The sequence below is a fragment of the Halorubrum sp. SD626R genome (assembly GCF_001261915.1).
In the GTDB taxonomy this organism is placed as follows: domain Archaea; phylum Halobacteriota; class Halobacteria; order Halobacteriales; family Haloferacaceae; genus Halorubrum.
In genome coordinates, this window is record NZ_CVRT01000067.1 from 1 (window position 1) to 53,888 (window position 53,888).

Sequence of the window (53,888 nt, forward strand, 5' to 3'; positions counted from 1 at the left end):
CATCGAGACGCACATCCCGCCGCTGATGGAGGTCCCGTGGCTGGAAGTCGAGTGAGCGGGCGGTCGGCGGCCGCCCGCGCCGCCGCGACCGCGGCGGTCGCCGACGCGACCGCGCGATGAAGGTCAGTCACTACTTCGAGTTCGAGGACCACGTGACGGGCGGCATCAGGGAGTCGGTCGTCCACCAGCGGAAGATGCTCGACCGGGAGTCGATCGCGTACACGACCGAACCGACCCTCGACGCCGACGTCTTTCACTGCAACCTGATGGGCCCTCGATCGGTGTGGTACGCGAAGCGAGCGCGCGACCGCGGCGTCCCGGTGGTCGCGCACACCCACGTCACCGCCGAGGACTTCGGCGACAGCTTCCGGTTCACAAATGTGCTCGCGAAGCCGCTCAGACCGTACCTCGGCCGCGCGTACGGCCTCGCCGACGCCTTGGTCTGCCCCTCCGAGTACAACCGCGGCGTGATCGAGGGGTACACCGACCGGCCGACGACCGTCGTCTCGAACGGGGTCGACCGCGAGAAGCTGGCGGGCTTCGAGTCGCTGGAAGCCGAGTACCGCGAGCGGTACGACCTTGACCCGCCGACCGTCTTCCTCGTCGGCCACGTGATTAAGCGGAAGGGGTTAGAGACGTTCGTCGACCTCGCCCGCGCGCTGCCGGACATCGACTTCGCGTGGTTCGGCCCGCTCGACCTCTCGTTGAAGGGCCGCGAGACGACGCGGCTCATCGAGGAGTCGCCGGACAACTGCACGTTCACCGGGTTCGTCGACGACATCCGGGGCGCGTTCGCCGCGGGCGACGTGTTCCTGTTCCCGACCCACGAGGAGAACGAGGGGATCGCGCTGCTGGAGGCGATGACGGCCGGGAAGGCGGTCGTCGTCCGCGACATCGAGACGTTCTCGTGGCTCGACGACGAGGCGGACTGCCTCAAGGTCGACCCCGCCGACGGCGACTCGGCGGGCGGCGCCGACTCGGAGACCGCGGCCTTCGCCGACGCGATCCGACGGCTGGAGGACCCAGCGCTCCGCGAGCGGCTGGGGTCGAACGCGGCCGCGCGCAGCGAGGCGTTCTCCCTCGACGCGATCGCGGCCGAGTACCGATCGCTGTACGAGCGGCTGATCTGACTCCCGTTCGGCCGCCCGAAGCACTCTGGGCGCCTCCGGCGGCGGTCTCGCCGAAACCGCAGTTGGTATGACCCTGAGCGTTCTCCCTGCAGGTAACATGACACGCGTGAGCGTCATCGGCTGCGGAAACATGGGGGGTGCCCTGCTGCGCGGCCTCGCGAGGACCGGATCGTATCACCTGACCGCGATCGACATCGACCCGGACGTGCTCGCCGGCATCGAGGACGCCGCCGACGAGACGACGGACGACGTCGCGGCCGCGAGAGACGCGGACATCGTCATCCTCGCCGTGAAACCCGACGTCGCCGAGCACGTGCTGGCCGACCTCGATCTGAGCGCCGATCAGCAGCTCGTGACGCTGGCCGCGGGGCTCCCCCGCGACTTCGTCGCCGAGCGGACCTCCGCGACGGTCGTCCGGATCATGCCCAACCTCGCGGCGGAGACCGGCGACATGGCGGCGGCGGCGACGAACGAAGGGCTCACCGACGGGGTCCGCGCGATGCTCGACGACGCCGGCGAGTTCGTGGAGGTCGGCGAGTCGCTGATGGACGTCTCGACCGCCGTCAACGGCAGCGGCCCCGCCTTCGCGTTTTACCTCATCGACGCGGTGAAGCAAGCCGGGATCGACGGGGGGCTCGACCCCGAGCAGGCCGAGACGCTCGCGGCACAGACGTTCAAGGGCGCGGCCGAGACCGTCCTCCGCGACGACCGCACCGTGGACGAGCTCATCGACGCGGTCTGCTCGCCGAACGGGACGACGATCGAGGGGATGGAGGTCCTGTGGGACAGCGACGCCGACGAGGCGGTGATCGACGCCGTCGCGGCGGCCGAGGAGCGCTCGCGGGAGCTCGCAGAGGCGTTCGATGACGAGTGACGGCGTCGCCGCCGGGGCGGTGGACGCGGCGGCCGTCGAGCGCACGCGGACCGCGGCCGCCGAGGCCGACCGCGTGGTGGTGAAGGCCGGCACCAACTCCCTCACCGACGCGGAGTCGCGGCTCGACCGCGTGAAGCTCGACAAGCTCGTCGCCGACGTGATGGACCTCCGCCGTCGCGGCAAGGAGGTCGTCCTCGTCTCCTCCGGGGCCGTCGGCGCCGGTATCGGCCGGCTCGGGAACGGCGGCGGGAACGCCGCGGTCGACGTCGACGAGGGGCGCGACGAGATCGAGGAGAGCCAGGCGCTGTCGACGGTCGGCCAGAGCCTCCTGATGCGTCACTACACGCAGAGCTTCGACCGGTACGACCAGCCGGTCGCGCAGATCCTCGTGACCGGCGCCGACCTCGACACCCCCGAGCGGTTCGACAACTTCACGAACACCGTCGAGACCCTCCTGGAGTGGGGCGTCGTCCCCGTCATCAACGAGAACGACGCGGTCGCGACCGACGAGCTGCGGATCGGCGACAACGACATGCTGTCGGCCTCGGTCGCCATCGCGCTCGGCGTCGACCTCCTGGTCACGCTCACCGACGTCGGCGGCGTCTACACCGGGAATCCGAAGCGCGACGCGGACGCGACGCTCATCGAGGCCGTGGGCGCGAACTACGACGCCGTCCGGGAGCTCATCGGCGAGAGCACGACCTCCGAGTTCGGCGGGATCCAGACGAAGGTCGAGGGCGCCCGCGACGTGGCGGAGCACGGCGCGCCCGCCGTCATCGCCGGGTCAGAGAGACGGGACGTGCTGGAGCGGATCGCAGCCGCTAAACCGACGGGCACGCTATTCGTGCCGACAGCGGGTGAGACGAATGAGTGAAACGACGGAGGTCGAGCGGGACACGGACGAACTGATCGAGGAGTCGGGGCGGGCCGCGCTGCGGCTCGCCAACGCCGACGAGGCGACCCGGAACGACGCGCTCCGGTCGATCGCCGACGCGCTTCGCGCGAACGAGGCGGCGATCCTCGACGCGAACGCGCGGGACGTCGAGGCGGCCGAGGAGATGCTGGCGCGCGGCGAGTACTCGCAGGCGCTCGTCGACCGCCTGAAGCTCGACGCGGCGAAGCTCGACGACATCGCCGGGATGGTTGAATCCGTCGCCGAGCAGGAGGACCCCCTCGGCCGGACGCTCGCGGCCCGCGAGCTCGACGAGGGGCTGGAGCTGTTCCGCGTCTCGGTGCCCATCGGCGTGGTCGCGACCGTCTTCGAATCGCGGCCGGACGCGCTCGTCCAGATCGCGGCGCTCGCGCTGAAGTCGGGTAACGCCGTCATCCTCAAGGGCGGCAGCGAGGCGAGCGAGTCGAACCGCGTCCTCCACCGCGTGATCCGCGAGGCGACCGCGGACCTGCCCGACGGCTGGGCGGGGCTCGTCGAGGCCCACGAGGAGGTCGACCGCCTCCTCGAACGCGACGACGCGGTCGACCTGGTGATGCCGCGGGGCTCCTCGGAGTTCGTCTCGTACATCCAGGACAACACGCAGATCCCGGTGCTCGGCCACACGGAGGGCGTCTGTCACGTCTACGTCGACGACGACGCTGACGTGGATATGGCCGCCGACGTCGCCTTCGACGCGAAGGTCCAGTACCCGGCCGTCTGCAACGCGGTCGAGACGCTGCTCGTGAACGAGTCGATCGCGCCCGATCTCCTGCCCGACCTCGTCGACCGCTACGAGGAGGCGGGCGTCGAGCTCCGCGGCGACGCCGCGACCCGCGAGATCGTCGACGTCGGCGCGGCGACGGACGACGACTGGGACACCGAGTACGGCGACCTCGAACTGTCGATCAAGCTCGTCGGCGACGCCTACGAGGCGGTCGAACACGTCAACGCGCACGGCTCGAAACACACCGAGTCCATCGTGACGGAGGACCGGGCGACCGCCGACGCGTTCATGACCGGGATCGACGCCGCGAGCGTCTTCCACAACGCCTCGACGCGCTTCGCCGACGGCTACCGCTACGGCCTCGGCGCCGAGGTCGGCATCTCGACCGGGAAGGTCCACGCGCGCGGCCCGGTCGGGCTGGAGGGGCTCACCACCTACAAGTACTACCTGGAAGGCGACGGGCACCTCGTCGCGAGCTACAGCGGCGAGGACGCGCTCCCGTTCACGCACCGCGAACTCGACGCCGAGTGGGCGGTCGGCGGCGAGTGAGGGCGTCGCGGTCGGGTTCGCTTCCGACCCCCGGACGCTACCCCTGCATCAGGTTCATCACTTCGTCGGCGACCTCGGACTCGACGGCGACGACGTAGCGCTCCCCCGGCGTCAGGGTCGTGTCCGGACGGGCGACCCGGTGGCCGTCGGCGTCGGAGACGACGATCGCGCCGGCCGGGAAGCGGACCTCGGTGAGCGACTTCCCCGCGGCCGGCGCGCCCTCGGCGACGCGGATCAGCATGATGTCGAGGTCGCCCGTCACGTCCGCCAGCGTCTGGACGTCGCTACCCACCACCTCGTTGGCCGCCACGCGGGCACCGGCGCGCTCGGGGAACAGCACCGCGTCGACGAACCGCGTGTACGCCTCGCCGGCGGCGCGGTCGATCCGGGCGACCGTTCGGATCTCCGGTGACAGCTCCGTCGCGGCCAGACAGACGGCGAGGTTCAGTCCCGTCTCGCCGGTGAGCGACGCGATCACGTCGGCCCGCTCGATGCCCGCCTGTTCGATGATGTCCGGGTTGGTCGCGTCGCCGCGGATGACGGTCGCGACCCACTCGTCGGCGATCTCGGAGACGATCCGCTCGTCGCGTTCGATGATCGTCACCTCGTGGCCGCGGTCCGCGAGGATCTCCGCCGTCTGGAAGCCGACGCGTCCGCCGCCCGCGATCACGACGTCGAGTGAACTGGTCATGGGTTACTCTTCAGCCTCCGGGGTGATTTCGGTGTCGGCCGCCGCGGCGCCGGTCTCCGCCTCCGCGCGGAACCGGTTCAGCGCGAGGTACGCGACGCCGCCGAGCAGGATCCACGCCGCGCTGAGCCCCAGCGCCAGCGGATCCGTCCGCAGCAGATACTCCACGAGCACCCCGGTCAGGACGAGGTTGAGCGCGATCCCGATCAGCGGCGGCGCCGGGTAGAAGGGCATCTCGTAGGGGCGGTACATGTTCGGGCGCTCGCGGCGGAGCCTGATCGCGGCGACGTTGACGATGACGAACGACAGCAGGAAGAAGAGGCTCGACATGTTGCCGGCGCTCTGGGTCGGGAGCGCGACGGAGCCGAGCATCACCACCGCGCTGGCGAGGATCGCGACGAACGGCGTCCCGTAGCGGTGGTGGATCTGCCCGAACGAGGGCAGGAGTTGCCCCTCGCGTCCCATCGAGAACGCGACCCGCGAGGAGGCGATCACGACCGCGTTCAGCGCGGTCAGCGTCGAGAACACCGCTCCGAAGACGACGAGCGCGCCGCCGTTCCGGATGATCGGCAGGTCCGTGGGCATAAAGGAGGTCGCGGCCGCGGCGATGCCGGCCTCGCCCGCCTCCGCGAGCCCGCTCGCGCCGAGCGTCCCGATGGCGACGGCGACGACGGCCAGGTAGACGACGACGGTCACCGCGAGGCTCACGAAGATCGCCTTCGGGATGTTCTCGCGGGGGTTCTCCACCTCCTCCGTGACGGTAGTGATGAGGTCGTACCCCTCGAAGGCGATGAACGTGAGCCCCATCGCCGGCAGGACCGCGCCCGCCCCGCTCCCCTCCGGGAACAGCGGCTGGAACTCCGCCCCGGAGAACATCGGCGACGCCAGCCCGAAGGCGACGAACACAACCAGGATGGACACCTTGATGATCGTGAACACGGTCTCGGCGCTCCCGCTGGCCGCGGTCGAGACCGCGTTGAGCGCTACTAGGCCCAGCACCGCGACGAACGCCAGCAGGAAGCCGACGGGGAGCGCCGCGTCGACGACCGGGAGAGCGACCGCGCCGACCTCTCCCGGCGGCGGGACGATCCGGTAGACGTGTAACAGCTCCAGGAAGTTCGGGGCGAAGCCCAGCGCGTACAGCGCTCCCGCGATCATGTACGCGAACCAGAGCATCCAGCCCATGATGAACGACGAGAGGTCGTCGAAGATCTCCCGGACGAAGGCGTACCCGCCGCCGCTCTTGGGTATCGAACTCGCGAGCTCGGCGTACGACAGCCCGGTGAACGCGGTGACGACCCCGTTCAGCGCGAAGACGACGATCGCGGCCGGGCCGGCGATCTCGGCTGCCAGCCCGGTCAACACGAAGATGCCGGCACCGATCATCGCCCCCATACCGATCATCGTCGCGTCGAGCAGACCGAGCTCGGCCTCGGGAGACCGAGTCTGACTTCCACTCATCGATCGGATCGTTCGTTTCCTGTGTCGTCCATCGTCCAGTTGAAGCGGGGATTGTGCAAACACTTCATTTGCCGGGTTGATTTTGCTGTGTCAGTAATTGTGATGAACTCTCATAACGTTTTATCCGATCGGCGGACGAGGCTCGAAACCGATGTACCGGACGCATCGGAGTCCGAGGCGAATCGAGACCGGCGCTGACCGAGAGCCGCCCCGATGACCCGGACGAAGCGGTTCGTCATCGCGGGCGGCGGACGCGTCGGGCTGCAGGCGGCCGAGAACCTCACGGACCGCGGTCACGACGTGGTGCTGATCGAGGCCGACGGGGAGCGCGTCGAGGAACTGTCGGACGCGTACCTTGGACCGGTCATCCACGGCGACGCCACGCGCGTGTCGATCCTCAAACAGGCGGACCTCGCCGGCGCCGACGCCATCGCCGCCCTCACCGACGAGACGGGGACGAACATGGAGGTCTGTATGACGGCGCACCACCTCGCACCGTCGATCCGGACGCTCGCCCGGTCGGAGGCCCGGACCGAGGAGGGACGCGACGAGGTCGTCGACGCCACGCTGATCCCGACGTCGCTCGGCGGCGACCACGCGGCCGACATGCTCACCGGCGAGGGGATCCGGACGCTCGTGTTCCCCACCGCGGAGCTCGACATCATCGAGCTCACCGTCACCGAGTCGGCCCCAGTGGCGGGGCACCGGCTCGACGAGGTCGCGCTCCCGACGGGGAGCCTCCTCATCTCGACCGCGGACCGGGAGGCGCTCGCCGGTCCGGAGACGATGCTTGAGCCCTCGGAGCGGTACATCCTCGCCGTCGAGTCGGGGGTCGCCGACGAGGTCGTGAAGCTCTTCCGCGGCTGATCGGCTCCCGGCATCGGCTGAACCCACCGCCGAGCGCCTCTCGCGGTAGATCGTCGATCTCGATCGTCCGCATATTCGGTATAGCGATATACAGTATACCTGTGCGGATTCGGACGGAATCGAGTCGTCTGATAGAAGACATAATCCGCGTCTCGATCCGGGAATTCGCAGCCACTCCGGAATCGTTACCCGGCGCGCCGCCGCAACGACCGGCATGGCCGACTCCGACTGGGGCGACTGGCTGCCGCGCGCGGTGGCCGGCGCCGACCCCGACACGGTTGCGCTGTGGTACCTGGGCTGTAACGGCTTCGCGATCAAGGGCAGCGAGGGCACCGTCCTCTGGATCGACCCGTACGCGGGGACGGGCGACCCGCCCCGGACGGTCCGGATGATCCCGGTCCCGTTCGACCCGGCCGACGTCGACGAGGCGGACGCGGTGCTCGCGACCCACGAGCACACGGACCACGTCCACGGGCCCTCGCAGGCGCCGATCCTCGCGAACACCGACGCCGACTTCGTCGCGCCCGACGACTCGCTCGCGGTCGCGCGCGAGGAGGAACGGTGGACCGACGAGTGGGACGTCGACGAGGAGGCCTTCCTGGAGGTGACCGAGGGCGACGAACTGCGGATCGGCGAGTTCGCGGTTCACGTCGTCGAGACGCACGACCCGGACGCCACACATCCGGTCGGGTACGTGATCGAACACGACGCCGGCACCGTCTTCCACGCCGGGGACAGCAAGCCCGCGGCGTCGTTCCCGGGGCTCGCCGACGAGTTCGACGTCGACCTCGGAATCCTGGCGTTCGGGTCCGTCGGCAACGTCCCCGACAAGGAGACGGGCGAGCCGGTCCGCACGAAGTGGTACAGCGACGAGAACGAGGTCGCGAAGGCCGCGAACGACCTCGAACTGGACCGGCTCGTCCCGACGCACTGGGACATGTGGAAGGGGCTGACGGCGGACCCGACCGCGCTCCACGAGCACGTGCGGAGCTTCGACCACCCGAACCGGCTGGATATCGTCGAGATCGGTGACCGGATCGACCTGTAGCCGGTCCGATCTCGGCGGTCGAGTCCCCTGACCTCGGGCCGGCGGTGGTTATCAGCGCCGAAACGCGGCCCGTGGAATTTAAGCCCCTGCTCCGGGAGGGTCTCCGTATGAGCGAACGGACGGCAGAAGCGACGACGACCGTCGACGAGGACGGTATTCGCGTCGAGAAGTCCTTCACCGACGACGCGTTCCCCGTGCCCGCGGTCACCTACGAGCTCTCCTCGACCCGCGACGACCCGGTCCGGGTGCGGATCGTCGACCGCATCCCGGAGTCGTTCCCGATGGACCGCATCGGGTTCCACCCGGAGTACGAGAGCGAGAACTGGACGGCGTACAAGGACCACCGCGTCGAGTTCGAGCGCGTGCTCGACCCGGGCGACACCGTCGAGACCGTGTATGGGATCCGCGACGACGACCCGGACCTCGACGGGTTCCTCGGCACGCCCGTCATCGAGCACGTCCCGGTCGACGAGGAGATAGAAGACGTCCTCGGCACCGGCGACACCGACGCCGTCAGGGAGGTGCTCTCCGGCGACCGCGCCACCCTTCCCGGGATGGAGGACCCGGTCGCCGAGGCGAGCGAGACGGGGGCGTCCGCGGATGTCGCCGAGGCGGAGGCCGACGCGGAAGTCGACGCTGAGACGCCGGCAGCGGCGACGGCCGACGCGGGGGACGCACCGGCCGCCGAGAGCGACGACGAGACCGCCGCCCCCGAGCCGCGAACAGTCTCCGCGGTCGGCACCCCGGCGGTCACGGTCCGTGACGACGAGTCCGGGAAGTCGACAGAAGCCCCGGAGGACGACGATACCGGTGAGAGCGAGGAGGCAGCGGACGAGTCGGAACCGGTGTCCGAGACTGCCGAGGACGCTGGCGCCGACGGCGAGGACGAGACCGGCGAGGAGTCGGAGACCGGCGAAGCCGAGGACCGACGGAGCGGTCCGCCCGCCGCCGGCTCCGAGCCGGGGGCCGTCCCCGAAGACGGCATCGCGGCCGCGCTGGCGGCCGAGATCCGCGCCGGTGAAGTCGCGGAGGAGGACCTCGACACCCTCAGCGAGGAGCTCGATGCCGGCGTTCCGCGCAGCGTGGACGTCCGCATCGCTCGCCTCCAGTCGAGCGTCGCCGACATCGAGGCGTACGCCGACGCGCTCGCGGAGTTCATCGACGGCGAGGGCACGGCCCGGGAGATCCTCGACGAGCTCGACAGAAAGGTCGAGCGCGTCGAGTCCGAGATGGACGCCCTGGACGAGCGGGTCGACACGGCCGACGCCGACCGCGAGGACCTGCGCGAGACGGTCTCCGGAGTCGACGACTCGGTCGACGCGGTCTCGACGGAGGTCGACGCCGTCACGGAGCGCGTCGACGGCGTCAGCGACCGCGTGGACGGGGTCGAAGACGCCGTCGACGACGTGGAGGCGACGGTCGGGGACGTGACCGACGACGTCTCGCGGATCGACGAGGAGACGGCCGCGCTCGACGAGGCGCTCGACGACGTCGACGACGATATCGAGACGCTGTACGAGGAGGTCGACGACGCCGCGGCCGCGGCCGAGTCGACGGCGGACCGCGTCGAGGACGTGGAGTCCCGACTGGGTCGCTTCGACGAGGAGTTCGACGACCTCTGGGACGACCTCGCGGAGGTCGACACCCGGCTGACCGAGATCGAGGACCGGCTCGGGGAGGACCTCGACGACGTCGAGGCCGAACTCGACGACATCAACGACCACTTGGAAGAGCTGGAGGCGTTCCGGGAGCGACTCAACGAGGCGTTCGGGCCGTAGACGGCGTCTCGGTAGAATTTCTCTTTATCGCGAGCACGTCGGACGGGAGGGTCGGTCCTCCCGACGGAAAGCGCAACCCGTTTCACCCGTCACGACCCATCTCGGGTAATGAGCGAACCGGTACCGGTCGCCGTCCCGCGGAAGGGCCGACCCCTCGAAGCGGTCCTCGAACGGATCGCGGCCGTCGGCCGCGACGATCGGCTGGAACGGCTCGCGGACGGCGTGAGCAACACGCTCCGCTACGAGAAGGCGATCACGAAGGACCGTGTTGAGGCCGACCAGGGCCCCTACAAGCGGCTCGCCGAGTACTCCGACCCGGACGCCCCGACGGAGCCGGAGTTCACGCTGCTGCGCGATGACAGGGACGGAAAGCCACGCCGCATCGTCTTCGACGCCGCCACGGTCGATCTCGGCGACGTCAGACTGAAGCTGGTCGGTCGCGAGGAGCCGTTCCGCGCCCTCCGAACCCACGAGTTCGCGCTCGGGTTCGACTCTGCGGACCTCGTTCTGGAGGAGGTCGTCGGAATCAGACCGGAGGGGCTCGGCGAGATCGCCGACGTCAACGAGCGGATCGACCCCGTCGACACCGACGTTCGGGTGGTCAACGGGCTCGGTGACACCGTCTACCACACGCTGATGGCTCGCCCCGAACGCCTCCGCCCCGGGACCGACCTCGACCGAGCCTTCCTCGCCGGCTACGAGGGGCCGCTGTGCATCTCGCCTCGGTACGAGCGGCTGGTCACGGCAGTGCTCGGCACGGACGCGCTCGACGGGATCGACTTCGTCTATCCGAATCCCGACGAGGAGGAGGAAGCGGGCATCGCGCGAAACGGCCTCGGCGTCTACCTCACCGTCACCGGATCGACCGCCCGCGACCACGGTCTCGTCGTCGGAGAGCACCTCTTCCCGAGCGAGACCGTCCTGATGCGGAACGCGGCCGAAGGCGACTCGCGAGTCGAGCGCGCGATAGCCGCCCTCGACGTCGACGACGCGACTTCCGAGATCCGAGTCTGATCCCGACAGTTTCTATAGCGACATACGATACACTTGTTGCAGGCGAACCGCGGTATCGAGAGCGATCCCGCCGGCGCGGAAGTTCCGAGTCCGGGCGGGACGCTGGGAGAGCGCCCTAAGCCACGGTCGACCAGACGCGTTATGGCCGAGTCGGCCGACGCGACGCCGTGCGCTCCGCAGGGCGTATCCGTCGAGGAGGAACTCAAAACAGAGAGTGAACCACGGCCCACCGAGGCGGATCGCGACGCGACGGATCGAGGGAGCCCGCTCTAACGAGATGTCGGGTGGCGTATTCTGACCACCGGCGTACGACTATTTCTTGACGACGGTATAATATTATATCCTGTTTGCTGGTACTATAAGACAAACTCAGAGCTCTATAAATACGGATAACTATGTCGTAACGGGCCAAATATCGCTCTAGAAATCAGTATAAGGTCACTTATCCAGAGATCTGGGATAGATTGAAGTCGGCGGCCCGAGAAGTCGAACGCGAACGATGAGCGACGACCGCCGCTCGGTGAAGACCTACGTCCCCGCCGAGCAGAAGGATCGGTGGCGAGAGCACGCTGACGAGCTCGACATGTCGCAGAGCGAGTTCGTCAGGACCATGGTACAGGCCGGTCGCCGGGGGTTCTCGACGGTCGAATCCGAGAAGACCGCCGAACCGGATCCGACCGGGTCTGACCCCAAGGGTCAGAGCCTCGAAACCAGGGTGGAAACCCGGCTCGCCGACGGGCCGCTCTCGTGGGAGGAACTCGTCGAGACGGTAGTCGGGGATTTCGAGGACCGGTTGGAGGACGCGCTCGACGCGTTACAGGACCGCAACCGCGTCCGGTACAACGGGCGGAAAGGCGGGTACACCCTCACCGATGAGTAGCGCCCGAGCGCCGGACGAGGTCTCGGACCCGGTCGGCTACTTCATCGACGATCTCACGTACCACGGGAAGACGGAGCGCACCCGCGAGTCCTACGAGCGCGTTCTGCGCCGGTTCGAGGCGTTTCTCGGCCCGGAGACGGCGCCCGCGTCGGCCACGCACCGCGACTGCATGTCGTTCGTCCACTCGCTGCGCGGCGACGTCGCGGACAGCACGGTGGCGACGTACGCCGCCTACCTCCACCGGTTTTACGGGTATATGACCGAGGTCGGCGTCTTCGACGGGAACCCCATGACGCTCGTGATGGAGGAGATGGACGAGACGGTCGACAAGGACCCCGCTCGGCGCGACATCTCCGTGCCGGCGATGCGCGGGTTCGTTGCCGGGATCCGCCACCCGCTCCATCGGGCTCTCGTGGTGACGTTGCTCAAGACCGGGATGCGAGTCGGGGAGTGTTGCAACCTCGACCTCCGCGACCTCGCCGTCGACGACGCGGAACTCCGGGACGCGTACGACCTCGGCACGCGAGCGATCCTCGCGGATCGTCCGAATTCACTGTACGTGACTCCTGACGCGACGGTCGGCGAGGAGCTGAACGGCGAGGTACGGACGGCGTCGAACAAGCGGAAGCGCGGGACGGTGATCCCCGTCGACGACGAGCTCGCCCGGACGCTGAAACGGTGGCTGGCGATCCGACCCGACAGCCCCTCGTCGGCGGACCCCCTGTTCGTCGGCACGGCGGAGGGATGGGGGGAGCGGCTCGACCCGCAGGCGGTGCGACACGTCGTCGAGCGGTACGCCCGCGAGGCGGGCTGGTACCGGACCGGGGGCGGCGCCGCCGAGAACGTCACGCCCCACTACTTCCGGCACTTCTTCACGACGCACCTTCGCGACCGGACCGGCGACCGCGGCGTGGTCAAATACCTGCGCGGCGACGTCGCCGACGACGTGATCGACACCTACACGCACAACTGGGGCGACCAAGTCCGGGAGACGTACGAAGCGAACGTCTACCGGTTATTGGACTAGTTCGCGAGCTTCAGTAGAATTTCGTCGTTTTAGTATCGACGGATGTACGTCGTGATTCGAACAGATAAAGTGCATATCGCTATATCTAATGTGGCGATTCGCGTCGAAAATCACTTGACGTAACGCATCTGCGATCGACCGGCGTAACGGGGCGTGTGGGGCGATACCAGTGCCTCCGACGATCGGGGCGTCGTTCCGGCCGCCGCGGCCGGAGGGACGGGAGGATGGTCCGATCCGGCGAGACGCCTTCCGAGCGGCCGTCGGTACGGTTTTCTGACTCGCCCGTCTATCGGGTCTCGCATGTCCGATATGGCCCTCCGGGACGCATCGAACGGCGGTTCGTCCGACACCGCGGATATCGACTTGGACTGGCTCACGCTCGAAGACGACGAATCGATCCTGTGGGCGAGCACGCCGCACAAGTACAGCGTCGTCCCCGCGTTCATCGTCGGGATTCCGCTCTCGCTCGTCCTCATCGGCATCCCGATCCTCGCGGCGGCGTACCTCCAATACCGGAACACGAACTACGTCGTGACGGATCGGGGGCTCTACAGCAAGCGAGGTATCCTCTCTCGTGACGTCCAGCAGATCGGGTTCGACAAGGTGCAGAACATCTCCTACAGCCAGTCGGCGCTGGGGTCGTCGTTCGGGTACGGCTCGGTCGACGTCAGCACGGCCGGCGGCTCGGGCGTCGAGCTGCAGTTCAGGAGCATTCCGGACCCGGCGTCGGTCCAAGAGCTGATCGCGAGAGAGGTCGACCGCCGACAGGGGAGCGACCGAGGCGCGGCGGCCGAGGAGCACGTGCTGAACGAGATCCTCCGGGAGCTCACCGCGATCCGGCAGGCGGTGACCGACGGCTCCGAGAGCGCGCGGGACGAGGCAGAACTCGCCGAGCGCACGCCGTCGACCGTCGACGACGCGACGGCCGAGCAATCGTCGGCGGACGAGCCATGAGCGACGACTGGTGGTATCGGCGCGACGACGAACGCGTCGTCTGGCGAGGCCGACCGCGGCTCTCGGCGGCGCTCCCCGAGGCCGTCGTCGGGGGCGTAGTGAGTGCGCTCGCGGTCGCGGCCGCGGCGACCGTGGACCCGCGGCTCGTCGCGGGAGTCGTCATCGGGATCGGAATCGCCGCGTGGGCGGTGCTCCGAGTGCGACGGACCCGCTTCCTACTCACGGACCGGGCCCTGTGGGCCAAGCGCGGCGTACTCGGGCTGACCGTCAGGCGGGTCGGCCTCGAAAAGGTGCAGAACACCGCGTACAACCAGTCGATCACCGGGTCCGCGTTCGGATACGGAACGGTCGTGATCGAGGTCGCCGGCGGTCCCGACCTGGAGTTCCGGCGGGTCAGCGACCCGCGAGCGGTCCAGACCGCGATCGCCGAGCGCGGCGGCGGGTCGGGCGACGCGGTCCCCGGATCGATCGACCAGTGGCGGTCGGTGCTGCGGCTCGTCCGCGAGATCCGGAGCGCAGTCGAATAGGGGCGCAATCGGATCGGGGCGCAATCGGATCGGGGCGCAATCGGATAGGACCGACGTCCGGACGCCATCAAGCGGGATCGAGGGCGGGCGGCGGGTTCGACCCGCGTCCGACGGGGGTGACCTTCCCTGAACACGTTCGGGGTGTCGGACAAGGGGGTCCGGGTCCTACTCCGACGGGAGCACATGCTCGACGACTTCGACGCGGACCGCCGTCCCCTCGTTCTGATCTGGGAGGTGACGCAGGCGTGCGGCCTCGCCTGCCGTCACTGTCGGGCCGACGCGAAGCCGAAGCGCCACCCGGACGAGCTGACGACGGCCGAGGGGAAGCGGCTCCTCGACGACGCCGCGGCGTTCGGCGACGGACAGCTGGTCGTCCTGTCCGGAGGCGACCCGCTCGCCCGCGAGGACCTCACCGAGCTGGTGGCGTACGGCGACGGGCTTGGCCACCGGATGACGATCACGCCGAGCGGGACGGCGTCGCTGACCCCGGACCGCGTCGCGGCGCTCGCCGACGCCGGGATCCGGCGGATGGCCCTCAGCCTCGACGGGGCGACCCGCGAGCGCCACGACCGGTTCCGCGGCGAGGAGAGCTTCGCGGACACGCTGACCGCGGCGCGGGCGGCCCGCGAGGCGGGGATCCCGCTGCAGGTCAACACCACCGTCTGCGCGGAGACCGTTGACGAACTGCCGGCGATCCGGGACCGGGTCCGAGAGCTCGGTGCGGTGCTATGGAGCGTCTTCTTCCTCGTCCCCGTCGGACGCGGGCGGATCCTCGACCCGGTCTCCCCGCAGCGGGCCGAGACCGTGATGGAGTGGCTCCACGACGTCGCCGAGGCCGAGCGGTTCGGCGTCAAGACCACCGAGGCGCCCTTTTATCGCAGGGTCGGCCTCCAGCGCGGCGGCGACGAGACCGGCGTTCGCCGGCGCGGCGGCGTCACGGCCGGCCGCGGATTCGCCTTCGTCAGCCACACCGGTGAGACGTACCCGTCCGGGTTCCTCCCGAAGTCGGCCGGCAACGTCCGTGACCGATCCGTCGTCGATATCTATCGGAATACGGAGCTGTTCGAATCGCTCCGAGAGCCGGACGAGTTCGCGGGGAAGTGCGGCGCCTGCGAATTCCGGCACGTCTGCGGGGGGAGCCGCTCCCGCGCGTTCGCGGCGACGGGGGATCCCCTCGGAAGCGACCCCCTCTGTCCGTACGTGCCGGAGGGATACGACGGCGAGCTCCCCGAGACGCTGTCGGACGGTGAGTCGGGCGTCCGGGACGCCGCGGACTGAGGGACCGGAGTTCCGGTCGAACGGCGTCCGGGGCCCCGTTACAGCGGGAGCACTCCATCGTCGCCGTCGTCCGTTCCGTCGCCCGTAGTGTTGTCGTCCGTTCCCCCGTCGGTAGCGCCTCCGTCGGTGGTCCCGTCGGTCGTGGACTCCCCGTCAGTGGTGGTCCCGTCGTCTGTCTCGTTCCCTCCGCCTCCGGGGCCATCGCCGGTCTCGGAGCCATCGTCGGTGGCGCCGTCTTGGGAGTTCTCACCGTCGGCGGAGCCGTCCGAGTCCCGCACGTCGTCGCCCTCGTCGAAGATGTCGGTCTCGATCGTCTCCTCGTACGTCAGTTCGTCGAGGGGGACGGTGACCGCCTGGCTGGTCGGTAGCTCGACGACCGCGTAGAAGTCGATCCGGAGGCCGCTCACCTGGTGACCGCGAACGTCCTTGTCGAGGTGCGTGACCCACCACTCGTCGAGCCGGGCGTTCCGGAGCGCGGTCGTGAACGCGATCGTCTCGGTGCCGCGCGGTTCGATCACGTACCCCTCCTCGGTCCGTCCCGACGCCATCTCGACCCCGTTCATCGTGACGTCGTAGCCGATCTCGGTGACGACGTACGGTTCGAGGTTCGGGTTGTAGACGGTGAACGCCATGTCGATCGGCGTCTCGGCCTCGCTGACGCTCCCCCACGCGCCCCGCGTCTCGTTGACGTAGAGGATCGGGTCGTCGGTCAGCGCGCTGTCGGCGTTCGCCGGTCGGGTCTCCTCGGAGTTGAACGCGCCGAGCAGATCGGTCGTGACCTCGCGGCCCTGACTGAACTCCACGCTCCGACCGAGGAGCCCCGAGGTGACGTTCGCGTCGATGTCGACGGTCGTGCGTTCGTCGTTCCGGACGTGGCTGACCCACCAGGACGGGATCGCGTCGTTCCGGAGGTCGGTCTCGAGGGGGACCGTGGAGTTCCCGGTGCCGACGGAGACGCCATCGCGACCGCCCCGCGCCATCTCGATGTCGTTCATCGAGACGGTGTAGTTCGCCGAGACGCCGTCGAGTCCGACCCCGATCGGGTTCGGGTTCGAGACGACGAGGTCCGTCTTGACCTCGGTCGTCTCGTCGGTCACGTTTCCGAAGGTGTTGTCCACGGCCGCGACGCTCGGCACGCCGAGTATCCCGAGCGCGAACGCGCCGCCGACGGCGGCGACGACGATCAGCAACCCGACGAACGCGGCGCCGCGCTTCGAATCCGTGAGCGTCGCGAGCGCGTCTCGGGGGTTCATACCCCGGCACACCCGGTCGGAGGGTAAAATCGTACCGCTTCGGGGAGTCGGCCTATAACACGTCGCCGATCCGCACCGGCTCGCCGTCCAGATCGGGTTCCTCGGCGACGATCCGGAGGACCTCGTGGTCGGTCACGTCGCGAAATCCCTTGCCGGTCGCCTCCTCGATCAGGTCCTTCTCCAGCTCGAACTCGGTCCCCTCGTAGACGACGTCGACGCCGTCGTCGGTGAACGTCAGGTCGGTGCTCATGTGGCGTCGTAGGCGGCGATCGGATAAAAGGAGCGTGGCACGGCCGGGTCGCCGACCCGGACGAGCGGTCTACTCGTCGGCGTCGTCGTCTTTCATGTCCGAGAGGCGCCCGACAAGGTCGTCGGTCGAGGCGCCGCCCTCGATGGAGACATCGCCATCGTGGTCGTGCTCGTGGACGTTCACGGCGCCCTCGTCGTCGGTGTCTACGTCCTGGTCCTTCTGTTCGCTCTCGTCGTACGACCCGAATCCCATACCTGAGTCTCCGGTCCCGAACTGAAAAGGGTAGTGGCCTGGCCTCGGGAGCGCGGCGACTCGATCCCGAGCCGCATTGGCGTCCGACGCGCGTCCGACGCCCCACACGGTTTATAATCGCGGAGGGAGTGCTCCCGGTGTGTCGCTGCGAGGAGACGGTCCGATAGAGGAGCTCGCCGTCCCGTCCGGGACCACCGTCGAGGAGCACGACCTCGTCGTCGACGGCGACGTGCTCGTCGGCGGGCAGTCGACGGTGGAGTTCGGACTCCGCGGGCGCAACGTCGCCATCGGGGAGCGCGTGCGCGTCGGAAACGACATCGAGGCCGAGGGCGACTGCCGGCTCGACACCTGGTGTACCGTCGACGGCAACGTGCTCGTCGGCGAGGACGCGTACCTCGGCGAGCGCGTCACCGTCACCGGCCGGCTGATGGTCTCCGGCGACCTCGACATCGGCGACGACGTGTCGATCGAGGAGGGGTTCGAGGCGAACGGCTGGATCGTCATCCGGAACCCCGTCCCCACCATCGTCTTCTACTTCATCGTCCTCTCGCAGCTCCTGCGCGTCGGCGAGACCGACGCGGCCGACGAGCTCGCGGAGGCGCTCGCGGACGGCGACGACGTGCGCGACCCCCTGCTGGTCCCGCGCGGCGCGGAGATCTCCGACGACGCGTGGCGCGTCTCGACGCCCGCGACGGTCGGCGACGACTGCCGGATCCACGGGAACCTCCGCGCCGAGTCCGTGCGCGTCGGCGAGCGCAACGAGGTGTTCGGCTCCCTCCGCGCCCGCGAGGGGATCACGATCGGCGCCGACACGGTCATCCACGGCGACGTCACCACGCGCGGCGGGACGGTCACCATCGAAGCGGGAGCACACGTGCGCGGCGACGTCTCGGCCGGCGACCTCGTGGTCCACGACGGCGCCGAGATCGACGGCTCGCTCCGCGCTCGCGGCGAGATGAAGCTGGTTCAGGAGACCGGGAGCGAGGCCGAGGACGCGGAGTCGACCGAGAGCGATGACGACGCGGCGGGGGGAACCGGAGCGGACGCAGAAAGCGGCGGCGACGGGGTCGACGCTGACATCGACGGCGCTGAGAGCGACGACGGCGAGGAGGCCGACCCGGACGGCGATGAGGTCGCTCCCGACGGCGACGCCGCCGGTGACGAAGGCGACGAGGTCGACGAGAGCGCCTCGGCCCCCGACGAAAGCGACGGCGACGCGGAGTCCGAGACGGCGGAGGCGGCCGTCGATCCCGACGCGGAAGCGACGTAGCCGACGCGAGTCGGCCGGTTTCGGCCCGCGCTACCGCTCGGGAGCGTCGCCGACGAACACGTCCTCGTGAAGGCGCTCGCAGACGACGTCGGCCAGGGTCCGGAGGTTCTCGGTGTCCTCGCGGTTGTACGAGACCAGCCGATCGAGCGCGTCGTCGTCGCCGCGCTCGTACTCGCGCCAGAGCCGGACGGCGTCACGGCCCGACAGGTCCGGGCGGTCGCGGTCGATCCCGATCTCCCTCTCGATCGGCTTCAGCCCCCCAGAGAGCCCGATCCGCTTGCAGGGGTACATCAGGTCGAGGTGCGGCGTGTCGACGTCGATGCCGAAGGAGGTCTCTAGGAAGGGGACGTCGAACCGCGCGCCGTTAAACGTCGCGAGCAGGCTCGCGTCCGCGAACCGCTCGCGGAGGCGGTCGGCGGTGAGGTCGTCGCCGGCGACGAGCGTCGTCGTCTCGCCGTCCCGGTGGAAGCTCACCGTCGTCACTTGGTTGCGGTGCTCGTCCAGCCCGGTCGTCTCGATGTCGAAGAAGCAGGTCTCCTCCCGGAAGTTCTCGTAGAGGCGCCAGCGCTCCCCGCTCGGGAACGCGCGGTCGAAGTAGGCCGCGTCGCCGTCGTCGAGGCGCGCCAGCGCCTCGGCGATGAACGACTCGATCCGGTCGGCGGTGGTCGAGCCGACGCCAGCGACGTCGACGGCGGGGTCGAACTCCTCCCACGCGGTGACGCCCTCGCGCCACAGCCGGCGCTCCGTCGTCTCGCCGACCCCCTCGACCGGGATGAAGCTGTTCTCGATGCGCATACCCGACCGCGGCGGCGCGCGGGCAAAAACCCGACGGGAGCGAGAGCGCCGACAGTTCATAAACGAGGCGCCGAAGGCCATACCAAGCGCGATAGCGCACGGCCGTCATCGACCGGCGCGCCGCCGAGCGGCCGCTTACGAGCGGGCGCGAGGGGCTCGCGAGGGAGGCGCCGGGCGGACGTGAGACGGTTCGCGTCCGCCGGACGCCGAGGCTGGGGAGGGACGAGGGCGGCGCTCGGCCGACCGCCCCGTGCCGACCCGCGTCGGCCGGTCGAACCGTCCTGTCCCGCTTCGCATTTAACTACTCGCCGCACGAATCACCGACAGAATGTGCGGCCGCTATACGCTTTTTACTCCCGCGGACGATCTCGAGTCCCGGTTCGACGCCGACTTCGGCGGCATCGAGCCCAGCTACAACTGCGCGCCCGGGCAGGAGCTCCCGGTGATCGCCGACGAGGCGCCCGCGCGCGACCCGGATGGAGTGGGGGCTGACCCCTCGCTGGGCCGACGAGTCGTTCGACCTGATAAACGCCCGCGCGGAGACCGTCCGCGAGAAGCGGAGCTTCGCCGACGCCTTCGAGCGCCGGCGGTGTCTGGTGCCCGCGGACGGGTTCTACGAGTGGGTCGAGCGCCCCGACGACTCCGCCGGACGCTCGTCCGGAAAACGGCCGTACCGGGTCGCCTTCGCGGACGACCGCCCGTTCGCGATGGCGGGGATCTACGAGCGGTGGGAGCCGCCCGAGCCCGAGACGACGCAGACCGGGCTCGGCGCGTTCGGCGGCGGGTCGGAGGAGGGAGACGACACCGATGACAGCGACGGCCCCGTAGAGACGTTCACGATCGTGACGACCGAACCGAACGCGCTCGTCGCCGACCTCCACCACCGTATGGCGGTGATCCTGGACCCGGACGAGGAGGGGACGTGGCTCCGCGGCGACCCCGACGAGGCCGCCGCGCTTCTCGATCCGTATCCGGCAGACGAGCTGACCGCGCATCCGGTGTCGACGCGGGTGAACTCCCCCGCGGTCGACGGGCCGGAACTGATCGAGCCCGTCGGCGGGGACTGATCCGACGGGAGCGGCTCCGGGGACGCCGCCGCCTCAGGGCGCGACCAGGTCGACGACCGTCTCGTCGTCGACGACGACGTTGTACGCGCCCTCGTCGTCGTTCCAGAGCACGAGCCCGTTCTCGACGAAGACGACCGCGCCGTAGTCGGCCCGCCGGAGGTCCTCGTTGAGCGCGGTCTCCCGCGTGCAGACGAGGTAGTGGTCGACCGCCTGCGAGCCGTCGCCGACGCGGTAGAGGGCGTTGTCGCCCGCGCTGAGGTCGTGGCTGAGCTTCACCGCGAGCAGGTTCACGCGGTCGGTGACGTGACTCTCCGAGTCGGCCATCCGCGCGCAGCGGTCGTCGCTCGCCCGCACGTCGACGCGCCGCTTCCCGTCCGGTCTGAGGATCGCGTACGCGAACTGCACGTCGACGTTGACGAACTCCCCCGGCTCGTCGGTCGCGCCGCGCTCGGCCGCCTCGTCGAGCCGCCGCTGGAACGGGGGCACGCCGAGGTCGTCGGCGACGTCGAACGACCAGCCGCCGTCGGAGGGCGTCTCGTCGGGCCAGAGCCGGAGCGTGGGCGCGTACGTCTCGACGCCGCTGGTCGGGGTGACGACCGCGCGCTCGACCTCGCGGAGCCCCATCGCCGTGTTGCGGTCGGCGGGCGCGAAGGCGACGACGCTCCCGTCGTCGGCGAGGCGGTCGAGCGCGGCCTCGGCGACCGCGACCGGATCCGCGAGCTCCGAGAGGACGTTGCCGAAGACGACGAGATCGAAGGGTTCGCCGGCCGCGGCGGCCGCGGAACCGCCGTCCTCGACCCCGAGGAACGACTCCGCGGTCGTCTCGTGGATCGTCGCGCGAAAGTTGCGGCCGGTCTCGTCGAGCAGCCGGTCGAGCACGTCGGCCGCGGCGCTCGGCTCGACGGCGTGGTAGTCGACGACGGCGTCGTCGGGGAGGTAGTCGTGGAGGCCGAGCGCTGGGCCGCCCACGCCCGCGCCCACGTCGAGGACGCGGAGCGTCCGGTCGAGCAGGCCGTTCTCGACGAGGTCGTCGAGGACGTAGCCGACCGTCGCGTAGTAGGCGGAGAGGTGATAGATCGCGTAGCCGAGCGCCGCGATCCGGTCGTACTCGACGTCGTTCTCGTAGAGGTAGTCCGATTTCAGCCGCCGGACCGCCTCGCGGAGTTCCTCGCCGGACTCGCCGCGGTGCCAGTTCGCGCCGAACTCCTCGACGAGGAGGTCTTCGAGGGCGAACGCGTAGCCGTCGGGGAACTCGGTCGGCGCCCAGCCGGGATCGGGGATCGCCCCCTCGGGGACCGGTTCGAAGCGTCCGTCGTCGCGCTCGCGCAGCCGGAGGTCGAACGCCTCCTCGCGGAGCGTCTCGCGGACGACAGCCGGGTGCGGCGTCCCCTCGATGTACTCCGCGATCTCCTCGGGGTCGATCGGTCTGACGTTGCGCAGGTAGTTGGCGTTGTTCCGGACCGCCTCTCTGTCTATCATGTGGGTAAGTGCTCCGGCCGGCTCATTCGTGTCGCTCCCGCCCCTCGCGGTCGCCGCGGGCCGCCTCGTACAGGTCGGCGAACTCGTCGCGGTCGGCGTCGGCGAGCTCGCGGGCCGCGTCGGCCACGTCGTCGGCGCCGTCGAAGGCGCGCTGGATCTCGGCGTACACGCCGGGCGCGCCCTCGGTGACCGTGTCGGCGACGTCGTCCAGCGCGGCCGAGACCGGGGTGTGGAACTCCTCGCGCACGTCGTCGCTCGCGAGGCGCCACGCGAGGACCGCCGCGTGCGCGCCGGCCTGCACCGTCTCCATGGCCCGGTCGTGCTCGGCCGGCGTCGTCTCGAACACGTCGTTGCCGCCGGCCTCGATCGCGGCCGCGATCCCATCGACGACCGGCCCGCCCTCGTCGACGACGCAGGCGACGTTGCCGGGGACGCGCGGCGGCGCGAACAGGGGGTGGTAGCTCGCGCGCTGGAGCCCCGGCGCGTGCTCGCGCATCGCCGCGACCGCGTCGGTCATCTCGCCGGAGACGTCGAGGATCGCCCGCTCCGCCCGGGGCGCATACGCCTCGACCGCCGCGGGGACCGCCGACATCGGCACCGCGAGACACACCGCGTCGTGGGTCGTGTCGCCGTCGACCGGGACCGTCGTCGCCTCGCGCGACGCGGCGGCGTCGCGGGCCACGTCGGGGTCGCGGTCGGCGAACGCGACCGCGGCGTCCACCGGCGACTCGTCGGCCGACACCGTGTCGGCGATCCACCGGCCGATCTCGCCCGCGCCCACGACGAGGAGGTCCATCGGTTGCCCGGACGGAGGGCGCGCGAGGCTTAAAAAGGCTCGACTCGGGGCTCACTTCGAGGTCGACCGCTCCGCGCCGCCGCGGAGCCCGAGGAGTCCCTCGCCCGGCGCGATCTCCCGAACGGCCGGAAACAGCGCCAGTGCGATCGCGAGCTCTACCCCCCCGACCGCGAGGAACGCCGGCGTGTACCCGAGCGCCTCGGTGGCGCTCCCGCCGACGAGGAACCCGGCGAGGAAGCCGAGCGAGCCGAACACGTTGAACAGCCCCATCGCCGCGCCCCGGGCCTCGGGCTCGACGAGGTCGGTGACGAGCGCCATCGTCGCCGGCGCCATCAGCGCGCCGCAGACTCCGACGAGGACCATCAGCCCGGCCGCGAGCGGATATATCGGCGCGACGCCGACGCCGACCGTGACGACCCCGTACGCGATCGAGCCGACCACGACGGGGAGGAAGCGTCCCACTCGGTCCGACAGCGACCCGAACGGCGACTGGAGCAGCGCGAACGGGACGAAGAAGAGCGCGAGCGTCGCCCCCGCGCCGCCGGCCGAGAGCCCGAACGTCGCCGGGTCCTGGAAGTAGTACACCCCGGCGAGGGCGAAGAAGCCGGCCGTGAGCCGGTCGACGAAGCCGAACGCCAGCGGGACGAGGAGGCCCGGAGTCGTCCGCGCCCGCGAGAGCACGTCGCGGAAGCCGGCTCCTCCGTCGTCGCCCCGGTCCGCGAGGCCGACTCCCACCGCCCGGTCGTCGACGGTCGCCGCGAGCAGTCCCGCGCCGGCGAGGACCGCGGCGCCGGCGTACACTGGGTAGAACGGGTCGAGGTCGGCGAGCGCGCCGCCGACCACGGAGCCGACCGCCGCGCCCAGCCCGATCGCCGTTCCGGCGGTGCCCATGTTGCGCCCGTTGCCGCCGCCCAGGTCCATCAGCGACGTGACCGCGAGCGAGAACGCGCCGATCGTGAGCGCCCCGCCGACGACGCGGACGGCGAGCGCCGCCCGGAAGCCGAGGCCGAGCCCGGGCACTGCCGCCAGGGCGACGTAGGAGGCCGCGCCGCCGAGCGCGCCGGCGACGATCAGCGGGACGCGCCGGCCGAGCACGTCGCTGGCCGCGCCCCAGACGACCGCGAAGGAGACGAACGCGCCGAACTCCGCGACGAGGAACCACATCCCGGCGTCGATCCCGCCCGGCGCGCCGAGCGCGACCACGAGGCCCGGGACGCCGGGGTAGAGGAGCACCTGCGAGACCAGCACCGCGAGCACGACGGCGCCGAGCAGTCGGCGCTCCCCGCGGTTGTCGTCGCTCATCGGTTTATAAAACGGAGCGGACGGGCAAAAGATCGGCGCCTGGAGAACCGTTCCGCCGGACGCGGCGGGAGCGGCGCTACAGCGCCTCGTCGATCGCCGCCGCGATCGTCTCCGCCCGGTAGTCGGCCACCGCCTCGCCGTTCACGAAGATCGTCGGCGTGCCGGAGACGCCCATCGATCGCCCCTCGCTCCGGTCGCTCATCGATGCGTCCTCGTAGGCCGCGAACTGCGCGTCGGCGACGGCGGCACAGGGGTCCGCACCGGCGGCCTCCGCGGCGGCCCCGATCGCCTCGCCGCTGTAGCTCCCCTGCGACTCGTAGGCCGCCGAGGCGAACTCGAAGAACGCCTCGGAGCCGTTCCGGGCGCCCACGCCTCGGGCCGCGCTGGCGACGGGGACCGCCCACGCCTCGTTGACGGGGATCGGGAAGTCCCAGTGCTCGTAGCGCACCTCGCCGGGAGCGACGTACTCCTCGCGAATCGTCGGGAAGTGCTCCAGCTTGTAGGTGGCGCAGTGACCGCAGGTGAAGTCCTCGAACGCCCGCACGACCACGTCGGCCTCCGAGTCGCCGATGACGGGTCGGAAGTCTAGGTCCGGGTCCGAGGGCTCCGAGAGGTCGCAGTCGTACTCGCCCGCGTCGATGGCGTTCCCGCCGCCGCTGCCGCCGGTGCTTCCGCCGCCGCTGCCGCCGCCGCTGCCGCCGCCGAGACACCCCGCCGCGCCGACGACGCCGACCGACGCCGCGCCCGCGAGCAGGGACCGCCGCGTGCGTTCCATGGCCGTCACTCGGGCCGGACGGCACTTAACCGCTCCGCGACCGGGCGGGCGCCGTCTCGCGCGGGCGATTCGCTCGCCGGTCTGGCACCGGTGGAATGCGGGGGCGTCGCGTCCGAACGTTTTTGCCGGCGCCTCGCGACCCTGCTGTATGAGCGACTGGGACCTCGACCTGCGCGACGCCGAAGAGCAGATGGACGAGGCGTTCGCGGCCGCCGGCGACGTCGTCCTCGGCGTCCTCGACGGGACGACGGACCCGGAGGAGTGGGTCCGCAGCGTCGACTACGGCAACACCCTGGTGTTGTCCATCGACGGCGACCTCAACGAGCTCGCCGCCGGCTTCGCCCGCGAGGTGAAGGACATGGGCGGCGACCTGATGCACTTCCGCGGGTTCCTCGTGGTCACCCCGCCGGGCGTGAGCATCGACACCGATCGGCTGAGCGAGTGAGTCGCGCTCGCCGCCGGCCGCCGGCGACACGCCTCCGGCGCGTTGTCGGCGGTTGACAGGAGCAAAAGAGGTATGCCACCGGGGTGAGAGGGGGGTTGTATGAAAGCCGTCGTACTCGCGGGGGGTTACGCGACCAGACTCTGGCCGATCACCGAGCACCGACCGAAGATGTTCCTGCCGGTCGGCGAGAACACCGTCATCGACGAGATATTCGAGGACTTAGAGGCGGACGACCGCGTCGACGAGGTGTTCGTCTCCACCAACGAGCGCTTCGCTGACACGTTCGACGAGTACCTCACGGAGAGCCCGTTCGAGAAGCCGACGCTCTCGGTCGAGGAGACCGTCGCGGAGGACGAGAAGTTCGGCGTCGTGGGGGCGCTCGAACAGCTCGTCGACCGCGAGGACGTCGACGACGACCTCATCGTCGTCGCCGGCGACAACATGATCAGTTTCGACCTGGCCGACTTCACCGACTTCTTCGAGTCGAAGGGGACGCCGACGCTGGCCGCCTACGATGTCGGCGACCGCGAGCGCGCGAAGTCGTACGGGCTCGTCGAGCTCGACGGCGACGAGGTCGTGAACTTCCAAGAGAAGCCCGAGGACCCCCAGTCGACGCTCGTCTCCATCGCCTGCTACGCGTTCCCCGCCGAGACGCTCCCGAAGCTCACGACCTACTTGGAGGACGACAACAACCCGGACGAGCCGGGCTGGTTCCTCCAGTGGCTCCAGCGGCGCGGGGCGGTCCACGCGTACACCTTCGACGGCGCGTGGTTCGACATCGGCACCGCCGACAGCTACCTCGACGCGGTCGAGTACGCCTTAGAGGGCGGCACGCTCGTCGCCGACGACGCGACCGTCGAGGGCTCCGACCTCGGCGACGTGGTCCACGTCATGTCGGGCGCGACCGTCACCGACTCGACGCTCGATCGCTCCGTCGTCTTCCCGGACGCGACGATCACCGACTCGGAGATCCGGAACTCCGTGATCGACGAGGGGGTCACGCTGGAGGGCGTCGACCTCTCCGGCGCGCTGATCGGCTCGTACACCTCGATCACCGAGGGCGACGACTTCTAGATCGACTCCGCGGTTCGACCGCGACCCCGTCAGTCGGTGCCGGCCTGCTCGTGCGTGTGGTGATAGCAGTCGAAGGCTGGGTCGCCGTCGTCGGTCGCGGGGTAGAAGCAGACCCGCTGGTAGCGCTCGTTATCCAGGAGATTCGCCACGAAGCCGTCGGCGTGTCGCGAGACCGAGTCGTACGGGTCGCCGCAGGCGGGGCAGTCCGGCGGCGGGTCGTCGGGAACGTACATGCGGCGCGGTCACCGTCGCTACGGCCGCAAGCGGGAAAACGGCCGCGCCGAACGTCGGCGGCCGGAGGGCGACGGTCGCGGGTCGGCCGTTGAGGGGTCAGGAGCCGTTCGAGCCGTCGCCGCCCTCGACGCCGAGGGCGTCGAACAGCTTCCGGCGGACGGCCTCCTCGGTGAGGTGGAGGAGGGTGTCGCGGTTCTCGCCGCTCGCCTCGATACCGGTGAAGATGCCGAGCGGAATCTCCAGCGAGCCCTGCGTGGAGTGGCCGGCGGCGTCGCCCATCTCCGAGAACGCCTCGTCGAGGACGTTGCCGATGTTCAGCCGGATGTCCTTCGAGCGCGCCGCGAGGTAGATGTTGTCGTCTGCGATCCCGAGGACTGCGGTCGTCGTGATCCCCTCCAGGTTCAGCAGGTGTTGGGCCGCCTGCGCGAGCGCCTCGCGGTCCCGGATGAAGCCGGCCGTCGAGAAGAGGTGGCTCCCCTGCACCTCGCGGTTCTGGATCGCCTCCGCGAGCACGTCCAGCGTCTCCGGGCTCATCGACGGCGACTCCACCTGTTCGAGGGTGTCGTGGTTCGCGAACGGGTGGAGGTAGGCGGCGGCGGTCAGGTCCGCGGGCGTCGTGTCGCGCTTGAAGTCGAGCGTCTCGGCGCGGATCCCGTACAGCAGCGCGGTCGCGACCGCCTCGGTCGGCGACTGGTCGAACTCCTGGAGGTACTTGGTGAGGATCGTCGACGTCGAGGAGACGTTGGTCCGCACGTCGACGAACCGGGCATCGAACGGTACGTCCGCCTCCAGGTGGTCGACGTAGACGTCGATGTCGACGTCGAAGTCGAAGCCGTCGTCGGCCGACTTCGCGAGGTCGACCGCGGCGACCGTCTGGTACTCCGAGAGGTCGGGCGCGTCCGACCGGGCGACGAGGTCGATCCCGAGGAGGTTGACGAACGCCCGGTTCTCCTGGTGGCCCACGTCGCCGGAGTAGAGGATGTCGGCCTCGACGCCGAACGCGCCCGCGATCGCCTGAAGCGCGGTCGCCGACGCGATCGAGTCGGGCTCCGGGTTGTCGTGGGTCAGGATCGCCATCCGGCCGCCGCCCTCCTCGATGATCTCCGCGAGCTGGCGTGCCATGTACTCCAGCTCGCCCGTTTCGAGCGACTGGAGGGCGCTGTCGGCGATCACCGTCGAGGGGTTGATCACCACGTCGGCGCCGCGCTCGCGGAGCTCGTCCTCGCTGACGGGATCTGAGGCGCGAGCGACGAGGTAGTGGTCGCCGCCGACGTCGCGGATGGCCGAGACGGCCGCCTTGTTCGCCTCGACGTCGCTGGCGAGGATCAGCACGATGTCGCGGCCGTCGATCGCGTCGACGACGTCCGGCTCGGCGATGTCCTGTACCTGGGCGTTGAGGTCCTGATCGCGGAGCGCCTCGACACGGCTCTCGTCGCGGTCGAGGATGAGCACGTCCTTGCCGCGACCGGTCAGCTCCTCCGCGACGGCGTGTCCGACGCTGCCACAGCCGAGGATGGCGTATCGCGTCCGCGCTGATCCGGATGCCCCACTCATTGCACGTGATTTCCCCGGGACGCCACTTAACGAGTGCGCTCTCCGCGTGGGGCGGGCGAAAAGCGGTGAGACGGGTCGGGGCCGGCGGCGTCTCCGGGACCGCGTCGTCGAATGAAAAGGTCTTTTACCTCGACAGCGGTAGAATTCGGTGAGGGCCGGTAGCTCAGTTAGGGAGAGCGACGGACTCTTAATCCGTCGGTCGCGTGTTCAAATCGCGCCCGGCCCGCTCCTTCACCGACCGATTCCGAGTCGTGTAGATCGCATGATGGCGAGTCTACCGCCTCTAAATCGGCTCGAATCGCCGAGCGAGTTCGTTCGGTAACCGAACGTACCCCGAAGCCCTCACGGGGGAGCGGTGACAGCGGAAGTACCGCCGCCAGCCGGACCCGTTCCGACGAGATTACCGACACCTTCGAAATCGAGACGCCGTGCCGACGTTCGGTCGCGCGCAAATCGACGCCAGCGACGCGAAACGGAGACTCGTGAACGAGCCGGATGTGGGTCGTTAACACATGCGTACCTCTTTGACCGTGTAGGATAGTAACCAGACATGAAACGAACGGGAGGGGCGTTCCACATCCTACTGATTGCGGGTATCGTCTTCCTCGCGGGCTGTGCCGGCGCGGTACCCGGCGAGCAGGCACCGACCGGATCGGACACGGGCGACGAGGCGACGGTCGAAACGGCGAACGGAACCGTCGAGTTCCACTATATCAACGTCGGACAATCAGTCAGTACGCTCGTCGTCGGACCGGAGGGTGAGACGATGCTCGTCGACACGGGCCACTACAACGACGACGGCGAGTACGTGTTGGAGTACCTCCGGCAGCATGATATCAGCCGGATTGACCACCTCGTAACCACGCATAACGACGCGGACCACATCGGCGGGAACGCGGCGGTCATCGAGTACTACGAGACAGAAGCCGAGGGGATCGGGGCCGTCTACGATCCCGGAATCGCCGCGAGTACCCAGACCTACGGTGAGTACCTCGATGCCGTTGAAGAACACGAAGTGACGCTGTACGAGACGCGTGAGGGCGATGTAATCTCGATCGGAGAGGTCGACGTCGACGTTCTGGGGCCACCGGAGCCGTACCTCGAAAGCGAGGCCCGCAACGAGAACAGCATCGTGCTCAAGCTCACGCACGGCGAGACGAGCTTCCTGCTCTCCGGCGACGCCGAGGACGATCAGGAAGAGTACCTGGTCGACACGTACGGCGCAGAATTACAGTCAACAGTGCTGAAAGCCGGTCACCACGGCTCGTCGAGCTCGTCGGGTGAGCCGTTCCTCGACGCGGTGGAGCCGCGGGCGGTCGTCGTGTCGAGCGCGTACGACTCGCAGTACGGGCACCCGCATGACGAGGTCCTCCAGCGGCTTTCGGACCGGTCGATCCCGACGTACTGGACCGCCACGCACGGGAACATCGTCCTCGTGAGCGACGGGAACGGCGTCTCCGTACAGACGCAACGCGACGCACCCACCGACCCGCTGGCGATCCGCGACAGCGGGGCGGTCGAACCCGGCACGAGCGGCGAGGTCGTCGAACGAACCCGGCTCGGCGGCGACCCGGTGGACGGCGGTTCCGCGGACGGGACTGACGACGGCAGCGACGACACCGACGAGGAGAACGAGACGACGTCGGTCGACCCGGCCGCGGCGCTGGAGGTCGCGGCGATCAACGCGGACGCCGAGGGCGACGACGGCGAGAACCTCAGCGACGAGTACGTCGTCTTCGAGAACGCGGGCGACGAGCCGATCGAGCTGTCCGGGTGGACCGTCGAGGACGAGGCAGACCACAGGTACGAGTTCCCGCAGGGGGTCACGCTCGACGCGGGCGCGAGGGTGACGCTGCGGACCGGAAGCGGCACGGATACCGACACCGACCTGTACTGGGGAGCGGGCTCGCCGATCTGGAACAACGGCGGCGACACGGTGGTACTCTCGAACGCCGACGGGGAACGCGTCCTCGAGGTGAGCTACGAATGAGCGGTATCGAACTCCCTGACGGCGAGTACACCGCGGTCGTCGACAGCGTCGAAGACGGGCTCGCGACGGTGTTCTTCGAGCGCGACGGCGAGGAACTGGGGAACGCGGTGCTGGAAGTCTCAGGGCTCCCGTCGGACGGACAGCACGCCGACGCGATTCTCTCGGTGACGCTCAGCGGGGGACGTATCGAGTCCGTCTCGTACGACCCGGAGCGGACGGAGACGCGAGGGGAGGCGGCGCAGGACCGGTTCGATCGGCTCTCGAAGCGGCCGCCGTCTGACGAGGAGCGTGGCTGAGTCTCGCAGAAAGCCGGGCGTTCACCGGCGAGCGGCGAAACTGATCGGCGCGTACCGACCGGCGACCGAGTCGGCGCCCCGCGAACGGTTCCGATCGACGTCGGCGGTCGTGCGGCGGCGGTCGGGCACCGGCGGGCGGACAGCGAGGCCGCGGGTCGCGGAGGCGCCTCGGGGAAGAGGCGTCGCCGCGGACCACGTCCACGGAGCGCTTTCCGGGGGCGTCGACGACGAGCCGATCGGCCGGAGACGTTTCCCCGACGCGATCTTTTATGACCGCGCTCTGCGATCCGCCGGACATGACGACGCTCGACGGCGAGACGGCACTGGTGACGGGCGCGAGCTCCGGGATCGGCGAGGCGACCGCGCACGCGTTGGCGTCGCGGGGCGCGGACGTCGCGCTGCTGGCCCGGCGGCGCGAGGCGCTGGAGTCGGTGGCGGCGGACGTGGAGGCCGAGCACGGCGCGAGCGCGCTGGTCGTCGACGGCGACGTCCGCGACCGGGCGACGAGCGAGGCCGCGGTCGAGGCGGTCGTCGAGCGGTTCGGCGGGCTCGACGTCGTCGTCTCCAACGCGGGGATCGGCCGGGGGAGCGACCTGGAGACGATGACCGACGAGGAGTACTTCGCCATGCAGGAGACGAACGTCGACGGGACGTTCTTCCTCACGCGCGAGGCGCTCCCGCGGCTGAAGGAGAGCGAGGGGACGCTCGTCGTGGTCGGGAGCTTCGCGGGTCAGTACCCGCGCTCCTTTAACCCGGTGTACGCCGCGACGAAGTGGTGGGTGCGCGGCTTCGCGCACAGCGTCTCGGCGCAGGTCGGCGACGAGGGCGTCGCCGTCTCGGTGGTGAACCCCTCCGAGGTGCGCACGGAGTTCGGCAGCGAGGACGGCGAGCCGTTCGAGGAGCGGTTCGAGCCGGGGACGATGACCGAGCCCGAGGAGGTCGCGGAGGCGATCGCGTTCGCTGCCACGCGCCGGGGGTCGTCGGCTCAGGAGATAGACCTCTTCCGCCGAGACAAGTTCGGCGACACGCTCTGACCGCGCCCTCGATCACTCGGGGAGCGGCGCGCCGCACTCGGAGCAGGCGTCGTCGGCCCGCGCGACGGTGAGGTCGCACTCGGGACAGAACCGGCGGTCGCAGGCTGGGTCGCCCATAGTCCGGCGTCGACGCCCGTCCCGCATAACTCCGGCGGCGTCCTCGCGGCCTACCCGCCGCCGCGCTTCCGCAGCGCGGCGCGGTAGTGGTACTCGTTCCCCTCGCCGCCGCGTGCGACTTCGTCGAGCTCCCAGCCCGTCCCGATCGCGGCCTCGCGGAGCCTGGCCGGGCTGAACAGCCGGAGCTGGAGGACCGGGTTCGTCTCGCCCTCGTACTCGAAGAACATGACGCGGTGCGCGAGCCCCGGCGTCGGGTCGTCGCGGTAGCCGACGAGCTCGGCGGTCGCCGGGTGGGTCGGGTCGTAGGAGTCGACGACGGCGGTCGCGTCCGGCGTGGTCACGTGCGCGAGATCGCCGAGGAACTCGCTGAGTCCTCGCATCGAGCCGGCGAGCCCGACCTGGGTCCCGTTCGCGAGCGCCGAGCCGAACCGGTCGCGCTCGAACTGCTCGCGCAGCGCGAACATGTCGCCCTCGCGGGCGTCGTCGACGCCGCGGTCCCGCATCGTCTCGACCAGCGCCGGGCTCGGCTCGATCGCCACCGTCTCGAACCGCTCCTGGAAGTGCAGCGCGTGGCGGCCGGTGCCGGCGCCGAGGTCGACGAGCGGCCCCCGCAGCTTGGACGCCAGCCACTCGTGGGCCGGGTCCGCGCTCGGGTCGAAGTCGGCGAAGTAAAACGCCTCGATCGGGTGTTCGACGGCCTCGCCGCCGTCGCGGTGCAGGAGGGGCTCGTCTCGCTCGCCGCGGAAGTGGTCGCGGATCGCTCGGCCGAACGCGTCCGTCATGCGTCGGGAATGCGAGGGTCACCGTGAAAAGTCGCTCGCGAGTGAGTCTCACAGACGCACGGGTTCTCACCGGTCCCTCGATCGGTGAGAGAGCCGGGCGGGCAGATAAAACGAGTCAGTCGTCGCTCTCGGCGGTCGACCCGCCGGTCGCGTCGCCGATCGGCTTCGTCTCGCTGTCCACGCTGACTCCCTCCCAGTCGTCGTCGGTGTGGAATCCCTCCCGCTCCTTCGCGCCGGGGGCGACGCGCATGAACTCCGCCTCGACGCGAGCGCGTTCGATCGTGTGTCCGCCGCAGTACGACAGTCCCGAGCGGATCCCCTGACAGAACTCTCCGGCGACGGTCGCGACCGGTCCCTTGTACGGCGTCAGCGCCTCGACGCCCTCGTCGGCGGCCACCTCGGCGCCCTTGTCGTCGCGGTCCTCGGCGGCGGCGGTGGTCGCCATCCCGCGCGACCGCTTGTACCGCGTGCCGTCGACCTCAACGACTGCGCCGGGCGCCTCCGCCGTGCCGGCGAAGAGGCTCCCGAGCATCACGGTGTCGGCGCCGGCCATCAGCGCCTTCACCGCGTCGCCGGAGGTGCGGATCCCGCCGTCGGCGCAGATCGTCACGTCCAGCCCCTCGGCCGCGGTCGCACAGTCGTCGACCGCGGTGAGCTGCGGCACGCCCGCGCCGGCGACCTTGCGCGTGGTGCAGTGCGATCCGGGTCCGATACCGACCTTCACGCAGTCGGCGCCGGCGGCCGCGAGGTCCTCGACCCCCGCGGGCGTGGCGACGTTGCCGGCGACCAGGTCGGTGTCCGGGAACTCGTCGGCGATGGCCTCGACCGCCGCGATCGTCCGTTCGAGGTGTCCGTGGGCGACGTCGACGACGAGAGCGTCCACGTCGGCCGCGACCAGCGCGGCGCTCCGGGCCAGATAGTCCTCGTTAATTCCCACCGCGGCGGCGACCCGCTCGCCGGCGGCGGCCACCTCCTCGACCTGCGCCGCCTGCTCGTCGACGGTGAGGAAGCGATGAAGCACGCCGATCCCGCCCTCGCGGGAGAGCTCGACCGCGAGCTCCGCCTCGGTGACGGTGTCCATCGCCGCCGAGACCAGCGGCGTCTCCAGTTCGACGCTCGGCGTGAGCCGCGTCGAGAGGTCCACGTCGCTCCGGCTGTCGACCGGCGACCGCTGCGGGACGAGCAGCACGTCCCCGTAGCTCAGTCCGGTTCGTAGATCGTTCATACCCCTACCGAGGAGAGAGACGCGCACTGATAAATCTCTCGGCGGCGACGGTCGCTTCCGGGGCGGCCGCGAGCGCCCCCCGCACGTTCTCGGCCGCTCAGAACCCCTGCTCCCGGCGGCTCAGAACCCCTGCTCCCGGCGGCTCAGAATCCCTGTTCGGTAAGCGCGTCTTCCAGCGCTGCCAGCAGGTACTCGACGTTCTTCCGGCGGGCGGAGCGCCCCATGCAGCCGATCCGCCAGATCTCCCCTTCGAGGTCGCCGAGCCCGGAGGCGATCTCCAGGTCGTACTCGTCGAGGAGGCGGTCGATGACGGCGGCGTCGTCGACGCCGTCGGGGACGCGAACGGCGTTCAGGCTCGGCAGCCAGTACTCCTCGGCGGCGTTCATCTCCAGCCCGAGGTCCCGCAGGCCGGCCTTCAGCTCGCCGGCGACGGCGCGGTGGCGGGCCCACCGCTCCTCGATCCCCTCCTCGGCGACGAGCCGGAGCGCCTCGCGGAGCGCGTACACGTTCGTGATCGGCGCGGTGTGGTGGTACGCGCGGTCGTCGCCCCAGTACCCCTCCAGGAGGGAGAGGTCGAGGTACCACGAGCGGGCCGGCTCCTCGCGCGAGAGGACCTTCTCCATCGCGCGGTCGTTCAGGGTGAGCGGGCTCGCGCCCGGGGGACACGAGAGGCACTTCTGCGGCGCCGAGTAGGCGACGTCGACGTCCCACTCGTCGACGCGCATCTCCACGCCGCCGAGGGAGGTGACGCAGTCGGCGATCACGTACGCGTCGTGCTCGTGGGCGATGTCGGTCAGCGCCGACACGTCGGGCTGGCGGACGCCCGTGCTCGTCTCGGCGTGGACGAAGCCGAACACGTCCGGCTGGTGTTCGTCGAAGGCGCGCTCGACGTCGACCGGGTCCAGGGGCTCGCCCCACGGGGCGTCGACCCCGACGACCTCGCCGCCCGCGCGCTCGGCCATCGACCGCATCCGTCCGCCGAAGTAGCCGTTCGTCGGGACGAGCATCGTGTCGCCCGGTTCGACGAGGTTGCCGATCGCGGCTTCCATCGACGCCGAGCCGGTGCCCGAGACCGGGATGGTCCACGTGTTATCGGTTCGGAAGACGTACCGCAGCAGCTCCTGGACCTCGTCCATGATCTCGACGAACGACGGGTCGAGGTGGCCGACGAGCGGCGTGCTCATCGCCTTGAGCACCCGCGGGTGGACGTCGCTCGGTCCGGGCCCCATCAGCGTGCGGTCGGGCGGGGTCAGCTCGCCGACGTCGGGCGGCCGTTCGTCGAGCGTCGAAACCTGCTTCGACATACGAGACAAACGGAGCGGCGACGATAAAAACGCGACGGAACGCGCAAGCGAACGCGGTCCGCGCCCGCGTCGCCGCCCCGACGGCGCGGACCGGGATCCGGGTTACCTATATGCGTGGTGGTCGATCTATCCGTATGACTGACCTGTCGCCCGGGCCGGGGTCAGGCGAAGACTTCCGGACCGTCCTCGACCGGATGGCCGACGGGTTCTTCGCGGTCGACACCGACTGGCGGGTCACGTACGCCAACGAACGGGCCGCGGAAATCCTCCGGTCGGCGATGACCGACGAGGCGCTCGACGACGCGGAATCGATCGAGGGAACCCACCTGTGGGAGGCGATTCCGGACGCCGTCGGCACGGAGTTCTACGACGAGTACCACGAGGCGATGGAGACGCAGGAGCCCGTCTCGTTCGACTCGCACTACCGACCGCTGGGGACGTGGTTCGACGTGCGGACGTTCCCGTCGGAGAGCGGGCTCTCGGTGTACCTCCGCGACATCACCGAGCGGCGGGAGCTGGAACAGCGGCGCCAGGAGAGCCTCCACGCGACCCAGCGGCTGTACGCGGTGTCGTCCGACCAGGACCGGTCGTTCGAGGAGAAGGTCGAGTCGATGCTGGAGCTGGGCTGTGAGTACCTCGGGATGCCGAACGGCTTCCTCACGCGGATCGAGGGCGACACCCAGTACGTCGAGTTCTCGAACGCCGAACACCCGGAGCTGCGGGCCGGCGAGAGCTGCCCGCTCGAAGAGGCGTACTGCAAGCGGACCGTCGAGCTCGACAGTCTGTTGACGATCGTGAACGCGGCCGACGAGGGGTGGGACGAGGACCCCGCGTACGACCGGTTCGGTCTGAAATCGTACATCGGCGGCCGGATAGAGATCGGGGGCGAACGGTACGGAACCCTCTGTTTCGCGGACACGGCCCCGAGAGACGAGGCGTTCACCGACACTCAGCGGACGTTCGTGGAGTTGTTGACCCGGTGGATGAGCTACGAGCTGGAGCGACGGCGCGCGGCCGAGCGGCTCGAACGCGAGCGCGACCGGCTCGACGAGTTCGCCAGCGTCGTGAGCCACGACCTCCGGAACCCGCTGTCGACGGCGCGGGGTCGCGTGGACCTCCTCGCCGACGAGGTCGACAGCGACCACGTCGATCCGGTCCAGCGCGCGCTCTCGCGGATGGAGACGCTCATCGAGAACGTCCTGATGCTGGCTCGCGACGGGGGCGGGGTCGACGAGACGAGCCGAGTCGAGCTCGTCGCGCACGCCGAGGACGCCTGGAAGACGACCGCCAGCCGCGGCGGAACGCTGCACACGGCGGCCGACGCGTTCGAGCTCCGCGCCGACGAACAGCGGCTCCGACAGCTCTTGGAGAACCTCTTTCGGAACGCTGTCGACCACGGGACCGCGGACGGGCGCGGCGAGTCCGCCGGCGTCGCGGTCACCGTTGGGCCTCTGGCCGACGGCGGCGGGTTCTACGTGGCCGACGACGGCCCCGGAATCCCCGAGGACGAGCGGGACCGCGTGTTCGAGTCGGGGTACACGACGACGAGCGACGGGACGGGGTTCGGACTGGACATCGTCTCGGAGATCGCGGGCGGCCACGGCTGGGAGGTCGCCGTGACCGACTCGGACGACGGGGGCGCGCGGTTCGAGTTCACCGGGGTCGACCGACCGTGATCTCCCGTTCCGCCCGTCAGGCCCGGGAACCGTAGCGGCCGGGTCCGCGCGCCGTCACTCGCCGTCGACGAAGTCGGGCTCGGTTCGCTTCTCGTCGCGCTCGCCGACGAGGTGGTCGACGAAGGCGTCGAGCTCGACGTCGCCGCGCTGGTTCTCGAAGCGATCGCGGACCGAGACGGTGCCGGCCGCCTCCTCGTCGTCGCCGACGATGATCATGTACGGGAGCCGGTCGTCGTGCCCGGCGCGAATCTTCCGGCCGACGGTCCAGTCGCGGTCCTCGACCTCGACGCGGAAGCCGGCGTCCTCCAGCTCGTTTTTCACGCGGTGGGCGTAGCCGAGCGTCTCGTCGGAGACCGGGAGGATCCGGACCTGCTCCGGCGCGAGCCACAGCGGGAAGTCGCCGTCGAAGTGCTCGATGAGCACCATGAAGAAGCGCTCGTAGCTCCCGTACAGCGCCCGGTGGATCATCACCGGCCGGTGGTCCTCGTTGTCCTCGCCGGTGTAGGTGAGGTCGAACCGCTCGGGCATGTTGAAGTCGAGCTGGACGGTGGGGCCGTCCCAGACGCGGCCCAGCGCGTCCTCGAAGCCGAAGTCGATCTTCGGGCCGTAGAAGGCGCCGTCACCGGGTTCGACGTCGTAGTCGTAGCCGCCGGATTCGAGCACGTCGCGGAGCTGTTCCTCGGCGGACTCCCAGATCTCGTCGCCGCCGACGGACTTGTCGGGGCGGGTCGCCAAGGCGACCTCCACGTCGAGGTCGAGCGTCTCGACGACCTCGAAGATCATCTCGATCACCGACTCGATCTCCCTCCGGATCTGGTCCGGCCGGACGAACAGGTGCCCGTCGTCGATGGTGAACGACCAGACGCGCGAGAGCCCGGAGAGCTCGCCGCGCTGCTCCTTCCGGTACACCTTCCCGTTCTCGAAGTAGCGCTGCGGGAGGTCGCGGTACGACCACGACTGCTGGTCGAAGATGGTCGCGTGGCCAGGGCAGTTCATCGGTTTGAGCCCGTACTCCTCGTCGTTGACGTCGAGGAGGAACATGTCGTCCTTGTAGTTCTCGTAGTGGCCGGACTTCTTCCAGAGCTCGGTCCGGAACACGTGCGGGGTCTCGACCTCCTCGTAGCCGTTCTCGCGGTTGAGCTCGTTCGCGAACTCCGAGAGCTCGCGGAGCACGGTCTTGCCCGGCGGATGGTACAGCGGGAGGCCGGGACCCGTGACCGTCGGGATCGAGAAGAGGTTCATCTCCTGGCCGATCTTCCGGTGGTCGCGCTCCAGCGCCTCCTCGCGCAGTTCGAGGTGCTCTTCGAGGGCGGACTCGGAGGCGAACGCGGTGCCGTACACGCGGGTGAGCGTGTCGTTCTCCTCGTCGCCGCGCCAGTAGGCCGCGGAGACCTCCAACAGGGCCGCCGCGCCGATCTCGCCGGTCGACTCGACGTGGGGGCCCTGACAGAGGTCCCGCCAGCCGTCCTGTTCGTAGAAGGTGACCGTCTCGCCGTCGGCCTCCTCGTCGAGGATCTGCAGCTTGTACTCGTTGTCGGCGTAGATCTCCTTGGCCTCCTCGCTGGAGCGGACCTCGCGCTCGATGTCGTAGTCGGCCGCGATGATCGCGTCCATCTCGTCTTCGATCGCGTCGAGGTCGCCCTCGTCGAGGTCGACGTCGGTCACGTCGTAGTAGAACCCGTCGTCGGTCGGGGGGCCGATGGTGAGCGTCGCTTCCGGGTGGAGCCGCTGGAGGGCCTGCGCGAAGACGTGGGCGGCGGAGTGGCGCAACACCGTGAGATACTCGTCGGACTGGTCGGTGACGATCTCGATCCGCGCGCCGTCGTGGACCTCGGCGTGCTTCTCGACGAGCTCGCCGTCGATCTTCCCCGCGACGGTGTCGCGACCGAGCCCGGGGCCGATCTCGAAGGCCACGTCCTCGACTGTCGCCCCCGCCGGAACGTCCAGCTCTGATCCGTCCGGAAGGACGACCGTCACGTCGGCCTGCGCATCGGTCTCGCTCATACCTCTTCGGAACCGGACGAGGGGCATAAGTTTGTTCGATCCCGGGCATCCGGTCACGCACCGTCGTCCGGCTACGCACCGTCGTCCGGTCACGCACCGTCGTCCGGTCGGACGGCGACGCGCGTTCGCGTCCCGAGCGTCGGCAACGCCCGCCGACGCCGACGACAGGTGGCGGTCGACGCGGCCATGGAAACACGCAAAAGGGGCGGCAACGATTGCGGGAACATGACGACCTATCGGGAGCCCCTGTCGTCGGTGCTGGAGACGATCGGGGAGACGCCGCTCGTCCGGGTGCACGACTCGCCGGACGCGGTACCGGTGTACGCGAAGCTGGAGTCGTTCAACCCCGGCGCGAGCGTCAAGGACCGGATCGGGAAGTACATGCTCGAACGCATGCTGGAGCGCGGCGATGTCGGCGAGGGCGGCACCGTCGTCGAGCCGACCGCGGGCAACACCGGGATCGGGCTGGCGGTCGCCGCCAAGCAGCTTGGCCTGAACGCCGTCTTCGTCGTCCCCGAGCGGTTCTCGGTGGAGAAACAGCAGCTCATGCGCGCGCTCGGCGCGGAGGTGGTCAACACCCCGAGCGAGGACGGGATGGGGTTCGCCATCGACCGCGCGCACGAGATCGCCGAGGAACTCGACGACGCCGTCGTCCCCCAGCAGTTCTCGAACCCGCTCAACGCCGAGGCCCACTACGAGACCACCGCCCCGGAGATCGACGAGGCGCTCGACGGCGAGGTGGGCGCCGTCGTCGCGGGGGTCGGCACCGGCGGGACGCTGATGGGGATGGCCCGCTACTTCCGCGAGCGCGACCCCGACACCCGCGTCGTCGCGGTCGAGCCGGAGGGGTCGGCCTACCGCGAGTTCCTCGGCGAAGAAGTGGAACACGAGGCGTACAAGACGGAGGGGATCGGCACCCACGACATCTCGCGCAACCAGCTGTTCGACCCCGACCTCGTCGACGACATCCGCACCGTCCCCGACCGTGCGGTCCACGAGGAGATGGCCCGGCTCGCGGCCGAGGAGGGACAGCTCGTCGCCTCGTCCGCCGCCGCGAACGCGGTCGCGTCGAAGCGGGTCGCCCGCGAGATCCGCGACGGCGACCTCGACGCCCCGCACGACGCCGTCATCACGATATTTTGTGACTCCTCCGAGCGCTACCTCTCGAAGGGCGTCTACCGGAGCTTCGAGGAGTGGGAGGGGTAGCGGGAACGACGCGGCGGCGAGGCGCTCCTACCCGCGGAGGCGACCGTGCTCGACCTTCATGCACTTGTCCTGTACGACATCGATCCCGTCGGCCTCCGCGGCCGCGGCCGCCTCGTCGTAGCTGATCCCGAGCTGGAGCCACGCCGCGGCCGCGTCGCCGCGGGCCGCGTGTCGCTCGCGCACCGCCGCCAGGATCTCCGGCACCTCCTCGCTCGGCCGGAACACGTTCACGAGGTCGACCTCGCCCTCGATGTCCGCGAGCTCGTCGAACGCGGGCTCGCCGAGGATCTCGTCGGCGAAGGGGTTGACGGGCACGATCCGGTATCCGTGCCGCTGGAGGTACGCCGGCACGTCGTGGGCCGCCTTCCCGGGCGTCGTCGAGCAGCCGATCACGGCGATCGTCTCGGCGTCGAGCAGTCGGTCGAGTCCCTCGTCGTCGGTTGTGGGCATATGGTCGAGGGTACGCGGTCGGGAGGATTAAACCGCCCGGAGGTCGCCCCCGCTCCGCGCTCAGGCCAACCGGATCCGCGGTTCGTCGTCCTCGGAGAGCGTGACGACGCCGTCGAAGAGCTGCTTGATCGTGTTCATCGCCTGATCGTCGTGGGAGGTCGAGTCGATGCTGAACAGGCCCAGCCCGTTCACGCTTTGGATGCGTCCGGTGAACACGTGGAGAAACCGGAACACGGTCTGGAGGTCCGAGTACATCAGGAGCGTCGAGAGCGAGTGGACCATCACGCGGTTCCGGTCGATCCCGCGGTCGCCGAACGCCTGGAGGAACTCCGAGAGCTTGATGCCGATGCCCGTCATGTCGACCGGCGAGGAGGCGTACTTGATACGGTCCGACTCGCGGGCGTCGCTGACGCCCTGCTGGCGCGTGACGCAATCGACGACGGCGACCGGCTTCCCCTCGTACGGCGTTCGCTTCTCGTAGTCATTCAGCACGCGGTCGGCGCCGTCCTTCGTGGTGACGACGATCGCGCCGTCGCCGCGGTCGGTGCCGGCGGCCAGCACGTCCATCATCATGGACCGCTTGCCGGTCAGCGGCGGGCCGGTGAGGAGGAGGTTCGTCCCGGGGTCGATCTCCTCGTCGAAGTGCGGCCTCAGGTCATACATAGGCGCACCTCGGCGACGGCGAAAGCGACCCGGGCCTCTCGTTCGGCCGCGAGGCCGTACGACCAGAACACATCTACTACGGAAACCATGCTCGGTCCAGATAATATTCTTTTTGATCGGCCGTGGTCGCGACCCGTCTTGGCGCCCGCGACGACCGCAGATCTGTTCCGAACCGCGGGAGTTAAAACGTCCAGCGGAGTATCCCACGCCACGGGCGCTTAGCTCAGTCTGGATAGAGTGCTTGGCTTCGGACCAAGTTGTCGCGGGTTCAAATCCTGCAGCGCCCATGATTTTGCGACGACCGCACAGGAGGAGCCAAATCTGGGCCGAAGAATTTGAATCAGAGAGTGGAGCGAAGCGGAACGACCGTGGTTCACAATCCTACAGCGCACATTCCTTCACGGCTCGTTTCGAAGCGAACTCCAGATCGCGTTGAATCGCCGTTTTCCGGACGGACCCCGAGTGAGGGTTCAGTCCACCGGACAGCGGTCAATTCCGAGCACGCGATACAGCAGACACCGCCGCGTCGCGCCTTCGACGATCAGTACCGCCCCGGCGGCGCCGAGCCCGATCGCGGAGACGACCGGAACGGTCAGGCTCCCGGTTGCGACGAGGACCGCGAGCGCCGCGATCGCGACGCCGGCCGCGATCCGGACGAGCGCGTCGATCCGTCCGACGTTTCGTTTCACGCGAACTCCTCGGGGCTGCTCGAATAAAACGCCGCGGTGGCTGCGGTACCTCTCACGGATCGAAACCGGACGCGACAGATGGAAGCCGGACGCGACTCGCTACGCTGGGGCGACGCGCCACGTCGTCGCGCCGGTGTACGACCACTTCTCGATCTCGACGTCCTCCATCGAGTCCCGAAGCCGGACGATCAACGCGCCGATCTCCTTCGGCGAGAGGCCGACGTCGTCGGCGATGAACTTCGCTTTGAAGTACGTCTCGCCGTCCGCCGCCTCCGCCCGGAGGAACTCGGCGAGCCGATCGGCCTTCGACGTCGACGACTCGGACTCCGGGGCCGACCGCGGGGTCCCGTCTGTCGCGCTCATGCGTAACCCCCGGAGCTGTGGTGATCGTGACCGACGACGACGCAGGCGACGTGGAGGGCGATGAGGCCGAGCGGACGCCACCCCTGTTCGAAGCCCGCGACCCCGTAGGCCGCGGGCACGTACGCGAGCGGCAGCAGGATCGCCGCCCAGAAGGCGACGGCCCGAACGCTCGCGACCGCTCGGTTCCAACACGCGCTCGACAGGGTGGCGCCGATGCGGATCGGCGCCCGAATCGATCGGGAGGACGTTTTGCTTGACATGGGGAACACCGGACGTACTCGTCGCATGGACGGCGGGCATCATATAAGGGCTAGAGCGTTGTCGCGGCTTCGGCTGGATTAACGATCGCTCCGGTCGTTTCGAGACCCTTTACCGGTGCGGTGCGATCGTTCAAAACCGTGCCAGAGACGGTTAAAAAATTTATAATCGGTTATGAGGTGTTTGCTTCGTAGGATCCGGATCGCGGTCAGGCGCCGGATCGATGTCGCTCTCCCGATCGAAATCCCTCACTCAGTACGACGCCGCCGCTCGCGACGTTGCGCGCGGCGACAGAAAATGGGGCCGGAGGGATTCTGGAACCCCCGCCGTCGTGCCACTTCAAGGCACTCCGGGGCCGATCTACCTCGCTCCCGACAGGTCGCTCGATTCGCGCCTCTCTCCCCCAACGGTGGTCGGATTCAACCGTGAACCACAACGAACCCGACGATCCGTCCGAAGTAACGAGCCCGAGACAAGCGAGAAGGCGATTCATCGCCAGCAAACGCGGAACGGTCAAAGACTCCACCACGCGAGCCTACAAATACCCGACTAAGAGTTTCGTACAGTTCTGTGAATCACGCGGCGTCGAAACGACCGGCGAGATCGGGGGCCACGTCATCGGCTCGTGGAAACGGGAGCGCCAAAGAGAGGTCGCGCCCGTTACTCTCCAGAACAACGTCAAACACCTTCTCGTCTTTGTCAGATGGTGTGAGTCGATGGAGTTGATAGACTACGGGACCGCCGATCGAGTGAAAGTACCCGACATTAGCAAGAAGCAACAGGTGAGCGACGAAACAGTCCGAGCCGGGCAAGCCGAGAACGTTCTCCATTACCTCGACACCTACGAGTACGCGAGTCGAGAACACGCGCTGTTCAAACTTATGTGGGACACCGGATGCCGAATCGGTGGGGCTCTCGCTCTCGACCTTGACGACTTCGATCACAAACATCCCCGACAGCCGCGGCTCTACTTTCGGGACCGCCGGGACGAGGGGACCGGCCTCAAAAACGGCGAGTCCGGCGAGCGGGACGTGATGATCAGCGATCAACTCGTCGCCGTCCTCATCGACTACATCTCCGCGAAACGCGATGAAGTGTCTGACGAGTACGGCCGCCATCCCCTATTTACAACGCCGAACGGCCGACTTTACCGGCAAAAAGCCTACAACAATTTGGTTCCCCGAACCCGGCCGTGCGTCACCACCGGAATGTGTCCCCACGATCGAGAAGAAGCCGAGTGTGACGCCGCCCAATCGGTCGAGAAGGCACCTTCTTGCCCGTCGAGTAAATCGCTCCATCCCATCCGGCGGGGCTCGATCACGAACCAGATCAATCTCGGGTGGGATAAATCGAAATTGTCCGAGCGGGTTGACGTTTCGGTCCCCGTTCTCGACAAGCACTACGACGACAGGAAGTTGGAGGAGGAAGCCCGAGGACGAGAGGAGTTCACAGACCTCCTCTGAAGAAGTTTCCTTCCAATTTTATTTCTCGTCGCTCTGTCAAAATCCATTTTCATATTTATTTTCCGTCTGAAATAATCGATTGATGAGACGCACATCTCGTCATTAGTGTTTACATTTATTTGTCCATTCTTCATATCGGACTTTGTGTCAAAGAAAGCGGTTATTCAGGGAGAAATTCATATCTTTCCTACAGATCGTAAGTCGCTGATGAACCGAGACACAGACCAATACGAAGCGCTCTATTGTGAGGGAAGAAGCGATACTATTTCTCCCCATCATCACCGTAATCGTTACAATCTGTACGTTATTGGGGCTCTGACTCTGTACCTCCTTTATGGAATGTTCAGTTATGTTTATTCGAGTTTGCCGTTCATTCAAGCATACGACTTAGAGGCCCAAGCCAAACAGGAGGGGCTTGTTTTTGATGACAATATTGATCTCGAAATTCATGAGATATTTGATTCTTATAATATACAGACCGTGAACTTCACGCTTATTAGTCTAATTGTGATTTTTGCTCTCGAATTTCTATATTCGTTTCAGGTTGATTCCATCTCTATTGCTATACCCGGCCTCATAACGATACCAACACCGGTTCCGATTTGGGTATTGACACTTCTCATCGGAATGTTATTGCCTTTCATGTATTTTTCTCTCTTGGTCAGTTATGGAAATACTGGTGATCGCGACGAAAAGATGGCTCGCACTATCGTACAAAAATGCGATAAGCGAGAACACGAGTCCGTTCTTATTCTGGTTGGCGACAAGCATGTTGAGCCTATCGGCGAGAAACTTGATGAGGAGGGCTGGGAAGTTGAAAAGGAGCGAACCAACAATACAATCGCACGGATCAAGAGACGACTGGGATTCAGTTGACTCTGAACTGTCAAATTAAAAGGGCCACAACTTGACCGAGAGAATCCGAAGCGTGCGAGAAGGCGCGAGGTTTGACAATTCCACGTTCCGCCGATCTCGTTACCAGTCTTTGGTTCTGTTAGACCGGGGCCTTCCTGTCGCTTGACATGCTTCTGTCCAGCCTATACGGTTGAGTGTTCGCTGGGGAGTTACGGTTATGTATGCCGCTATCATGAATCCAAGTGACCACCTTACGAGAGCGGGTATGAACCGGTAGCCGGTTCAAATCCGGGTGTCGAATCTTCCGGACCGAGATCGTAAAGGCGGCGTAGAGGCTCTGTATGTGCCGTTAAGCCGCTGAAAGGAGCAGAATGGGGCCGGAGGGACGAACCAAACTCGCGATTCACCCTATGTCGGTACTCTGAGACGCCCGTCTCTGGTGTCGTTGTCATGAGTCGTCGTCCTCCTCGCCGATCCCGGCGATATCGAGGTCCGCAGTGTACTCCTCTCGGCGTTCTGCCATTTTCCGGTGGCGGTCCGCCTTGTCGTAGTAGCGCTTGATCGTGTCCGGATCCGCGTCGACGCGCTCGCTGATCACCTCGATCGGGAGCCCGCGGTCGCAGTGCCACGTGAGCGACCCCGTCCGGATGTGGTGAGGCGCCCGCGAGGAGGGGCACTTCGACGCGTGGGAGCGCTCCGTGAACTTACAGCTCCGGCGACGGCGCCCGTGTGGGCACTTCATGTAGAGACAGGGCTGTGTCCCCTGATAGGTCCACGAGCGGATCGTCGTGTCCGTGACGCGGCCCTGACGACCGGCGAACAGCGGCTCGCGACCCTCCTCGTCGCGCTTGTCCGACCGCTCGCGAGCGATGTACGTATCGAGCGCGTCGATGACCGGTTCCGAGATGCGGACGACGCGCTCGCCCTCCTCGTTGTTCTTCAGCGGCGTGCCTGATTCCGGGCGGTGGTTGAAATCGAGGTAGCCGTTCTCCGGGTCGTAGTCGCCGAGGTCGAGGCCGACGACGGCGCCAAGGCGGCAACCCGTGTTCCAGAACACTTCGAGAACCGCGTGCGAGGGGGTGCCGAAGCGCGCCGGGTCGTTCCGGTAGAACCCGAGAAGCTGTTTCGCGTCCTCGGTGTCGAGCATCGTGTCGCTCGTCTCCTGTGACCGGGTGAGCTTCGGAACGTGGACCTTCTCCGGGAGGTCCTCGTCGACGGCCTCGATCGTCGCAAGGTACTGGACGACCTGCGAGACGGCGGTCATCTTCCCCTTCACCGTCGCCGGGGCGTTGTCCTCGGCGCGGAGGTGGCGCTCGTACTCGTCGAACAGCCAGCCGGAGAGGTCGCCGACGCGCTCGACGCCGCGCTCCTCGCACCAGTGGACCCAGCGCGTGAGGCGGTTGTCGTAGCTCCGGATCGTCTTGTCGGAGTTCTCCATCGAGCGCTTCTCCAGGAACCGGTCGCGCGCCTCCCGCGGCGAGAGGTCAGACGGGTTCGCGGGCGGCGAAGACGGCTTCCGACTCATCGTTCGTCACCCATTTTCTCGATACGGTCGCTCACCGGGTCGAATTCCCACCCGGCGACCGATCCCCCGTAGAGGTCGCCGTACGCGTCGACCACGTCGGTCGCGGTTGCGCGGTCCGACGGCGCGCTGCGATCCGGGTTCGGATCGTTTCGCGCGGCGTCCCGGCGCCGGTCCTGACCCAGTTGGAAGAGGAGCGCGTTCTGGAGTTCGAGGGCGTCCGCGATACGGGCGAGGTTATCATCCCGGTCGCGACCGCCGTCGGCAACCAACCGACGCTTTTCAGCAAACCTTTCCGCATCTAGCCTTTGGTACCCTCTGGTGTGATCGGCACACCGCGTCAGAGGTACGCACCTGCGTGTTCCCCCTTTCCTGCTGCCGAAACCACGTTCGGGTTCGTCGCCGGTACTCCACGGCTGATCGATACCGCCGTCAGTTACGAGTTCGCGCTCGCCGGCGTGGTACCGGAGGTCCTCGACGAGCGAGATCGCGCGGTCGGGGTCGAGGTCGCGCCGGAAGCGATCGCGGAGTTCGAGCTCGTCGACGACACGGGCATCCTCGCGAACGACGAGGCGCGCAACGGTCTCGCCGTCGGCGCCGTGACGGCGGTCTACGAGGTCGTAGAGCGCATGGACCACGGCACGGTGGTCGGCGAGGAGTCGGGACGCACGGTCTCTATCCGCGTACGCCAGCACGGAACCGTGGCGGTTACGTCGCACTTCGACCTCAACGGCCGGGGTCACGCCTCCTCACCCCCTACCATCTCCTCCTTCGCGTCGCGAACGCGCATCAGCTCTCGCTCCGATCCGCCGTGGTCCGGGTGTGCCTCCTTGACGCGCTCGTGGTAGGCGTCGATCACCTCAGAATCGGAGGCGTACGCGTCGACGCCGAGGACCTCGTGCGCCGGTTTGCTCGTGGCAGATTCGGCCACGACTGCGTTCTCGTCGGCGTCTCCCGGTGGGAGGCGGGCCGCCGCGAATTCGGAGTCACCGGTCGCCACCGGGCGGTTCCCCCGCATTCGGGTCTCGTGAACCCATTTGTAGACGGTACGGACGTTGTCACGGAGTCGAGAGTAGGCGTCGCAAGCGACGGCGAACTCCTCGCCGCCGTCGCTCCACCGGAGGACGAACCCCGGATCGTCGGGGCTCGCGTTGTGGAGCGGGAGGCCGTTCGACTTCGTGTGACTGTTCCCGATCGATGCGCGCCAGTGGTCGGCTTCCATTCGGTCCATCTCGGTCGCAAGGTCCTCGGTGGTCCTCGCGAGCGTCGCCTCGAAGCTTCGGTTTCGCTCGCGCTCGGACTCGGGCGTGCGGTCCCAGCCCACGGGCCAGTCGAGGCTCACGTATCCTCACCTCCCGTTTCGAGGGCGGCGTCGATCGCGTCGCGGGCCGTCGCGAGCAGCTCGCGGCCGCGATCGGTCACGCGGTAGGCGTTGGTGCGGCCGTCGATCTCCTCCGTTTCGATCAGACCCTCGTCTTCGAGCTCGCTCAGGTTCGTGTAGAGCCGGCCGTGGTTGATCGCGTCGGAGTACCGGTCTTCGAGCCGGCGCATCAGCGTGAGGCCCTTCGGTAGCTCCTCGCCCTCGACCTCGGCGGCGACCAGGAGGAGGTCGCGCTGGAAGCCGAGCAGGTCGTACCAGGTGGGGCCGTCGCGGGCGGTCTCGTCGCGATTCGTCTCGGTCGTCGGCTGGGTGTGTGCGTCGCTCATGGTGGTGTCGTCAGTCGTCATCGGTCGTCGCGGGCGCTGCCTCGCGCTGTCGGTCGTCGGCATGAGTCGGGGTCGGCCCGACGCACGCATTATACTGCTCCGGGCGGTTCCGAACGGTTCCGGACGGTCGCACTCTCGTCTCCGTCTCCGGGTTTCGGCCGTTCCGAACGCTGTTCCGGACGGTGGTCGCATCGCTCATCGGTCGGGGTACAGGTTCACGTCGCCGCGGAACTCGCGGAGCGTGGTCTGGGCGACGTCGTGGGCTGCGCGGTCGGCGCGGACGAGCGTCGCGAGCGCTGCCGGGTACTCGTCAGGCAGTGTCGATGCCGCGTCTCGGACGGGAGTTTCAAGCCCCCGCGTCGTGTCGACGTACATGGGTTTCGTGCTAGTCCACGGAACCCCACACGGGCCGGCTGTTCCAGCAGCGCGGCCCGCGTCCTTCTCAGGCACGGCGCGTCGTCGACGACGGCCGAGTGGGTCCGTGACTGACAGGTGTGGGTTCGGGGATATTAAATTTAGTGTATGGAATAATACGCTATGGAACCGTATATAGGGTACTACAACCTTGTAACCAATCGAACTAACACGCTGATCTGCGTGAAAATGACTCAATGCGCCGGCCCCGGGTGGAGTGGATGACTCGCGCCGACGACACAATACTTGAGTTTCTACTGAACGAAGGAAACAAACCACTCAACGCTTCGCCTACTTTCGTCGAAGCAAATGTCGATTACAAAATTTCTCATATTCGGAACCGGATGCGGAAACTCCACGAAGCCGGTCTAATCGAATACTATGACGAGGATCGTGGACTCTATTGTATCACAGATCTTGGTCGTAACTACCTACTTGGTAAGCTTGAGGCGGACGATCTCGAAAATATTGGCGAGTAATCCAGTCAAGAAATTCTAGTATTTATTTGCTATACTGTCGAAGAGACTTTACCCAGAACACGATACGTACAGTCAAGGAGCTTGCTGTAGTCTGTCAAATTATTGGTCATGGTCAATATCGAATCAGTTTCAATCCGTGGTTTCAAACCGCATGAGTCAACGGAGCTCCCAGCAAAAAATATCAATATTCTAACTGGGAAAAACAATGTCGGTAAAACATCTGTACTAGAAGCTATTAACCTGGCTTTTCAACCAACCAATATTAGAAAATATGAAGAAAATACAGATACTTTAGTAAATGTGAATTCTTCAGATGCACAGATATCTTGTAAAGTTAGTGGCAGTGCGGGACAGCCAGATCTATCGGACTACACAAACCTATCTAAAGAATATAGCGTGACAATTAGAAATCCGAGTAATCAAGAAACGCTAAAAATATTTCAGGAACTCATACACAGAGCTGTTATGAATATCTCTTTCGAGTACCCTAATGAAACAATTGATGCAGAGAATATTAGACCATACAAGAATATCTTGTCTAATACAGCTCAAAAAAAGATCTCGCAAGAAGAGTCCAAGGAGAATCTAACCCAGTATTATGAATCTATCGTTATACTCGAAAGAGATGATAAAACGATACCGTTCATCTATCTGTCGGACCAATATACAGAACTAATTGATGACATAGCGTCTGCTACTGTTTCCCAGATAGAAGCACATGAAGATGTTAGTGAAGATGAAATGAATGAACTAAGCTGGCTGATCAATAGGCAAATGGGAAGCCTTGTTATTGGTAGGTACGGAAAGTCCAACTTCTTGGGTAATCTGAATGATCATAATGGGGCTAAACTCATTAGTTCACTTGATATAACGAATAAGAACATCGAATCAGTTGAAAATTATTCAGTTGTGCTGTCTGAAATAGAAGACGACCTCCGAGATTACAATATCATACAGGATCTCTATGACTTTAGTTTGGATAATCTGGTGTTTGAGACAGATACGGGGCGTTATCAGCTACCATACGAATCAATGGGAGACGGATTTAAAGCAATTACTGGTCTTCTCTGGGAGCTAGAGATAACAGACAGAGAAAATCAGATTCTACTGCTAGAGGAACCAGAAAATCATATGCACCCGGGATATATTCAGAAGTTAGTCGAATTTATAATAAAAATCGCACAGGAGGAGGATATACAGTTCTTCATAACGACACATAATATTGATTTGATAGATGAATTTCTTGATCCGGCAAGATCAGAGGCAGAAAAATATCTTTCAGAGAGCCTTCAAGTAATACAGATGGGGAAATATACTTCGCAAGTAATGGATCTAGAGAAAGCACGGACACAGTTTGAGGAACTCCATCTGGATCTGCGTGGAGAATGACCACAAAGCTAGTTCTCTGTGAAGGTAAGTGGGATTTGAGGTTACTGAAACAGTATATTCTAAATTCTCTACCTCATTTATCGCCTGAATATTTCCGGATGGAAAATGTGAGCGAAAATGAGCGTGGAGTGGAATCAAATAAGATACGATCCCTACAGAATGACCACTATCCGACCGATACGTTAGTGAAGTCAGAAAATGGAAGGAGTTTTTTTAAGGATACATACGCTTCATCAATAACAACCTTCGCTGAGTCTTCGTTTGATCTTAGCTTACTGTGTGACTTTGATTATAAAGGGGTTGATGGATGGGTTGAGGATGTAAACGAGAAAGTTGCCGGAAGGTATACAACGCCCGTCAATACCAGTATTAATGATCAAAGGTATTCCTCAGGGCCAATAAGCTCGTATGTTATGGATATAATTATCGGAGGCCAGGTAAGGAAAAAGTTTGGACTAGTTGGATTCGAGTCAAATATGGAGGAAGTTGTAGGGATTGACAAGGGCATTCATGATAGTGACGATAGAAAAACTTTGATTGACGAATTCGCCGAGAACAGACATCTAGACAGGGCTATAAGCCGTGTGATGTTCTGAGTAATGACACGATCGAAAGTAACCCTAGCTACACACCCCTCTCAAAAAGCCTCAAGAGACCACTCTCGCAAGACCTGTCTATGAGCGACGTGGTCTACGCGATTCGGATTTCTCACCTCGAATACTCCGGGCTCAAAATCATGGACATCAAGATCGGCAAGTCCACCGATATCGGAAACACCCTCAAACAGTACAACCGGAGCAGCCGCGACACCGAACTGCTCGACATGTGGACGCCGAACCCCGACAAGACCCTCTCCACCGCCGAGCGCGGCGTCCACGCGGTCGCCGAGCGATACGCCTACGACAAACAGAGCGAGAAGTTCGTCTTCCTCCAGGGCGCGTACCAAGAGTTCGCCGAGACGGTCAACATGCTTCTCCGGAACGTTACCCGTGAGGACCTCGACGGGGGGACGGAGCCCGGCGGCTCTGACGACGTCGACGACTACACCGGCACGACGCCCTCAGTGATCAAGATCCTCGGTGAGACCTACGACGTCGACAGCTGGGCGGACGCGCTGACGGTGGCCGTCGCGGCGATCCTTCGTGACGTGGAAGACCCCGAGCGTGTCACCGAGATCGAGGGCCGAACGCGGAGCTACTTCGTGGAAGAGGGACGGCAGTCGGATCTGTTCAAGCCCCGGCGGATTCCGGATACCAATCTGTACCTGGAGACCAACTTTTCTGCAAACGACTGCGTTCGGAAGGTCGAGCAAGTGATGGCAAAGTACGGGTACGACAGGGCTGAACTGGAGATATTCACAGAGGAAGCCTGAACAGAGGCCCCCGATCGTCTCAGATTGCCGGGTAAGTATCTAGACACGGACCGTGTCCAAACTATTATTCAGATGTGGTTTCTGGTCACGAAGTAGATGGTCGATAACTTCAACGAGAAGGCGGATTTTATTTGGTCTATTGCCGACCTCCTCAGAGGAGATTACAAGCAGTCGGAGTATCAGAAAGTCGTTCTCCCGTTGACGGTTCTGCGCCGACTCGACTGTGTGACTGCGCGGAACAAGGACGAAGTTCTAGAGCGTCACGAGCAGCTCCAGAAGCAGGGCATCGAGAACGTCGCGCCGTCGCTCAAGAAAGCGGCCGATGCCGAGGTGTATAACACCAGCGAATACACGTTCGAGACGCTGTGTAACGACCCCGACAACATCGCGGAGAACCTCCAGTACTACATCAATCAGTACGACGAGGAGACGAAGGAGATCTTCGAGAAGTTCGATTTCGGACACCAGATACAGCGCCTCGATGATGCCGACCTTCTTTATAAGGTTGTACGCCAGTTCGCGGAGATCGACCTCCATCCCGACGAGGTCGCGAACGAGGAGATGGGGTACATCTACGAGGAGCTCATCCGGAAGTTCAACGAACTCAGCAACGAGACCGCCGGGGAGCACTTCACGCCCCGCGAGGTCATCGAGCTGATGGTGAACCTCATCTTCCAGGAAGACGACGAGGCGCTGTCTGAGCAGGGCGCGGTTCGCACCGTCTTCGATCCGGCGTGTGGAACCGGCGGGATGCTCAGCGTCGCTGAGGAGTACGTTCGCCAGCTCAACAACGACGCTCGGCTTCACGTCTTCGGGCAGGAGCTGAACCCCGAGTCCTACGCGGTCTGTAACTCGGACATGCTCATCAAGGGCCAAGAGCCCGACAACATCGTCTACGGGAACTCTTTCACTCAAGACGGATTCAAGGGCCAGCGATTCGACTACATGCTCTCGAATCCTCCCTTCGGAGTTTCGTGGAAGAAGGTGAAGGAGGAGATCGAGCGCGAGCACGAGGAGGAGGGGTTCGCCGGGCGGTTCGGCGCGGGGACGCCGCGGACCAGCGACGGTGCGTTCCTCTTCCTCCAGCACATGATCAGCAAGATGAAGCCGCCCGAGGAGGGCGGCTCTCGCATCGCGATCGTGTTCAATGGCTCACCGCTGTTCAACGGCGGCCCGAACAGCGGCGAGTCGGCGATCCGGCGCTGGATCCTCGAAAACGACTGGCTAGAGGCGATTGTCGGTCTTCCAGAGAATCTCTTCTACAATACGGGCATCCGCACATACATCTGGGTTCTCTCAAACGACAAGCCGGAGGCCCGCAAAGACAAGGTCCAGCTGATCAACGCGCAGGATCTGTATGCGGAGATGGACGAGAGCCTCGGGGAGAAGCGTCACGAGCTCGCGCAAGAACACATTGATGAGATCTCACGAATTTTTGGCGATCTAGAGGCTAACGGGCGCTCGAAGGTGGTACCTACAGAGGAGTTCGGCTACCGCCGCATCGTCATCGACCAGCCGCTACGAATGAGCTTTCAAGCGACAGAGGAGCGCATTGAGAGCCTTCACGACGAGCGCGCGTTCACGAACCGCGACGAGGATACGCAAGAGGCGGTGAAAGAAGCGTTGCGGACGTTGGACGCTGAGAAGCAGTGGATGGACCGTGATGAGTTCATTAATGACGTCGAGTTGGCATTCAATATGAACGGTGTTGACGTACGGAACAGCGTTTATAACGCGATAGAGCGAGCAATGGGGGAACAGAATGACAAAGCGGAGATCGTGACTGATAGTAATGGAAATCCGGATCACGATTCGGACCTGCGCGAACGCGAACGCGTACCACTCGGAGTCGATCCGCGAGATTACTTTGAAGAAGAGGTTGAACCCTACCTTAAGAATGCCTGGATCAACGAGAGCAGCAAATACCACGATGACCAAGATGATGGTCTCGGAGTCGTCGGCTACGAAATTAATTTTGATAGGTACTTCTACGAATACGAAGAACCTCGGAACTTGAGTGAAATTGACGATGAAATAAAGTCTCTGAAAAGGACTGTTTCGAACCTAATAGATGAGGTTACCAAATGAACGCTCCTTGGAAAGATAACATACCCACAGATTGGGATAGTATCCCACTTAAATATCTCACTGATATTCGGACAGGCGGTACCCCTGACAGATCAGAAGATTCGTACTGGGATGGAGATATCCCATGGGTTTCGTCAAAAGATATGATCTCGGAAGAAATTGATGATGCGGAGGAATATATCACTGAAGAGGCAGCAGAAAACACATCTACGGCTCTGTTGAAATCCTATTCTTCAGATATATTCTCACCTGAAACAGCCGGTCGA

53 protein-coding genes, 2 tRNA genes and 3 pseudogenes are annotated in these 53,888 nt (G+C 66.5%); 32 read left to right on the forward strand and 26 right to left on the reverse strand.

The features are described from left to right. The first annotated feature begins 116 nt into the window (after positions 1-116). From SD626R_RS06565 to SD626R_RS06580, 4 genes are all read left to right on the forward strand, one after another. Positions 117-1,130, forward strand: a complete 1,014-nt coding sequence (locus SD626R_RS06565) for a glycosyltransferase family 4 protein (RefSeq protein WP_092564949.1) — start codon at positions 117-119, stop codon at positions 1,128-1,130. Positions 1,131-1,227: 97 nt separating this feature from the next. Further along, positions 1,228-2,004 carry a pyrroline-5-carboxylate reductase gene (gene proC / locus SD626R_RS06570; protein WP_092564950.1) on the forward strand — a complete coding sequence of 259 codons (777 nt, stop codon included), beginning with the start codon at positions 1,228-1,230 and terminating at the stop codon, positions 2,002-2,004. Further along, positions 1,994-2,878 (forward strand): glutamate 5-kinase, encoded by an 885-nt coding sequence (gene proB, locus SD626R_RS06575; RefSeq protein ID WP_092564951.1) that lies wholly within the window; start codon positions 1,994-1,996, stop codon positions 2,876-2,878. The genes proC and proB overlap by 11 nt, the downstream gene beginning before the upstream one ends. After that, complete coding sequence (locus SD626R_RS06580; RefSeq protein ID WP_092564952.1) at positions 2,871-4,208, forward strand: glutamate-5-semialdehyde dehydrogenase; 1,338 nt, start codon at positions 2,871-2,873, stop codon at positions 4,206-4,208. Before proB ends, SD626R_RS06580 begins: the two co-directional genes overlap by 8 nt. A gap of 37 nt (positions 4,209-4,245) precedes the next feature. On the opposite strand, the gene SD626R_RS06585 is transcribed toward SD626R_RS06580, so the two are convergent. Together SD626R_RS06585 and SD626R_RS06590 are read right to left on the reverse strand one after the other, a co-directional pair. Further along, positions 4,246-4,899 carry a potassium channel family protein gene (locus tag SD626R_RS06585; RefSeq protein WP_092564954.1) on the reverse strand — a complete coding sequence of 218 codons (654 nt, stop codon included), beginning with the start codon at positions 4,897-4,899 and terminating at the stop codon, positions 4,246-4,248. A 3-nt stretch (positions 4,900-4,902) separates the two neighbouring features. Beyond that, on the reverse strand, positions 4,903-6,357 hold the full coding sequence (locus SD626R_RS06590; RefSeq protein WP_092564956.1) for an APC family permease: 1,455 nt from the start codon (positions 6,355-6,357) through the stop codon (positions 4,903-4,905). Positions 6,358-6,570: 213 nt separating this feature from the next. Between SD626R_RS06590 and SD626R_RS06595 the strand changes: the two genes are divergently transcribed. The 9 genes from SD626R_RS06595 to SD626R_RS06635 all read left to right on the forward strand — a co-directional run bounded on the left by SD626R_RS06595 (position 6,571) and on the right by SD626R_RS06635 (position 15,730). Further along, positions 6,571-7,224: a potassium channel family protein gene (locus SD626R_RS06595; protein ID WP_092564958.1), complete on the forward strand. Its 654-nt coding sequence runs from the start codon at positions 6,571-6,573 to the stop codon at positions 7,222-7,224. Positions 7,225-7,438: 214 nt separating this feature from the next. Continuing rightward, positions 7,439-8,272, forward strand: coding sequence for an MBL fold metallo-hydrolase (locus SD626R_RS06600; protein ID WP_092564959.1), 834 nt, complete (start codon positions 7,439-7,441; stop codon positions 8,270-8,272). Positions 8,273-8,379: 107 nt separating this feature from the next. Then, positions 8,380-10,050 (forward strand): hypothetical protein, encoded by a 1,671-nt coding sequence (locus SD626R_RS06605; protein WP_092564961.1) that lies wholly within the window; start codon positions 8,380-8,382, stop codon positions 10,048-10,050. A gap of 108 nt (positions 10,051-10,158) precedes the next feature. Continuing rightward, complete coding sequence (locus SD626R_RS06610) at positions 10,159-11,064, forward strand: phosphoribosyltransferase HisG-related protein (protein WP_092564963.1); 906 nt, start codon at positions 10,159-10,161, stop codon at positions 11,062-11,064. Between the two features lie 499 nt (positions 11,065-11,563). Continuing rightward, positions 11,564-11,944 (forward strand): DUF5805 domain-containing protein, encoded by a 381-nt coding sequence (locus SD626R_RS06615; protein WP_092564965.1) that lies wholly within the window; start codon positions 11,564-11,566, stop codon positions 11,942-11,944. After that, positions 11,937-12,971 (forward strand): tyrosine-type recombinase/integrase, encoded by a 1,035-nt coding sequence (locus SD626R_RS06620; protein ID WP_092564967.1) that lies wholly within the window; start codon positions 11,937-11,939, stop codon positions 12,969-12,971. The genes SD626R_RS06615 and SD626R_RS06620 overlap by 8 nt, the downstream gene beginning before the upstream one ends. A 300-nt stretch (positions 12,972-13,271) precedes the next feature. Further along, positions 13,272-13,925, forward strand: coding sequence for a PH domain-containing protein (locus tag SD626R_RS06625; RefSeq protein ID WP_092564969.1), 654 nt, complete (start codon positions 13,272-13,274; stop codon positions 13,923-13,925). Then, positions 13,922-14,452 (forward strand): PH domain-containing protein, encoded by a 531-nt coding sequence (locus tag SD626R_RS06630; protein ID WP_092564971.1) that lies wholly within the window; start codon positions 13,922-13,924, stop codon positions 14,450-14,452. Before SD626R_RS06625 ends, SD626R_RS06630 begins: the two co-directional genes overlap by 4 nt. Positions 14,453-14,635: 183 nt before the next feature. Then, the gene (locus SD626R_RS06635; RefSeq protein WP_092564973.1) at positions 14,636-15,730 is read left to right on the forward strand and encodes a radical SAM protein; all 1,095 of its coding nucleotides are present in this window, start codon (positions 14,636-14,638) and stop codon (positions 15,728-15,730) included. A 38-nt stretch (positions 15,731-15,768) separates the two neighbouring features. Here SD626R_RS06635 and SD626R_RS06640 read toward each other — a convergent pair whose 3' ends face one another. The 3 genes from SD626R_RS06640 to SD626R_RS06650 form a co-directional block, all read right to left on the reverse strand. Then, entirely contained in the window at positions 15,769-16,983 is a 1,215-nt protein-coding gene (locus tag SD626R_RS06640; RefSeq protein ID WP_092564975.1) for an LEA/WHy family protein, read from the reverse strand. A gap of 52 nt (positions 16,984-17,035) precedes the next feature. Further along, a complete protein-coding gene (locus SD626R_RS06645; protein WP_092564977.1) occupies positions 17,036-17,233 on the reverse strand; it encodes a DUF5800 family protein in 198 nt (65 codons plus the stop codon). Between the two features lie 69 nt (positions 17,234-17,302). Then, positions 17,303-17,485, reverse strand: a complete 183-nt coding sequence (locus SD626R_RS06650) for a DUF5786 family protein (protein WP_092564979.1) — start codon at positions 17,483-17,485, stop codon at positions 17,303-17,305. A gap of 139 nt (positions 17,486-17,624) precedes the next feature. On the opposite strand from SD626R_RS06650, the gene SD626R_RS06655 reads away from it, so the two are divergent. Continuing rightward, positions 17,625-18,755 (forward strand): polymer-forming cytoskeletal protein, encoded by a 1,131-nt coding sequence (locus SD626R_RS06655; protein WP_092564981.1) that lies wholly within the window; start codon positions 17,625-17,627, stop codon positions 18,753-18,755. 30 nt (positions 18,756-18,785) lie between these two features. Here SD626R_RS06655 and SD626R_RS06660 read toward each other — a convergent pair whose 3' ends face one another. Next, positions 18,786-19,550, reverse strand: coding sequence for a ribonuclease H-like domain-containing protein (locus SD626R_RS06660; protein ID WP_092564983.1), 765 nt, complete (start codon positions 19,548-19,550; stop codon positions 18,786-18,788). A gap of 328 nt (positions 19,551-19,878) precedes the next feature. Between SD626R_RS06660 and SD626R_RS06665 the strand changes: the two are divergent. Beyond that, positions 19,879-20,617 (forward strand): annotated as a pseudogene (locus SD626R_RS06665) (SOS response-associated peptidase). 33 nt (positions 20,618-20,650) lie between these two features. Here SD626R_RS06665 and SD626R_RS06670 read toward each other — a convergent pair. The 4 genes from SD626R_RS06670 to SD626R_RS06685 all read right to left on the reverse strand — a co-directional run bounded on the left by SD626R_RS06670 (position 20,651) and on the right by SD626R_RS06685 (position 24,969). After that, complete coding sequence (locus tag SD626R_RS06670; protein ID WP_092564985.1) at positions 20,651-22,096, reverse strand: small ribosomal subunit Rsm22 family protein; 1,446 nt, start codon at positions 22,094-22,096, stop codon at positions 20,651-20,653. Between the two features lie 22 nt (positions 22,097-22,118). Beyond that, positions 22,119-22,892, reverse strand: coding sequence for a prephenate dehydrogenase (locus SD626R_RS06675; protein ID WP_092564987.1), 774 nt, complete (start codon positions 22,890-22,892; stop codon positions 22,119-22,121). A 51-nt stretch (positions 22,893-22,943) separates the two neighbouring features. After that, entirely contained in the window at positions 22,944-24,194 is a 1,251-nt protein-coding gene (locus tag SD626R_RS06680; protein ID WP_092564989.1) for an MFS transporter, read from the reverse strand. Between the two features lie 76 nt (positions 24,195-24,270). After that, complete coding sequence (locus SD626R_RS06685) at positions 24,271-24,969, reverse strand: thioredoxin domain-containing protein (protein ID WP_092564991.1); 699 nt, start codon at positions 24,967-24,969, stop codon at positions 24,271-24,273. A 148-nt stretch (positions 24,970-25,117) separates the two neighbouring features. Between SD626R_RS06685 and SD626R_RS06690 the strand changes: the two are divergent. After that, a pseudogene (locus tag SD626R_RS06690) lies at positions 25,118-25,411 on the forward strand (DUF5779 family protein); the annotation flags it as partial. 102 nt (positions 25,412-25,513) lie between these two features. Further along, positions 25,514-26,488, forward strand: a complete 975-nt coding sequence (locus tag SD626R_RS06695; RefSeq protein WP_092564995.1) for a nucleotidyltransferase family protein — start codon at positions 25,514-25,516, stop codon at positions 26,486-26,488. Between the two features lie 29 nt (positions 26,489-26,517). On the opposite strand, the gene SD626R_RS06700 is transcribed toward SD626R_RS06695, so the two are convergent. Together SD626R_RS06700 and SD626R_RS06705 are read right to left on the reverse strand one after the other, a co-directional pair. Next, complete coding sequence (locus SD626R_RS06700; RefSeq protein WP_092564997.1) at positions 26,518-26,721, reverse strand: DUF8145 family protein; 204 nt, start codon at positions 26,719-26,721, stop codon at positions 26,518-26,520. A gap of 97 nt (positions 26,722-26,818) precedes the next feature. Then, on the reverse strand, positions 26,819-28,276 hold the full coding sequence (locus SD626R_RS06705) for a DHH family phosphoesterase (RefSeq protein WP_092564999.1): 1,458 nt from the start codon (positions 28,274-28,276) through the stop codon (positions 26,819-26,821). Between the two features lie 152 nt (positions 28,277-28,428). On the opposite strand from SD626R_RS06705, the gene SD626R_RS06710 reads away from it, so the two are divergent. From SD626R_RS06710 to SD626R_RS06725, 4 genes are all read left to right on the forward strand, one after another. Beyond that, positions 28,429-28,502 (forward strand) — tRNA-Lys (locus tag SD626R_RS06710). Between the two features lie 324 nt (positions 28,503-28,826). Further along, positions 28,827-30,266 carry a lamin tail domain-containing protein gene (locus tag SD626R_RS06715; RefSeq protein ID WP_092565001.1) on the forward strand — a complete coding sequence of 480 codons (1,440 nt, stop codon included), beginning with the start codon at positions 28,827-28,829 and terminating at the stop codon, positions 30,264-30,266. Next, on the forward strand, positions 30,263-30,562 hold the full coding sequence (locus SD626R_RS06720; RefSeq protein ID WP_092565003.1) for a DUF3006 family protein: 300 nt from the start codon (positions 30,263-30,265) through the stop codon (positions 30,560-30,562). Before SD626R_RS06715 ends, SD626R_RS06720 begins: the two co-directional genes overlap by 4 nt. Before the next feature lie 296 nt (positions 30,563-30,858). After that, entirely contained in the window at positions 30,859-31,596 is a 738-nt protein-coding gene (locus tag SD626R_RS06725) for an SDR family oxidoreductase (RefSeq protein WP_092565004.1), read from the forward strand. 167 nt (positions 31,597-31,763) lie between these two features. On the opposite strand, the gene SD626R_RS06730 is transcribed toward SD626R_RS06725, so the two are convergent. The 3 genes from SD626R_RS06730 to SD626R_RS06740 all read right to left on the reverse strand — a co-directional run bounded on the left by SD626R_RS06730 (position 31,764) and on the right by SD626R_RS06740 (position 35,024). Continuing rightward, positions 31,764-32,495, reverse strand: coding sequence for a class I SAM-dependent methyltransferase (locus SD626R_RS06730; RefSeq protein ID WP_092565006.1), 732 nt, complete (start codon positions 32,493-32,495; stop codon positions 31,764-31,766). A 115-nt stretch (positions 32,496-32,610) separates the two neighbouring features. Then, on the reverse strand, positions 32,611-33,720 hold the full coding sequence (locus SD626R_RS06735; RefSeq protein WP_092565008.1) for a guanosine monophosphate reductase: 1,110 nt from the start codon (positions 33,718-33,720) through the stop codon (positions 32,611-32,613). A 143-nt stretch (positions 33,721-33,863) separates the two neighbouring features. Then, the gene (locus SD626R_RS06740) at positions 33,864-35,024 is read right to left on the reverse strand and encodes a pyridoxal-phosphate-dependent aminotransferase family protein (RefSeq protein ID WP_092565010.1); all 1,161 of its coding nucleotides are present in this window, start codon (positions 35,022-35,024) and stop codon (positions 33,864-33,866) included. 134 nt (positions 35,025-35,158) lie between these two features. Between SD626R_RS06740 and SD626R_RS06745 the strand changes: the two genes are divergently transcribed. Then, a complete protein-coding gene (locus SD626R_RS06745) occupies positions 35,159-36,700 on the forward strand; it encodes a sensor histidine kinase (RefSeq protein ID WP_092565012.1) in 1,542 nt (513 codons plus the stop codon). Positions 36,701-36,754: 54 nt separating this feature from the next. Here SD626R_RS06745 and thrS read toward each other — a convergent pair whose 3' ends face one another. Then, positions 36,755-38,731, reverse strand: coding sequence for a threonine--tRNA ligase (gene thrS, locus SD626R_RS06750; RefSeq protein WP_176697288.1), 1,977 nt, complete (start codon positions 38,729-38,731; stop codon positions 36,755-36,757). Between the two features lie 198 nt (positions 38,732-38,929). Here thrS and SD626R_RS06755 point away from each other — a divergent pair, with 198 nt between their 5' ends. After that, the gene (locus SD626R_RS06755; protein ID WP_092565016.1) at positions 38,930-39,910 is read left to right on the forward strand and encodes a PLP-dependent cysteine synthase family protein; all 981 of its coding nucleotides are present in this window, start codon (positions 38,930-38,932) and stop codon (positions 39,908-39,910) included. A 27-nt stretch (positions 39,911-39,937) separates the two neighbouring features. Here SD626R_RS06755 and SD626R_RS06760 read toward each other — a convergent pair whose 3' ends face one another. Both SD626R_RS06760 and SD626R_RS06765 read right to left on the reverse strand, forming a co-directional pair. Further along, positions 39,938-40,360 (reverse strand): CoA-binding protein, encoded by a 423-nt coding sequence (locus SD626R_RS06760; protein ID WP_092565018.1) that lies wholly within the window; start codon positions 40,358-40,360, stop codon positions 39,938-39,940. Positions 40,361-40,420: 60 nt separating this feature from the next. After that, complete coding sequence (locus SD626R_RS06765; RefSeq protein WP_092565020.1) at positions 40,421-41,023, reverse strand: RAD55 family ATPase; 603 nt, start codon at positions 41,021-41,023, stop codon at positions 40,421-40,423. A 212-nt stretch (positions 41,024-41,235) separates the two neighbouring features. On the opposite strand from SD626R_RS06765, the gene SD626R_RS06770 reads away from it, so the two are divergent. After that, positions 41,236-41,310: transfer RNA gene (locus SD626R_RS06770), tRNA-Arg, on the forward strand. A gap of 183 nt (positions 41,311-41,493) precedes the next feature. Here SD626R_RS06770 and SD626R_RS06775 read toward each other — a convergent pair. The 3 genes from SD626R_RS06775 to SD626R_RS06785 form a co-directional block, all read right to left on the reverse strand. Beyond that, positions 41,494-41,712, reverse strand: a complete 219-nt coding sequence (locus SD626R_RS06775; protein WP_092565022.1) for a YgaP family membrane protein — start codon at positions 41,710-41,712, stop codon at positions 41,494-41,496. A 99-nt stretch (positions 41,713-41,811) separates the two neighbouring features. Further along, a complete protein-coding gene (locus SD626R_RS06780) occupies positions 41,812-42,075 on the reverse strand; it encodes a DUF7123 family protein (protein WP_092565024.1) in 264 nt (87 codons plus the stop codon). Next, positions 42,072-42,335 carry a DUF8028 family protein gene (locus SD626R_RS06785; protein WP_092565026.1) on the reverse strand — a complete coding sequence of 88 codons (264 nt, stop codon included), beginning with the start codon at positions 42,333-42,335 and terminating at the stop codon, positions 42,072-42,074. Before SD626R_RS06785 ends, SD626R_RS06780 begins: the two co-directional genes overlap by 4 nt. A gap of 423 nt (positions 42,336-42,758) precedes the next feature. Here SD626R_RS06785 and SD626R_RS06790 point away from each other — a divergent pair, with 423 nt between their 5' ends. Next, on the forward strand, positions 42,759-43,796 hold the full coding sequence (locus SD626R_RS06790) for a tyrosine-type recombinase/integrase (RefSeq protein WP_092565028.1): 1,038 nt from the start codon (positions 42,759-42,761) through the stop codon (positions 43,794-43,796). A gap of 144 nt (positions 43,797-43,940) precedes the next feature. Beyond that, positions 43,941-44,672, forward strand: a complete 732-nt coding sequence (locus SD626R_RS16360) for a cupin domain-containing protein (protein ID WP_137782611.1) — start codon at positions 43,941-43,943, stop codon at positions 44,670-44,672. 427 nt (positions 44,673-45,099) lie between these two features. Here SD626R_RS16360 and SD626R_RS06795 read toward each other — a convergent pair whose 3' ends face one another. From SD626R_RS06795 to SD626R_RS06815, 5 genes are all read right to left on the reverse strand, one after another. After that, positions 45,100-46,176, reverse strand: a complete 1,077-nt coding sequence (locus SD626R_RS06795) for a tyrosine-type recombinase/integrase (RefSeq protein ID WP_092565030.1) — start codon at positions 46,174-46,176, stop codon at positions 45,100-45,102. Then, complete coding sequence (locus tag SD626R_RS06800) at positions 46,173-46,916, reverse strand: hypothetical protein (protein ID WP_092565032.1); 744 nt, start codon at positions 46,914-46,916, stop codon at positions 46,173-46,175. Before SD626R_RS06800 ends, SD626R_RS06795 begins: the two co-directional genes overlap by 4 nt. Further along, positions 46,913-47,515, reverse strand: coding sequence for a J domain-containing protein (locus tag SD626R_RS06805; RefSeq protein WP_092565034.1), 603 nt, complete (start codon positions 47,513-47,515; stop codon positions 46,913-46,915). The genes SD626R_RS06800 and SD626R_RS06805 overlap by 4 nt, the downstream gene beginning before the upstream one ends. Beyond that, positions 47,512-47,901 carry a PadR family transcriptional regulator gene (locus SD626R_RS06810; RefSeq protein ID WP_092565045.1) on the reverse strand — a complete coding sequence of 130 codons (390 nt, stop codon included), beginning with the start codon at positions 47,899-47,901 and terminating at the stop codon, positions 47,512-47,514. Before SD626R_RS06810 ends, SD626R_RS06805 begins: the two co-directional genes overlap by 4 nt. Before the next feature lie 174 nt (positions 47,902-48,075). Continuing rightward, positions 48,076-48,255, reverse strand: a complete 180-nt coding sequence (locus tag SD626R_RS06815) for a hypothetical protein (RefSeq protein ID WP_092565036.1) — start codon at positions 48,253-48,255, stop codon at positions 48,076-48,078. Between the two features lie 236 nt (positions 48,256-48,491). Here SD626R_RS06815 and SD626R_RS17475 point away from each other — a divergent pair, with 236 nt between their 5' ends. The 6 genes and pseudogenes from SD626R_RS17475 to SD626R_RS16370 all read left to right on the forward strand — a co-directional run. Next, positions 48,492-48,773 carry a hypothetical protein gene (locus SD626R_RS17475; protein WP_092565038.1) on the forward strand — a complete coding sequence of 94 codons (282 nt, stop codon included), beginning with the start codon at positions 48,492-48,494 and terminating at the stop codon, positions 48,771-48,773. A gap of 108 nt (positions 48,774-48,881) precedes the next feature. Continuing rightward, entirely contained in the window at positions 48,882-50,162 is a 1,281-nt protein-coding gene (locus SD626R_RS06825; RefSeq protein ID WP_092565040.1) for an ATP-binding protein, read from the forward strand. Between the two features lie 107 nt (positions 50,163-50,269). Further along, on the forward strand, positions 50,270-50,758 hold the full coding sequence (locus tag SD626R_RS16365) for a hypothetical protein (protein ID WP_137782610.1): 489 nt from the start codon (positions 50,270-50,272) through the stop codon (positions 50,756-50,758). Between the two features lie 80 nt (positions 50,759-50,838). After that, positions 50,839-51,534 (forward strand): hypothetical protein, encoded by a 696-nt coding sequence (locus tag SD626R_RS06830; protein WP_092565042.1) that lies wholly within the window; start codon positions 50,839-50,841, stop codon positions 51,532-51,534. 96 nt (positions 51,535-51,630) lie between these two features. Further along, positions 51,631-53,622: a type I restriction-modification system subunit M gene (locus tag SD626R_RS06835; protein ID WP_092565043.1), complete on the forward strand. Its 1,992-nt coding sequence runs from the start codon at positions 51,631-51,633 to the stop codon at positions 53,620-53,622. Continuing rightward, positions 53,619-53,888 (forward strand): annotated as a pseudogene (locus SD626R_RS16370) (hypothetical protein); the annotation flags it as partial. The gene SD626R_RS06835 and the pseudogene SD626R_RS16370, both read left to right, overlap by 4 nt.

What these genes read in the sequence shown, in the direction of transcription:
- SD626R_RS06745 (WP_092565012.1), top strand. Translation starts at nt 35,159, where the DNA reads ATGACTGACCTGTCGCCCGGGCCGGGGTCAGGCGAAGACTTCCGGACC.
- SD626R_RS06705 (WP_092564999.1), bottom strand. Translation starts at nt 28,276, where the DNA reads ATGAGTGGGGCATCCGGATCAGCGCGGACGCGATACGCCATCCTCGGC.
- SD626R_RS06760 (WP_092565018.1), bottom strand. Translation starts at nt 40,360, where the DNA reads ATGCCCACAACCGACGACGAGGGACTCGACCGACTGCTCGACGCCGAG.
- SD626R_RS06695 (WP_092564995.1), top strand. Translation starts at nt 25,514, where the DNA reads ATGAAAGCCGTCGTACTCGCGGGGGGTTACGCGACCAGACTCTGGCCG.
- SD626R_RS06610 (WP_092564963.1), top strand. Translation starts at nt 10,159, where the DNA reads ATGAGCGAACCGGTACCGGTCGCCGTCCCGCGGAAGGGCCGACCCCTC.
- SD626R_RS06605 (WP_092564961.1), top strand. Translation starts at nt 8,380, where the DNA reads ATGAGCGAACGGACGGCAGAAGCGACGACGACCGTCGACGAGGACGGT.
- SD626R_RS06755 (WP_092565016.1), top strand. Translation starts at nt 38,930, where the DNA reads ATGACGACCTATCGGGAGCCCCTGTCGTCGGTGCTGGAGACGATCGGG.
- SD626R_RS06670 (WP_092564985.1), bottom strand. Translation starts at nt 22,096, where the DNA reads ATGATAGACAGAGAGGCGGTCCGGAACAACGCCAACTACCTGCGCAAC.
- SD626R_RS06635 (WP_092564973.1), top strand. Translation starts at nt 14,636, where the DNA reads ATGCTCGACGACTTCGACGCGGACCGCCGTCCCCTCGTTCTGATCTGG.
- SD626R_RS06720 (WP_092565003.1), top strand. Translation starts at nt 30,263, where the DNA reads ATGAGCGGTATCGAACTCCCTGACGGCGAGTACACCGCGGTCGTCGAC.
- SD626R_RS06645 (WP_092564977.1), bottom strand. Translation starts at nt 17,233, where the DNA reads ATGAGCACCGACCTGACGTTCACCGACGACGGCGTCGACGTCGTCTAC.
- SD626R_RS06735 (WP_092565008.1), bottom strand. Translation starts at nt 33,720, where the DNA reads ATGAACGATCTACGAACCGGACTGAGCTACGGGGACGTGCTGCTCGTC.
- SD626R_RS06615 (WP_092564965.1), top strand. Translation starts at nt 11,564, where the DNA reads ATGAGCGACGACCGCCGCTCGGTGAAGACCTACGTCCCCGCCGAGCAG.
- SD626R_RS06830 (WP_092565042.1), top strand. Translation starts at nt 50,839, where the DNA reads ATGAGCGACGTGGTCTACGCGATTCGGATTTCTCACCTCGAATACTCC.
- SD626R_RS06600 (WP_092564959.1), top strand. Translation starts at nt 7,439, where the DNA reads ATGGCCGACTCCGACTGGGGCGACTGGCTGCCGCGCGCGGTGGCCGGC.
- SD626R_RS06765 (WP_092565020.1), bottom strand. Translation starts at nt 41,023, where the DNA reads ATGTATGACCTGAGGCCGCACTTCGACGAGGAGATCGACCCCGGGACG.
- SD626R_RS06675 (WP_092564987.1), bottom strand. Translation starts at nt 22,892, where the DNA reads ATGGACCTCCTCGTCGTGGGCGCGGGCGAGATCGGCCGGTGGATCGCC.
- SD626R_RS06620 (WP_092564967.1), top strand. Translation starts at nt 11,937, where the DNA reads ATGAGTAGCGCCCGAGCGCCGGACGAGGTCTCGGACCCGGTCGGCTAC.
- SD626R_RS06595 (WP_092564958.1), top strand. Translation starts at nt 6,571, where the DNA reads ATGACCCGGACGAAGCGGTTCGTCATCGCGGGCGGCGGACGCGTCGGG.
- SD626R_RS06725 (WP_092565004.1), top strand. Translation starts at nt 30,859, where the DNA reads ATGACGACGCTCGACGGCGAGACGGCACTGGTGACGGGCGCGAGCTCC.
- SD626R_RS06580 (WP_092564952.1), top strand. Translation starts at nt 2,871, where the DNA reads ATGAGTGAAACGACGGAGGTCGAGCGGGACACGGACGAACTGATCGAG.
- SD626R_RS06835 (WP_092565043.1), top strand. Translation starts at nt 51,631, where the DNA reads ATGGTCGATAACTTCAACGAGAAGGCGGATTTTATTTGGTCTATTGCC.
- SD626R_RS06815 (WP_092565036.1), bottom strand. Translation starts at nt 48,255, where the DNA reads ATGTACGTCGACACGACGCGGGGGCTTGAAACTCCCGTCCGAGACGCG.
- proB (WP_092564951.1), top strand. Translation starts at nt 1,994, where the DNA reads ATGACGAGTGACGGCGTCGCCGCCGGGGCGGTGGACGCGGCGGCCGTC.
- SD626R_RS06825 (WP_092565040.1), top strand. Translation starts at nt 48,882, where the DNA reads ATGGTCAATATCGAATCAGTTTCAATCCGTGGTTTCAAACCGCATGAG.
- thrS (WP_176697288.1), bottom strand. Translation starts at nt 38,731, where the DNA reads ATGCCCCTCGTCCGGTTCCGAAGAGGTATGAGCGAGACCGATGCGCAG.
- SD626R_RS06660 (WP_092564983.1), bottom strand. Translation starts at nt 19,550, where the DNA reads ATGCGCATCGAGAACAGCTTCATCCCGGTCGAGGGGGTCGGCGAGACG.
- SD626R_RS06730 (WP_092565006.1), bottom strand. Translation starts at nt 32,495, where the DNA reads ATGACGGACGCGTTCGGCCGAGCGATCCGCGACCACTTCCGCGGCGAG.
- SD626R_RS06650 (WP_092564979.1), bottom strand. Translation starts at nt 17,485, where the DNA reads ATGGGATTCGGGTCGTACGACGAGAGCGAACAGAAGGACCAGGACGTA.
- SD626R_RS06630 (WP_092564971.1), top strand. Translation starts at nt 13,922, where the DNA reads ATGAGCGACGACTGGTGGTATCGGCGCGACGACGAACGCGTCGTCTGG.
- SD626R_RS06585 (WP_092564954.1), bottom strand. Translation starts at nt 4,899, where the DNA reads ATGACCAGTTCACTCGACGTCGTGATCGCGGGCGGCGGACGCGTCGGC.
- SD626R_RS06590 (WP_092564956.1), bottom strand. Translation starts at nt 6,357, where the DNA reads ATGAGTGGAAGTCAGACTCGGTCTCCCGAGGCCGAGCTCGGTCTGCTC.
- SD626R_RS06810 (WP_092565045.1), bottom strand. Translation starts at nt 47,901, where the DNA reads ATGACGACTGACGACACCACCATGAGCGACGCACACACCCAGCCGACG.
- SD626R_RS06795 (WP_092565030.1), bottom strand. Translation starts at nt 46,176, where the DNA reads ATGAGTCGGAAGCCGTCTTCGCCGCCCGCGAACCCGTCTGACCTCTCG.
- proC (WP_092564950.1), top strand. Translation starts at nt 1,228, where the DNA reads ATGACACGCGTGAGCGTCATCGGCTGCGGAAACATGGGGGGTGCCCTG.
- SD626R_RS06640 (WP_092564975.1), bottom strand. Translation starts at nt 16,983, where the DNA reads ATGAACCCCCGAGACGCGCTCGCGACGCTCACGGATTCGAAGCGCGGC.
- SD626R_RS06680 (WP_092564989.1), bottom strand. Translation starts at nt 24,194, where the DNA reads ATGAGCGACGACAACCGCGGGGAGCGCCGACTGCTCGGCGCCGTCGTG.
- SD626R_RS06785 (WP_092565026.1), bottom strand. Translation starts at nt 42,335, where the DNA reads ATGTCAAGCAAAACGTCCTCCCGATCGATTCGGGCGCCGATCCGCATC.
- SD626R_RS06685 (WP_092564991.1), bottom strand. Translation starts at nt 24,969, where the DNA reads ATGGAACGCACGCGGCGGTCCCTGCTCGCGGGCGCGGCGTCGGTCGGC.
- SD626R_RS06700 (WP_092564997.1), bottom strand. Translation starts at nt 26,721, where the DNA reads ATGTACGTTCCCGACGACCCGCCGCCGGACTGCCCCGCCTGCGGCGAC.
- SD626R_RS06740 (WP_092565010.1), bottom strand. Translation starts at nt 35,024, where the DNA reads ATGTCGAAGCAGGTTTCGACGCTCGACGAACGGCCGCCCGACGTCGGC.
- SD626R_RS06625 (WP_092564969.1), top strand. Translation starts at nt 13,272, where the DNA reads ATGTCCGATATGGCCCTCCGGGACGCATCGAACGGCGGTTCGTCCGAC.
- SD626R_RS06715 (WP_092565001.1), top strand. Translation starts at nt 28,827, where the DNA reads ATGAAACGAACGGGAGGGGCGTTCCACATCCTACTGATTGCGGGTATC.
- SD626R_RS17475 (WP_092565038.1), top strand. Translation starts at nt 48,492, where the DNA reads ATGCGCCGGCCCCGGGTGGAGTGGATGACTCGCGCCGACGACACAATA.
- SD626R_RS06780 (WP_092565024.1), bottom strand. Translation starts at nt 42,075, where the DNA reads ATGAGCGCGACAGACGGGACCCCGCGGTCGGCCCCGGAGTCCGAGTCG.
- SD626R_RS06565 (WP_092564949.1), top strand. Translation starts at nt 117, where the DNA reads ATGAAGGTCAGTCACTACTTCGAGTTCGAGGACCACGTGACGGGCGGC.